This is a genomic window from Micromonospora haikouensis (genome assembly GCF_900091595.1).
GTDB classification, from domain to species: domain Bacteria; phylum Actinomycetota; class Actinomycetes; order Mycobacteriales; family Micromonosporaceae; genus Micromonospora; species Micromonospora haikouensis.
The window spans coordinates 57672-115342 of sequence record NZ_FMCW01000020.1; the positions used below are offsets into that span (position 1 = coordinate 57672).

At 75.5% G+C, this 57671-nt stretch carries 38 protein-coding genes and 4 pseudogenes (2 of these 42 cut by a window edge); 20 read left to right on the forward strand and 22 right to left on the reverse strand.

Annotation, left to right across the window (positions count from 1 at the left end; genetic code table 11):
- The 3 genes in view from GA0070558_RS20685 to GA0070558_RS20695 are tightly spaced (each overlapping or abutting the next) and all read left to right on the forward strand, a layout consistent with a single transcriptional unit that may run on beyond the window.
- Positions 1–1320: the 3' portion of a hypothetical protein gene (locus tag GA0070558_RS20685; protein ID WP_091282819.1), read on the forward strand. It extends 585 nt beyond the left edge of the window; the window shows 1320 of its 1905 coding nt (coding positions 586–1905); the start codon falls outside the window, past its left edge; it ends in the stop codon at positions 1318–1320.
- Positions 1317–2048: a cytidylyltransferase domain-containing protein gene (locus GA0070558_RS20690; RefSeq protein WP_077937060.1), complete on the forward strand. Its 732-nt coding sequence runs from the start codon at positions 1317–1319 to the stop codon at positions 2046–2048. The genes GA0070558_RS20685 and GA0070558_RS20690 overlap by 4 nt, the downstream gene beginning before the upstream one ends.
- Complete coding sequence (locus GA0070558_RS20695) at positions 2045–3100, forward strand: PseG/SpsG family protein (protein WP_091282891.1); 1056 nt, start codon at positions 2045–2047, stop codon at positions 3098–3100. Before GA0070558_RS20690 ends, GA0070558_RS20695 begins: the two co-directional genes overlap by 4 nt.
- A 42-nt stretch (positions 3101–3142) precedes the next feature.
- Here GA0070558_RS20695 and GA0070558_RS20700 read toward each other — a convergent pair whose 3' ends face one another.
- Positions 3143–5122, reverse strand: a complete 1980-nt coding sequence (locus GA0070558_RS20700; protein WP_091282821.1) for a hypothetical protein — start codon at positions 5120–5122, stop codon at positions 3143–3145.
- A gap of 123 nt (positions 5123–5245) precedes the next feature.
- On the opposite strand from GA0070558_RS20700, the gene GA0070558_RS20705 reads away from it, so the two are divergent.
- Together GA0070558_RS20705 and GA0070558_RS20710 are read left to right on the forward strand one after the other, a co-directional pair.
- Positions 5246–5878, forward strand: a complete 633-nt coding sequence (locus GA0070558_RS20705; RefSeq protein ID WP_091282823.1) for an alpha-ketoglutarate-dependent dioxygenase AlkB — start codon at positions 5246–5248, stop codon at positions 5876–5878.
- An 80-nt stretch (positions 5879–5958) separates the two neighbouring features.
- Positions 5959–7281, forward strand: coding sequence for a uracil-xanthine permease family protein (locus GA0070558_RS20710; protein ID WP_091282825.1), 1323 nt, complete (start codon positions 5959–5961; stop codon positions 7279–7281).
- Positions 7282–7303: 22 nt separating this feature from the next.
- Here the strand turns inward: GA0070558_RS20710 and GA0070558_RS20715 are convergent, their stop codons facing one another.
- The 4 genes and pseudogenes from GA0070558_RS20715 to GA0070558_RS35015 all read right to left on the reverse strand — a co-directional run.
- A complete protein-coding gene (locus GA0070558_RS20715) occupies positions 7304–9793 on the reverse strand; it encodes a DNA gyrase/topoisomerase IV subunit A (protein ID WP_091282828.1) in 2490 nt (829 codons plus the stop codon).
- 80 nt (positions 9794–9873) lie between these two features.
- Positions 9874–10512 (reverse strand): annotated as a pseudogene (locus GA0070558_RS35005) (toprim domain-containing protein); the annotation flags it as partial.
- A 6-nt stretch (positions 10513–10518) separates the two neighbouring features.
- Positions 10519–11991, reverse strand: a pseudogene (locus GA0070558_RS35010) (ATP-binding protein); the annotation flags it as partial.
- Positions 11965–13425: pseudogene (locus tag GA0070558_RS35015) on the reverse strand (ATP-binding protein); the annotation flags it as partial. The pseudogenes GA0070558_RS35015 and GA0070558_RS35010, both read right to left, overlap by 27 nt.
- Before the next feature lie 319 nt (positions 13426–13744).
- On the opposite strand from GA0070558_RS35015, the gene GA0070558_RS20725 reads away from it, so the two are divergent.
- On the forward strand, positions 13745–15001 hold the full coding sequence (locus GA0070558_RS20725; RefSeq protein WP_091282830.1) for an SGNH/GDSL hydrolase family protein: 1257 nt from the start codon (positions 13745–13747) through the stop codon (positions 14999–15001).
- A 62-nt stretch (positions 15002–15063) separates the two neighbouring features.
- Here GA0070558_RS20725 and GA0070558_RS20730 read toward each other — a convergent pair whose 3' ends face one another.
- Positions 15064–15702 carry a class I SAM-dependent methyltransferase gene (locus GA0070558_RS20730; RefSeq protein ID WP_091282832.1) on the reverse strand — a complete coding sequence of 213 codons (639 nt, stop codon included), beginning with the start codon at positions 15700–15702 and terminating at the stop codon, positions 15064–15066.
- A gap of 50 nt (positions 15703–15752) precedes the next feature.
- On the reverse strand, positions 15753–16208 hold the full coding sequence (locus tag GA0070558_RS20735) for an RrF2 family transcriptional regulator (protein WP_091282834.1): 456 nt from the start codon (positions 16206–16208) through the stop codon (positions 15753–15755).
- A gap of 177 nt (positions 16209–16385) precedes the next feature.
- On the opposite strand from GA0070558_RS20735, the gene GA0070558_RS20740 reads away from it, so the two are divergent.
- From GA0070558_RS20740 to GA0070558_RS20755, 4 genes are all read left to right on the forward strand, one after another.
- Positions 16386–17609, forward strand: coding sequence for a globin domain-containing protein (locus tag GA0070558_RS20740; RefSeq protein WP_256092047.1), 1224 nt, complete (start codon positions 16386–16388; stop codon positions 17607–17609).
- A gap of 78 nt (positions 17610–17687) precedes the next feature.
- Entirely contained in the window at positions 17688–18953 is a 1266-nt protein-coding gene (locus GA0070558_RS20745) for a glycosyltransferase (RefSeq protein WP_091282839.1), read from the forward strand.
- A gap of 59 nt (positions 18954–19012) precedes the next feature.
- Positions 19013–19876 (forward strand): alpha/beta hydrolase family protein, encoded by an 864-nt coding sequence (locus GA0070558_RS20750; RefSeq protein WP_091282841.1) that lies wholly within the window; start codon positions 19013–19015, stop codon positions 19874–19876.
- A gap of 78 nt (positions 19877–19954) precedes the next feature.
- Entirely contained in the window at positions 19955–20584 is a 630-nt protein-coding gene (locus GA0070558_RS20755; RefSeq protein ID WP_043962742.1) for a hypothetical protein, read from the forward strand.
- A 92-nt stretch (positions 20585–20676) separates the two neighbouring features.
- Here GA0070558_RS20755 and GA0070558_RS20760 read toward each other — a convergent pair whose 3' ends face one another.
- Positions 20677–21585, reverse strand: coding sequence for a DUF72 domain-containing protein (locus GA0070558_RS20760; RefSeq protein ID WP_091282843.1), 909 nt, complete (start codon positions 21583–21585; stop codon positions 20677–20679).
- Positions 21586–21716: 131 nt separating this feature from the next.
- Between GA0070558_RS20760 and GA0070558_RS20765 the strand changes: the two genes are divergently transcribed.
- Together GA0070558_RS20765 and GA0070558_RS20770 are read left to right on the forward strand one after the other, a co-directional pair.
- Entirely contained in the window at positions 21717–22217 is a 501-nt protein-coding gene (locus GA0070558_RS20765) for a DinB family protein (protein ID WP_091282845.1), read from the forward strand.
- A 60-nt stretch (positions 22218–22277) separates the two neighbouring features.
- Positions 22278–23192 carry a hypothetical protein gene (locus GA0070558_RS20770; RefSeq protein WP_141722272.1) on the forward strand — a complete coding sequence of 305 codons (915 nt, stop codon included), beginning with the start codon at positions 22278–22280 and terminating at the stop codon, positions 23190–23192.
- A 527-nt stretch (positions 23193–23719) separates the two neighbouring features.
- On the opposite strand, the gene GA0070558_RS20775 is transcribed toward GA0070558_RS20770, so the two are convergent.
- Complete coding sequence (locus GA0070558_RS20775; protein ID WP_091282849.1) at positions 23720–25786, reverse strand: amylo-alpha-1,6-glucosidase; 2067 nt, start codon at positions 25784–25786, stop codon at positions 23720–23722.
- A complete protein-coding gene (locus GA0070558_RS20780; RefSeq protein WP_091282851.1) occupies positions 25783–26193 on the reverse strand; it encodes an SCP2 sterol-binding domain-containing protein in 411 nt (136 codons plus the stop codon). Before GA0070558_RS20780 ends, GA0070558_RS20775 begins: the two co-directional genes overlap by 4 nt.
- A 187-nt stretch (positions 26194–26380) precedes the next feature.
- Between GA0070558_RS20780 and GA0070558_RS20785 the strand changes: the two genes are divergently transcribed.
- Positions 26381–27430, forward strand: coding sequence for an NAD(P)-dependent alcohol dehydrogenase (locus tag GA0070558_RS20785; RefSeq protein WP_091282853.1), 1050 nt, complete (start codon positions 26381–26383; stop codon positions 27428–27430).
- On the opposite strand, the gene GA0070558_RS20790 is transcribed toward GA0070558_RS20785, so the two are convergent.
- Positions 27417–27929 carry a mycothiol transferase gene (locus GA0070558_RS20790; protein ID WP_091282855.1) on the reverse strand — a complete coding sequence of 171 codons (513 nt, stop codon included), beginning with the start codon at positions 27927–27929 and terminating at the stop codon, positions 27417–27419. The genes GA0070558_RS20785 and GA0070558_RS20790 overlap by 14 nt on opposite strands.
- 104 nt (positions 27930–28033) lie before the next feature.
- On the opposite strand from GA0070558_RS20790, the gene GA0070558_RS20795 reads away from it, so the two are divergent.
- From GA0070558_RS20795 to recD2, 3 genes are all read left to right on the forward strand, one after another.
- On the forward strand, positions 28034–28549 hold the full coding sequence (locus GA0070558_RS20795; RefSeq protein WP_091282857.1) for a 2'-5' RNA ligase family protein: 516 nt from the start codon (positions 28034–28036) through the stop codon (positions 28547–28549).
- Between the two features lie 227 nt (positions 28550–28776).
- Entirely contained in the window at positions 28777–29610 is an 834-nt protein-coding gene (locus tag GA0070558_RS20800) for a glycosyltransferase family 8 protein (RefSeq protein ID WP_176734290.1), read from the forward strand.
- A 140-nt stretch (positions 29611–29750) separates the two neighbouring features.
- Complete coding sequence (recD2, locus tag GA0070558_RS20805; protein ID WP_091282861.1) at positions 29751–32039, forward strand: SF1B family DNA helicase RecD2; 2289 nt, start codon at positions 29751–29753, stop codon at positions 32037–32039.
- Between the two features lie 98 nt (positions 32040–32137).
- Here recD2 and GA0070558_RS20810 read toward each other — a convergent pair whose 3' ends face one another.
- From GA0070558_RS20810 to GA0070558_RS20825, 4 genes are all read right to left on the reverse strand, one after another.
- Complete coding sequence (locus GA0070558_RS20810) at positions 32138–32443, reverse strand: DUF5988 family protein (protein WP_228986339.1); 306 nt, start codon at positions 32441–32443, stop codon at positions 32138–32140.
- 158 nt (positions 32444–32601) lie between these two features.
- Positions 32602–33339 (reverse strand): ABC transporter permease, encoded by a 738-nt coding sequence (locus GA0070558_RS20815; RefSeq protein WP_077937038.1) that lies wholly within the window; start codon positions 33337–33339, stop codon positions 32602–32604.
- Positions 33336–34277, reverse strand: coding sequence for an ABC transporter ATP-binding protein (locus tag GA0070558_RS20820; RefSeq protein WP_091282862.1), 942 nt, complete (start codon positions 34275–34277; stop codon positions 33336–33338). Before GA0070558_RS20820 ends, GA0070558_RS20815 begins: the two co-directional genes overlap by 4 nt.
- Before the next feature lie 281 nt (positions 34278–34558).
- On the reverse strand, positions 34559–35332 hold the full coding sequence (locus GA0070558_RS20825) for an HAD-IA family hydrolase (RefSeq protein WP_256092048.1): 774 nt from the start codon (positions 35330–35332) through the stop codon (positions 34559–34561).
- Positions 35333–35505: 173 nt separating this feature from the next.
- Here GA0070558_RS20825 and GA0070558_RS20830 point away from each other — a divergent pair, with 173 nt between their 5' ends.
- Positions 35506–36915 carry an acyl-CoA synthetase gene (locus tag GA0070558_RS20830; protein ID WP_077937036.1) on the forward strand — a complete coding sequence of 470 codons (1410 nt, stop codon included), beginning with the start codon at positions 35506–35508 and terminating at the stop codon, positions 36913–36915.
- 62 nt (positions 36916–36977) lie between these two features.
- Here GA0070558_RS20830 and GA0070558_RS20835 read toward each other — a convergent pair whose 3' ends face one another.
- Positions 36978–37640, reverse strand: coding sequence for a 4'-phosphopantetheinyl transferase family protein (locus GA0070558_RS20835; protein ID WP_091282864.1), 663 nt, complete (start codon positions 37638–37640; stop codon positions 36978–36980).
- Positions 37641–37814: 174 nt separating this feature from the next.
- On the opposite strand from GA0070558_RS20835, the gene GA0070558_RS20840 reads away from it, so the two are divergent.
- Positions 37815–38267: a cold-shock protein gene (locus tag GA0070558_RS20840; RefSeq protein ID WP_043964304.1), complete on the forward strand. Its 453-nt coding sequence runs from the start codon at positions 37815–37817 to the stop codon at positions 38265–38267.
- 129 nt (positions 38268–38396) lie between these two features.
- Here GA0070558_RS20840 and GA0070558_RS20845 read toward each other — a convergent pair whose 3' ends face one another.
- Positions 38397–39800: an AMP-binding protein gene (locus tag GA0070558_RS20845; protein ID WP_091282866.1), complete on the reverse strand. Its 1404-nt coding sequence runs from the start codon at positions 39798–39800 to the stop codon at positions 38397–38399.
- Positions 39801–41297: 1497 nt separating this feature from the next.
- Here GA0070558_RS20845 and GA0070558_RS20850 point away from each other — a divergent pair.
- Entirely contained in the window at positions 41298–44138 is a 2841-nt protein-coding gene (locus GA0070558_RS20850) for an AAA family ATPase (RefSeq protein WP_091282867.1), read from the forward strand.
- A gap of 506 nt (positions 44139–44644) precedes the next feature.
- Entirely contained in the window at positions 44645–47491 is a 2847-nt protein-coding gene (locus GA0070558_RS20855; RefSeq protein ID WP_256092049.1) for a helix-turn-helix transcriptional regulator, read from the forward strand.
- A 69-nt stretch (positions 47492–47560) separates the two neighbouring features.
- Here the strand turns inward: GA0070558_RS20855 and GA0070558_RS20860 are convergent, their stop codons facing one another.
- From GA0070558_RS20860 to GA0070558_RS20880, 5 genes and pseudogenes are all read right to left on the reverse strand, one after another.
- Entirely contained in the window at positions 47561–48988 is a 1428-nt protein-coding gene (locus tag GA0070558_RS20860; RefSeq protein ID WP_091282869.1) for a glycosyltransferase, read from the reverse strand.
- Positions 48989–49001: 13 nt separating this feature from the next.
- The gene (locus GA0070558_RS20865) at positions 49002–49835 is read right to left on the reverse strand and encodes an ABC transporter permease (RefSeq protein ID WP_043962725.1); all 834 of its coding nucleotides are present in this window, start codon (positions 49833–49835) and stop codon (positions 49002–49004) included.
- Complete coding sequence (locus GA0070558_RS20870; RefSeq protein ID WP_043962724.1) at positions 49832–50869, reverse strand: ABC transporter ATP-binding protein; 1038 nt, start codon at positions 50867–50869, stop codon at positions 49832–49834. Before GA0070558_RS20870 ends, GA0070558_RS20865 begins: the two co-directional genes overlap by 4 nt.
- Positions 50870–50953: 84 nt before the next feature.
- Positions 50954–54937: pseudogene (locus tag GA0070558_RS20875) on the reverse strand (type I polyketide synthase); the annotation flags it as partial.
- Between the two features lie 25 nt (positions 54938–54962).
- Positions 54963–57671 carry the final stretch of a type I polyketide synthase gene (locus GA0070558_RS20880; RefSeq protein WP_439709621.1) on the reverse strand. 6861 nt of this gene lie beyond the right edge of the window, so the window shows 2709 of its 9570 coding nt (coding positions 6862–9570); its start codon lies off the right edge, out of view — the gene reads right to left on this strand; the stop codon is at positions 54963–54965.

Below are 57671 nucleotides of genomic sequence, written 5' to 3' on the forward strand. Positions count from 1 at the left end.
CCCGGCGACTGCTTCGCCGCGTACCCCGAACCGGCCGCGCCGACCGCGCTGGTCGACGCCGGCGCGCTGGCCGCGCGCCCCGGCAGCGGGTTGTTGGACGCGGTGCTGCACGGCGCGTGCGCGCCGGGCCACGGCGACCGTCCCGTGCTCCAGGACCCGGCCCGGCTGGCGGTCGACGCGCTGCACGCGGGGCTGGGCGCCGCGCTCGCCCCGGGCTGGCTGGTGCTGGCCCACCGCGCGGCCCCGGCCGTCCCCGCGGCGGGCGACCCGCCGAACCCGGCCGGCGCAGCCCCGCCCGCGCCGACCGCAGAGGCCGGACCCGGCGGGCTGCCGGTGCTGTGGGTGCAGACCGGGCCGCCCGGGATCGGCGTGGTGGAGGTGACGGCGGCGGCGGACGGCTGGCGGTGGCGGGTGCCCGGCCCGGTCGCGGCGGCCACCGACGCCCCGTTCGCCACCCGCGCGGCGGCCTGGCGGGACCCGGCCGTGCTCACCGGTGCGGTGCCCGAGGGCCGGCTGCTGCGCACCGTCCTGCTCGACGCCTGCCTGCGCCGCGACCTGGCCGCCCTACGCCGGCTGCTGCGCGGGTACGCGGCCTGGCTCGACGCGCACGCCGACGACGCCGGCCGGCTCACCGGCGCGACGGCCCTGGCCAGCCACGACAACGTGGTGCTCGCCGACGGCGGGCCCGGCCCGGCCCTCAATGCCGGTGCTGCCCCGGCGTTCGCGGTGCTCGACCCGAGCTGGCGGGCCAGCGACCCGTGGCCGGTGGACGTGACGCTGGCCCGGGGCCTGTGGCGGTTCGCCGCCGCCCTGGCCACCGGCGGGTACGCCCACCCCTGGTCGTCCACCCTCGACGTGGCCGGGCTGACCGTGGTGCTGGCCGGCACCGCCGGACGCGACCTGGACCGGGCGACGGTGACGGCCGCCGTCGACGCGGAGGTCGCGGTCACCGCGGCGCTGCGCGGGTTGGACAACGCCGACCGCGTCGCCCTCGCCGACGAGCTGCGCGCGGTGGAGCCCACCGCGCCCCCGACCGGCCTGGACAGCCACCAGCAGCTCCGCGAGGCGTGGCTGCGGCAGAAGGCGGAGCTGACCCGGGTGACGGCCCTGCTGCGCTGGACGGAGGAGCTGCTCACCTCCCGGGAGCGGGCGCTGCGCCGGGCCGAGGCGACCATCAACCTGCTCAGCGGCTCGCTCAGCTACCGGGTCGGCCGGCTGGCGATCACCCCGGCCCGGCTGGCCAAGCGGGGCGCCCGCGCGGCGAAGCGGCGGGCCAAGGACGCGCTCGCGCCCCGGCGCGACGAACAGGAGCAGCAGTGACGCGGATCGTGGGGATCGTGCAGGCCCGGATGGGCTCGTCGCGGCTGCCCGGCAAGGTGCTGCGGCCACTGGCCGGGCGCTCGGTGCTCGGCCGGGTGGTCCGGGCCGCCGCCGACGGCGGGGTGCTCGCCGACCTGGTGGTCGCCACCAGCACCGAGGCCGCCGACGACGCGGTGGTCGCCGAGTGCGCCCGGCTCGGCGTGGCCTGCCACCGGGGCCCCGTCGACGACGTGCTCGACCGGTTCGTAGGCGCGCTCGACGCGCACCCCGGCGACGCGGTCATGCGGTTCACCGCCGACTGCCCGCTGCTCGACCCGGACATCGTCCGGCTGGTCGCCGACGTGTACCGGGCCGTGCCGGGGCTGGACTACGCGAGCACGTCGATCGCGCGTACGCTGCCGCGCGGGCTGGACGTGGAGATCATCCGGGCGGACACGCTGCGTACGCTGCACCGCATCGCCACCGACCACCACCGGGTGCACGTAACCTCGTACGCGTACACCCATCCGGAGCTGTTCCGGGTGCTCGGGGTGACGCTCACCCCGGACCGGTCGGCCCTGCGGCTCACCCTCGACACCGAGCAGGACTGGGCGCTGGTGCGGGCGGTGACCGACCACTTCGGCGACGTCAGCGTCCCGCTGGCGAAGCTCGCCGACTGGCTGGCGGGCCAGCCGGCCCTGCGCGCCCTGAACGCCTCGGTGCGGCAGAAGCGGCTGGAGGAGTCCTGAGCACCGTACGCGTCGGGGTCCGCTGCGACGCCGGGCCCACCCGGGGGGTGGGGCACCTGGTGCGCTGCCTCGCCCTGGCCGAGGAGTTCCTCGCCCGGGGCCACCGCGTCGAGTTCTTCGGCACCGTCGAGGGGGTCGGCTGGGCGGGCCGGCAGCTCGCCGCCCGGGGCATCCCGCTGCGCCCCGGGCCGCAGCGCCCCGCCGACCTCGTGGCGACGGCCCGCCGGCACGGCCTCGACGTGGTGGTGCTCGACTCGTACGAGCTGGACCCGGCCGGGGCGGGGGCGCTGCGCGCGGCGGGGGTGGTGACCCTCGCCGTCGTCGACGGCGACACCCGGGGGCAGGACGCCGACGTCTACCTGGACCAGAACCTGGGCGCGGCGCACGGGCCGCTGCCCGGCACGCTGCTCGCCGGGACGGCGTACCCGCTGGTGCGCGACGCGGTGGTGGCCGCCCGGCCGGCGGCGCCCCGCCCCGCGACGCCGGCGGCCCGGCCCCGGGTGCTCGCCTTCTTCGGCGGCACCGACGCGTTCGGGGCCGCCCCCGTGCTGGCCCGGGTGCTGCTGGCCACCGGGCACCCGATGGACCTGACCGTGGTCGTCGGCCGCGCCGACGTCGAGGCGGAACTGGCGGCGCTGGCCCCCGGCCGGGGGCAGGCCGTGCGGCCCGTGCCGCCGACCGACGACCTGCCCGCCCTGGTCACCGCCGCCGACCTGGTGGTCAGTGCCGCCGGCACGTCCACCTGGGAGCTGTGCTGCCTCGGCGCGCCGGCCGCGCTGGTGTGCGTGGTGGACAACCAGCGCGAGTCGTACGGCCGGGTGGTGGACGCGGGGCTCGTGGCCGGCCTCGGCGAGCTGCCCGCGCTGGCCGCCGCCGGGCTGCCCGGCCGGACGGCCCGCGCCGGGGCCGCGCGGACGCTACGCGCCCTGCTCGACTCCCCCGAGCGCCGGGCCGCCCTGGCCGCCCGCGCCTGGGCCACGGTCGACGGGCGCGGCCGGGCCCGGGTCGCCGACGCGGTGCTCGCCCTCGTCGGCGCGCCCACCCGCGGCTAGAGGAACGCCCCGCGCCGCCGCCTGCCGGGCAGCCGCTCCAGCTCAGGGCAGCCGCTCCACGCTGACCCGGGCGCGCAGCTCGGGGCGGGCGGCGAGCAGGTCCCCGACGACCCGGGCCGCCGCCGCGTCGGCGGCCAGGAAGCGGATCGGCCCCGGCACCGCCGCCACCACGGCGGCGCTGCGGGCCGGCTCGGCCAGCGGCAGCCGGTACACCGCCGGCCCCGACGCGCCGGCGGTGCCCTGGAGGGTGGAGGCGAACAGGGTGACCAGGTAGCCCTCGCGGCGGCGGTCGCTCACCACCACCGTCACGGTGCCCGGCGCGGCCGGCGGCCGGGCCAGCGCGCGGACCGTCAGCGCGGCCGGGCCCGGGCGGGCCAGCGACCCCGACCACCAGGCCGCCGCCCAGGTGGTGACCCGGTCGCCGAACGGCTGGGCGAAGAGCCCGGTGCCGCGCGGCAACCCGGCCGCCCCGACGCAGGCCAGCACCACCGCGACCGCCACCGCCCACCGCGCGCCGGCCCGCTGTCCTTCGGCCCGCCGGCCCGCTCCGCCGCCGGCCCGCCTGCCGGGCCCGGTCCGCCCCGGTGCCGGCAGCAGCAGAGCCAGCGCGCCCGCGCCGACGAGCAGCACCGCCAGCAGCAGGTGCAGCGTCTTGCCGTAGTAGTAGCGCGGGTCGGTGCCCAGCGCCCGGAAGTAGAGCAGGAACCCGGCCGCGAACACGCCCGCCGCGGCGAGCGCGCCCGTGTAGCGCCGCCACACCGGCAGCCGCCGGCCGGCGACCAGGCCCGCGCCGACCAGGCCCGCGAGGGCCAGGAACGCGTCGTAGCGGGGGAACACGCCGCCGCCGGTGGCCACGTTGTCGACCTGGTCGGTGCGCAGCAGGCCCGCGACGGCCGGCAGCGGCGTCAGCACCGCCGCCACCAGCGCCACCACCGCCAACAGCCGCGGCCGACGACGCAGCCGCCGACGGTCACGGACCAGCCACGCCGCCACCAGCGCCGCGACCACCGGCAGGAACATCAGGTACGCGAAGCCGACCGTCACGCACAGCGCGCCGACCACGGCCACCTGGGTGCCGGTGCGGGCCACCGGACGGCAGGTCACCGCCACCAGCAGCACCGTCGCCGCCAGCCCGAGGCTCTCGCCCGGGTAGCCGTAGACGACGAAGCGGGCCAGCTCGGAGCCGAGGCAGGCGGCCGTGACCGCGCCGGTCAGGGCCAGCGTGCGGGGCGGGTCGAGCTGCGGGCCGGCGAGCCGGCACGCCGCCCACGTCACGGCGAGCACCAGCAGCCCCCACGCCCCGACCGACCAGCCGAGGTAGTGGTCGAGGGCGTCGGCCGGCCCGGCGGGGGCCGTCGAGGACCGCAGGAACGTGTCCAGCAGCGCGGCGGTGAGGTGGAAGCCCTGCGGATACCAGACCATGCCCTCCGGGGCGATCCGCGCCGCCGCCTGCGGGTCGGTGAACAGGTACCCGCCGACGGCCCGGATGCCCTCCACCGTGGCCAGGTGCCGGCTGTTGTCCTCGCCCGTCATCGCGTACGCGAGGCGGCCGGCGAGGCCACCGGCGCGCAGGTACGGCCACGCCATGGCGACGGCGGCCAGCAGCGCCGCCCCCACCGGCGGCAGGTCGGCGGCGACCGGACGGGGCAGCCTCGGCCGGCGACCGGTGGCCGCCGCGATCCCCAGCAGGCCCGTCAACGCGGTCCCCGCCACCGGCACCGGGTGCAGCCCCCACGGCCAGGCCGAGAAGAGCAGCCCAGCGGCGCACGTCGCGCCGGCCAGCAGCGCGCCGGACAGCACCAGCCGGTCCAGCAGGGTCCGGCCGCCGCGCAGCAGCCCGGCCGTCAGGCCGAGCAGCACCAGCGGCAGCAGCCCGGCCAGCCCCGCCGCGTACGCCAGCAGGGGCCCGACCCACGCGGCGACGAGCCAGCCGACCAGCCGGCGGGCGTGGCGGGCCGGGTGGCCCGGCGGCGGCTGCGGCGGACCGGCCGGCGCGACGACAGTGGCGGACTGGCTCTGCACCCGGTCACGCTAGGCCCGGCCCGGCGACGGGCGGCGACGTCCACGTGTGCGGCAGGTGACCGGCGGGTGACGGGCCGGACCACGCTCGCACGCGCGTACGAAAGGCCAGGTAGGCTGCGGGGCATGCCCGGTGCCGCCTACCAGCCGTCGATGCTCGACCTCGCCGCCGACGGGCCGTCGCCGGGCCCGCTCGCCGGGCTGCGCCGGCACCCGCTGACCCGGGGCGCCTGGGTCGACCACCTGCCCGGCTGGGTGCGCGGCTCCGACGCGGTCCTCGACGTGCTGCTCGCCGACGTGCCCTGGCGGGCCGAGCGCCGCACGATGTACGACGCGCGGGTCGACGTCCCCCGGCTGCTCTGCTGGTATTCCGGCCACCGGGAGCTGCCCCACCCGGTGCTCACCCGGGCGCGGGCGGCGCTGACCGCCCACTACGCCCCCGAGCTGGGCGAGCCGTTCGTCACCGCCGGCATGTGCCTCTACCGCGACGGGCGCGACAGCGTCGCCTGGCACGGCGACACCCTGGGCCGCTCCGCGCACACCGACACCATGGTCGCCATCGTCTCGTTCGGCGCGCCCCGGCCGCTGCTGCTGCGCCCGCGCGGCGGCGGCCCCGGCCTGCGCTTCCCCCTCGGCCACGGCGACCTCGTGGTGATGGGCGGCTCCTGCCAACGCACCTGGGAGCACGCGGTCCCGGAGACCGCGCGCCCGGTCGGCCCCCGGGTCAGCGTCCAGTTCCGCCCCGCCGGGGTCGCCTGAGCGCCGAGCCCGGCTCCTCTGCTAGAAACGACTTCCAGGGTCTCCGCCCCGCACCGCCGTCGACGCGAAAGGGCACCGCGATGACCGAGACCCCCACCGAACCGCGCTCCCGCTGGTCCCCCTGGTCCCTGCACGGCGACGGCCGCTCCGTCACCCCCGGCGACGTCGTCCACCCCGGCGAACGGCTCTCCTGGCCGCGCACCCTCGGCATCGGCGTGCAGCACGTCGTGGCGATGTTCGGCGCCACCTTCACCGTGCCGCTGATCAGCGGCTTCCCGCCGGCCACCACGCTGTTCTTCTCCGGCGTCGGCACCCTGCTCTTCCTGCTGATCACCGGCAACCGGCTGCCGTCGTACCTCGGGTCGTCGTTCGCGTTCATCGCCCCCGTGCTGGCCGCGAAAGCCGGCGGCGACATCGGCCCCGCGCTCGGCGGCATCGTCGTGGCCGGCGCCGCCCTGGCCGCCGTCGGCCTCGTCGTCCAGCTCGCCGGGACGCGCTGGATCGACGCGCTGATGCCACCCGTGGTCACCGGCGCCATCGTGGCGCTGATCGGGCTCAACCTCGCCCCCGTCGCCTGGGACGGCGGCGGCAGCGGCACCGGCGTCAAGGCCCAGCCGCTGATCGCCGTGGTCACCCTGGTCGCGATCCTGCTCGCCACCGTCGCGTTCCGGGGCTTCGCGGCCCGGCTGTCCATCCTGCTCGGCGTCGGCGTCGGCTGGCTGTTCGCCGCCGCCCTCGGCGGCCTCGACCCGAAGGCCGTCGACGGGCTGCGCAAGGCGGCGTGGGTCGGCCTGCCCGAGTTCCACGCGCCCAGCTTCAGCCTGCGCGCGACCGTGCTGGTGATCCCCGTGATCCTCGTGCTGATCGCCGAGAACGCCGGGCACGTCAAGGCCGTCGCCGCGATGACCGGCCGCAACCTCGACCGGGACATGGGCCGGGCGTTCCTCGGCGACGGCCTGGCCACCATGCTCGCCGGCGCAGGCGGCGGCTCCGGCACCACCACCTACGCGGAGAACATCGGCGTGATGGCGGCGACCCGCGTCTATTCCACCGCCGCGTACTGGGTGGCCGGGCTGGCCGCCGTGCTCCTCGGGCTCAGCCCCAAGTTCGGCGCGCTGATCCTCACCGTGCCGGCCGGGGTGCTCGGCGGCGCGACCACCGCCCTGTACGGCCTCATCGCCGTCCTCGGCGCCCGGATCTGGATCGAGAACCGGGTCGACTTCCACGACCCGGTCAACCTGATGACCGCCGCCGTCGCCCTGATCGTCGGCGCGGCCAACTACACCCTGACCACCGGCGACCTCTCGTTCAACGGCATCGCCCTCGGCACCGCCGCCGCCCTGGCCACCTACCACGGCATGCGCCTCGTCGCCCGCCTGCGCACCCCCACCCCGACACGCTGACCGGGGCGGGGGCGCGGACGGCTCAGTCGCGTTCGATCTGGTGACCGACCACCGTGGGGCCCAGCATCACGGCGAAGCCGCTGCCGTCGCGGCGCGGGTCCGCCGGGGGCAGCTCCACGGGGTCGCCGGTCGCCGTCGCGCCGACCGGCCGGGGGCCGACCCACGCCACCACCAGATCCGTCTCGCCCTTGAGGAACCGCTGCGCGCGCACCCCGCCGGTCGCCCGCCCCTTCGCCGGGTACGCCCCGAACGGCGTCACCTTCACCGTCGCCCCGGTGGACGTCACCACCATCGGCTCGCCGTGGGCCGGATCGTCCTCCCGGACCGCGCCGAAGAAGACCACCCGTGCCCCCGCCGGCAGGTTGATGCCGGCCATGCCGCCGCCCTTCGTCCCCTGCGGACGCACCGTCGACGCCGGGAAGCGCAGCAGCGACGCCTCGGAGGAGACGAACGCCAGCGTCTCCGCCCCGTCGGCCAGCCAGGTCGCCCCGACCACCTCGTCGCCCTCGCGCAGCCCGATCACCTCGAACTCGTCGGAGCGCACCGGCCAGTCCGGGGCGCACACCTTCACCACGCCCTGCCGCGTGCCCAGCGCCAGCCCCGGCGAGCCCTCCCCGGTCGCGCCCAGCGGGGCCAGCCCCACCACCGACTCCCCCGGCTCCAGCGGCACCAGCTCGGCGGCGGACATGCCGCCGCGCAGCGACACCGTGCCGGCCTGCTCCGGCAGCACCGGCAGCGGCAGAACGTCGATCTTGAACGCCCGGCCGGCGCTGGTCACCAGCAGCACCCGCCCCCGGGCCGTGGAGTGCACCAGCGCGCGTACGGCGTCGTGCTTGACCCGACCGCTGCGCCGACGCCCCTCGGACGCCTCCTCCGACTCGGCCGCGGTGCGGGCGACCAGGCCGGTGGCCGAAAGGATCACCTGGCACGGGTCGTCGGCCACCTCCAGGGGACCGGCCGGCGCGGACGCGGCCAGCACCTCCTTCAGGTCCCCGTCGACCAGGGTGGTGCGCCGCTCGGTGCCGAACTTCTTCACCACGGCGGCCAGCTCGTCGGAGACGACCTTCCGCAGCACCTTCTCGTCGTCGAGGATCGTGGAGAGCTGCGCGATCTCCTTGCGCAACTGCTCCTGCTCGGCCTCCAGCTCGATCCGGTCGAACTTCGTCAGCCGGCGCAGCGGGGTGTCCAGGATGTAACTGGCCTGGATGTCCGAGAGCTTGAACTGGCGCATCAGGCCGTCCTTGGCGGCCTGCGCGTCGTCGCTGCCCCGGATCAGCCGGACCACCTTGTCGATGTCGAGCAGGGCGATCAGCAGGCCGTCGACCAGGTGCAGCCGCTCCTCCCGCTTACGCCGCCGGTAGGCGCTGCGCCGGGTCACCACGTCGTAGCGGTGCCGCAGGAAGACCTCCAGCAGCGCCTTCAGCCCCAGCGTCTGCGGCTGCCCGTCGACCAGGACCAGGTTGTTGACGCCGAACGACTGCTCCAGCGGGGTCAGCCGGTAGAGGTCGGCCAGCAGCGCCTGCGGGTTGACCCCCACCTTGCACTCGACGACCAGGCGGGTGCCGTTCTCGCGGTCGGTGAGGTCCTTGACGTCGGCGATGCCCGTGAGCCGCTTGGTCTTGTTGACCTCGTTGGTGATCGCGGCGATGACCTTCTCCGCGCCCACGCCGTACGGCAGCTCGACCACGGTGATCGCCTGCCGGCCCCGGCTGCCCTCCAACGGGCCGATCTCCACCCGCCCGCGCATCCGCACCACGCCGCGCCCCGTCTCGTACGCCCGGCGCACCTCGTCGAGGCCGAGCAGCACCCCGCCGGTCGGCAGGTCGGGGCCGGGCACGAACTCCATCAGCTTGTCCAGGTCGGCGTCCGGGTGGTTGATCAGCCACCGGGCGGCGGAGACGACCTCGGCCAGGTTGTGCGGGATCATGTTGGTCGCCATCCCGACCGCGATCCCGGACGCGCCGTTGACCAGCAGGTTGGGAAACGCCGCCGGCAGCACCGTCGGCTGCGTGAGCGAGCCGTCGTAGTTGGGCTCGACGTCGACCGTGTTCTCGCCCAGCTCGCCGACCAGCAGCATCGCCTCGTGCGACATCCGCGCTTCGGTGTAGCGCGCCGCGGCCGGGCCGTCGTCCGGGCTCCCGAAGTTTCCATGTCCGTCGATGAGCGGGACGTTGAGCGAGAAGTCCTGGGCGAGCCGGACCATCGCGTCGTAGATCGCGGTGTCGCCGTGCGGGTGGTAGCGGCCCATCACGTCGCCGACCACCCGGGCCGACTTCACGTGCGCCCGGTCGGGGCGGTGCCCCGCCTCGTGCATCGAGTAGAGGATGCGCCGGTGCACCGGCTTGAGGCCGTCGCGCGCGTCGGGCAGGGCTCGGGAGTGGATGACCGAGAACGCGTACTCCAGGTAGGAGTCGGAGACCTCGGTGACCAGCGGGTTGTCGAAGACCCGCGCGCCGGCCTGGTCGAAGGCGGCCAGGTCCGCCCGGGGACCGGTGTTCTTACGGCGTGCCATGGTTCAGCTCTCTCCTCGGCGGGCCACGGTCGGGCGACGGTCGTCCCGGCGGGCCGGGGCGGGGCAGGGGCGGATGGTCGTCATGCGTCGATCGCGTCCCGGTCGACCCGGTCGGCGGACTCGATCAGCCAGTTGCGGCGCGGCTCGACCTTCTCCCCCATCAGCAGCTCCAGGATCCGCTCGGCGGCGTCGACGTCGTCGAGGGTGATCCGGCGCACCGCCCGGGTCGCCGGGTTCATCGTGGTGTCCCACAGCTCGTCGGCGTCCATCTCGCCGAGGCCCTTGAACCGGGGGATCGGGGTGACGATCTGCTTGCCGGCCTTCTCCAGCTTGCGGACCGTCGCCTCCATCTCCGCCTGGGTGTACGTGTAGGTCGTCTGCGGGTTGCGCCCCTTGGTGGTGATCTTGTGCAGGGGCGGCATCGCGGCGTAGAGCCGGCCGGCCTCGATCAGCGGGCGCATGTACCGGGCGAACAGGGTGATCAGCAGGGTGCGGATGTGCGCGCCGTCCACGTCGGCGTCGGCCATGATCAGCACCCGGCCGTAGCGCATGGACGACAGGTCGAAGGTGCGGCCGGAGCCGGCGCCGAGCACCTGGACGATCGCGGCGCACTCGGCGTTGTCCAGCACCTGCTGGAGGTTGGCCTTCTGCACGTTGAGGATCTTGCCGCGGATCGGCAGAAGCGCCTGATATTCGGCGGTACGCGCGACGCGGGCGCTGTTGTGGACGAACACACCGGCTTCGAGGGCGAAGTTGTGGTAGCCGTCGACCGTCAGGTCGTAGACATCCGCCGTCTCGTCCAGCGGCTCGACCGACACCACACGGTGGTTCACCAGGGAGGCCGCCTCGCGCAACCGCCCGTAGTCTCCGTCGTAGAGGTCCAGCAGCCTGTCGAAGCGCAGACCGGTCCGGGCGGTCCGCACCCGCTCCGCCTCGTAGGCAGCCGCCAGATCCTCGTCGGCGAGCGACAGCAGGGGCGCGAGACGACGCAGCGCGGCCAGGCGGCGACCCTCAAGTTGTCGGGCCACCCGGTCCTCGCGGGGCACGGACGCGACGTACCGGGCGCGTCCGGCCTGCACGCGGGCGAGGTGGCCGGTGTCCGGATCGGTCATCCGTTGCCGCATCCGACGGGAGTGCTGCTCACCGAACTGCGGGTTGTTCCGATGCCAGGCGGACACCGCGTTGCGCTGGCGCTCGCGCTCCGTGGGGTCTGCGAACTGCTCGACGGTCTTGCCGGACCGCCAGGCCCGCAGGTCGTGGTCCTGCCACTGCCGAAGCGAGCGTTCCCGCCACTCCGCCCGTCGGGCCGGGTCGACGAAGAACCGGCGGACCCGCTCGGCCGCCGCCTCCCGGTGCTCCGGCTGCGACCAGTAGGTGGCCTGCCGCTCGCGCATCCGCTCGGCGTAGGCGCGCTGCTCGTCCGGGCTGAGCGCGGTGTACCAGTCCTGGAAGGCCTGCTCCAGCTTGGCCCGGAACGCGGGGGACTCGTTGAGCGTGAACAGGCGGGCGAGGCATGCCTCACGGAAGGCCGGGTCCCGCCACTGAGCGGTGAGCATCGCCGAGCGGATCTCACGGCCGCCGTTGGCGAACCACTCGCGCCAGCCGGCGTGGACGTGCTCACCCATCATCGCGGCGTGCAGGGCGGAGTGGTCCGCCCACGTCATCCTCCGCAGATTGCGCGGGTCGTTGTTGCGCTTGTCGATGTCGATGTGGTGGCGGACGTTGCCGTTGGTCGCGCTGTCCCGGCCGTGCCGCAGGTTCCACGCGTCCGCCAGGTAGTGGGTGTAGACCCACTCCTCCTTGTCGTTCATCCAGACCCGCTCGTACCCCTGGAGCTTCTGCCCTTCCGCCTTGCTGGACAGGCTGCGGTAGAGCGGCATCAGGGAGTCGCCCGGCGCCAGCGCGTCGGCACGCCGGTAGGAGCCGTCACGCAGGCGGAACAGATGGTCGGGGGTGCAGCGCACCATCTCGCCGTTGTCGATGGTGACCCGCACCAGCGGGGCGTCGCGCTTCGTGAGCCGGGGCTCCACCAGCGGAGCGACGACGACGCGGCCGGCCTTGTTGGTGGTGTAGCCGAAGTGGCTGATGCCCTGCGCCCAGTCGGCGGCGAGATCAGCGAAGGACCGGCTCCGGCCCGACGCCAGGGCGACCATCGTGTCGCCGGTGAAGCACCCGAGTGCGCTGTCGCCCTCGACGATGAACAGCTCGCTCCGATCCACCCCGGTCGCGCGGCAGTCGACCAACTTCGGCGGCATCGACGCGCCCTCCAGGGCGGTCTTGCGGCGGGCCGCGTCCTTCTGCTGCTTCTGGGTGAGCCGGACCCGGGCCGCGTCGACGATCTTCTGGAGCACCGTGCGGGCCTCGGCCTTGGTGCGGCGGTCCTCCAGCCACGCCTTGACGTGCGCCTCCACCAGGCCCTGGAGCACCTTCGTGATGCCGGCGGTGGACAGCTCGTCCTTGGTCTGCGAGGTGAACTGCGGCTCGGGGATGCGCACGTGCACCACGGCCGTCATGCCCTCCAGGACGTCGTCCAGGGTGGGCGCGTCCTCCTTGGGCCGCAGCAGGCCCCGGGCGGAGCGGGCCGCCTCGGCGAGGGTGCGGGCCAGGGCCCGCTCGAAACCCTTGCGGTGGGTGCCGCCGTGGGCGTTGCGGATGGTGTTGGTGAAGCACTCGACGGTGCGGTCGTAGCCGGTGCCCCAGCGGAACGCGATCTCGACCTCGGCCCGGCGCTGCACGTTGGACTGCATGACGCCGTTGGCGTCGGCGGCGTTCTCCCGGTAGGTGCCCTCGCCGGCGACCAGCAGCGTGCCGGAGACCGGCCGGTCGCCGGCCGGGGCGAGGAACTCGACCATGTCGGTGAGGCCGTTGGGGAAGTGGAAGGTCTCCTCGACCGGCTCCTCGCCGGTCTCGTCGCGCAGCAGGTAGCTCACGCCGGGGACCAGGAACGCGGTGTTGCGCACCTTGAGCCGGACGGCCTCGACGTCGAGCGTGGCGCCGGTCTCGAAGTAGCGGGCGTCGTGCCAGTAGCGGATCGAGGTGCCGGTGCGCTGGCCGCGCTTCATCGCGCCGAGGACCTGGAGGCCGGGGCCGGGGGTGAAGGCGGCGTCGGGGCCGGGGCCGGCGAAGACGCCGGGCACGCCGTGCCGGAACGACATGGCGTGCACCTTGCCGCCCCGGCGCACGGTGACGTCGAAGCGCCGGGAGAGGGCGTTGACGGCGGACGCGCCGACGCCGTGCAGGCCGCCGGAGGTCTTGTAGCCGGAGCCGCCGAACTTGCCGCCGGCGTGCAGCCGGGTGAGCACCAGCTCGACGCCGGAGATGCCGGACTTGGCATGCACGTCGGTGGGGATGCCCCGGCCGTCGTCGTCGACCTGCACCGAGCCGTCGGCGTGCAGGATCACCTCGACGCGCGTGGCGTGACCGGCGACACCCTCGTCGGTGGAGTTGTCGAGGATCTCGTTGACGAGGTGACCCACGCCACGGCTATCGGTCGAGCCGATGTACATGCCGGGGCGCTTGCGGACGGCGTCCAGCCCCTCGAGGTGCGTCAGGTCGTCGGCCCCGTAGAGCGTCTCAGGCTGTGCGGTCAACTGGTCGTACTCCCAGGTCTCGGCGGTGGTGGTGCCGCTCACCGGCTCGATCACCTCGCGCGGCGCGCCGCAGCGAGCCTAACGGGCAGGTGGGACAGGACGCCGGCACCCCGCACCTCGGGCCGCGCCGCCTGCGGTGCGGGCCGTCCGGCGGCGGGCCCGCGGACTCCCCGACACCCGGGGTCAACGCCGCCGGGTCCGCGGTTCATCCCGCCTCCCGGCGGTACGCCGGCCGGCCGCCGGCCCTCGGTCGGGCGACCCCCTGATCCGGTCACCGGCCGTTGACGCCCGTCACGCGCCCGTGATGTGATCACCGTCTCGTAGAAACTTTCATATTTCCATGGATGGATGGAGGACGCGCATGTCCGTGTTCCGTCGTACCGCGCTCGCGGCGGTGCTGACCGTCGCGGCGGCGGCGCTGTCGACCGCCGTCGCGCCAGCCGGCCCGGCGGCGGCCGGCCTCCCCACCGCGGCCGTGGCGCTCGGCGACAGCTTCATCAGCGGCGAGGGGGCCGGGTCGTACTCCCCGGTCGTGGACGTCAACGGCGTCAGCCAGGGCTTCCCCGGCTGGGACGCGCCGAACAGCAACGCGTACTTCTGCCACCGCTCGCCCAACGCGTCGCTGTTCCAGGCCGACCTGCCGGGCATCACCGACCGGTTCAACCTGGCCTGCTCGGGCGGCCAGCCGTACGACATCGCCGGGGCCTCGGTCAACCGGGCCAAGGGCCGCTCGGTGGCCTCGCAGCTCGACCAGCTCCGCGCGGTCGCCCAGACCCACGACATCGACCTGGTGCTGGTCGGCCTCGGCTCGAACAACAGCTCGTTCACCTTCGGCAGCGTGGCGGAGAAGTGCGCCAACCGGTTCATCGCCGACGCGTGGACGGGCTGGTGGGAGTTCTGGGCGTATCTGGGCGGGCCGGTGCCGCAGGAGCCGTGCAGCGACGCCGACCTGGCCACCTCGGCGCAGTTCAGCGCGGCCACGGCGGAGACCACGGCCGCCGTACGGCAGCTGCTGGCCACCCTCGACCAGGTCGACGCCGACGGCCAGCACCGGGTCGTGTTCCAGGACTACACCAACCCGCTGCCGTTCGACCTGGCCTCGAACTACTGGGAGGAGGACGGCCGGGAAGACGACCGGGACAAGTTCCGTGACCTGGGCGCGGAGCGGTACGCGGCCGGCTGCCCGATCCACCGCGCGAGCCTCGCGCCGGGGCACCGCTTCTCCACCGGCCTGGGCACGATGGTCCGTTCGGTGCGCGACAGCCTGGCCACCGAGTTCCCGGCCGACGACCTGGTCTACCTGAACGTGCAGCGGGCGTTCGACGGCGCCCGGCTGTGCGAGCAGCCGACCAGCCCGTCGGGTGCGCTCGCCACGCCGATCCGGCTGATGGACGGCCCGAGCGGCAGCTTCGTGACCAGCCTCTCGGGCAAGGACAAGATCGACATTCAGCGGATCGCCAACACCTGCGTCTCGTACTTCCAGACCTGCCAGGAGTCGTGGCACCCGAACGTGGCCGGGCACAAGGCGCTGGGGCGCTGCCTGGCCGGCGCGGCCGTCGCCGCCAACCGGGCCGTCGCCTGCGTCCGCGCGGCCGACGGCACGATCACCGTCAGCTGAGGCGCAAGGAAGGGCCCCTTGTTAACGCATTCTGTTGTACAGGGGGCCCTTCCTAACCGTCGCTAACCACGGCGGGCGGCGCCGAGGACGTGCGGGGAGGGCGGCAGCGGGATCGGGGTGTCGGGGAAGCGGAACCGGTGCAGGTCGGTCAGCGTGAAGCCGGCCGCCTCGATCGCGGCGACGGTGTCCCGCCCCGTGTGGCAGCCGCCGCAGACCAGCGGCCAGCAGGTGGCGTCGACGAGGCGCTGCGCCCAGCGCAGGGCGCCGGGCCGCTCGGCGCGTACGTGCTCGAAGAAGCGCAGCTGCCCACCGGGGCGCAGCACCCGGTGGGCCTCGCGCAGCGCGGCGGCCTGGTCCGGCACCGAGCAGAGCACCAGGGAGAACACGACGGCGTCGGCGCGGCCGTCGGCGACGGGCAGCGCCTCGGCCACCCCGGCCGCCACGGTGACCGGCACCGGCGCGGCGGTGGCGGCGTCCCGCGCGGCCCGGCGCAGCAGGGGTTCCGGCTCGACGGCGAGCACGGCGGCGACCGTCGGCGGGTAGTGCGCGAAGGCCCGGCCGTTGCCGGCGCCCACCTCGACCACCCGGCCGCGCAGGCCGGCCGCGAGCCGGCGGCGGTGCGCGCCGACCCCGAGCCGGTCCAGCACGTCGGTGGCCCGCCCGTAGCGCCGGGCGAAGATCGGACGGGAGACCCCGGACATCGCATCCCCCTCTCGCTCGTTCGAGCCTAGCCCGGTCGCGGGCGGGTCGCTCAGAGCGGCACGGCGGCCGGCGGCGGGGTCGGCCGGGGGCCGAGGGTGAGCAGCAGCGGGCCCGCCGGTCCGTCGACCAGGTCGGCCAGCCGCGTCTCGTCGAGTACGGCGAGGAACGCGGCCTGCGCGCGGCGCAACTGCCCGCGCAGCCGGCAGTCCACCGCCAGCGGGCAGGCCGGCTGTTCGCAGGAGACCACCTCGTCGTCGCCCTCGAAGGCGCGGACGACGGCGCCCACGGTGAGCTGACCGGCCGCCTCGGCGATGGCCACCCCACCCGAGCGGCCCCGGATGGTCACCAGCACCCCGAGGCGTTGCAAGCGCTGGACGACCTTGGCGACGTGGCTGCGGGGCAGCGCGAGCCGCTCGGCGAGCTCGTCCACCGTCGTGCGCGCCGGGGTGACGGCGGCCAGCATGGCGATGCGCAGCGCCATGTCGGTGGACCGGTTGAGCTTCACGCACCGACCCTAGCCAGCGGATCCGTCCTGCGGCACGGGCCGGAAGGCCGGTGCCCGCTGTGATCCGGACGACCCCCGACCCGGGACCTTCGACCCTGAAGAGGAATCTCTGATTCCTGTTTATTGGGCACATCGGGAGCCCGGCGGGACGAAGCCGGCCCAACCGCAGGAGGAAACGTGCTCACGGAATCTTCGGCAGCAGTGGTACGGGCGACCCTGCCCGCGGTGCAGGCGCACGGCGCGGCGATCACCGGCCGGTTCTACCAGCGGATGTTCGCCGCCCATCCGGAGCTGCTGGACCTGTTCAACCGGGGCAACCAGGCCACCGGGGCGCAGCAGGCCGCGCTGGCCGCCGCCGTCGTCGCGTACGCGGAGCACCTGGTCGGCCTCAGCGACGTGCCGTGGGGGCCGATCCTGGACCGGATCGCGCACAAGCACGCCTCGCTCGGCATCACGCCGGCCCAGTACACCATCGTGGGGCGGCACCTGCTCGCCGCCGTCGGCGAGGTGCTCGGGGACGCGGTCACCCCGGAGGTCGTCGCGGCGTGGGACGAGACGTACTGGCTGCTGGCCTGCGAGCTGGTGGCCCGGGAGGCGCGGCTCTACCAGGGCGCGGGGGTCGTCGAGGGCGGGTCGGTCTGGCGGGCGTGGCGGGTGGTCGAACGGACCCGGGAGACCGCGGACGTGGTCTCCTTCGGCCTGGCGCCGGCCGACGGCGGCGACGTGCCCGGCTTCGTCCCCGGCCAGTACGTCTCCGTCGCGGTCGACCTCGACGGCGACCGGGGTCAGCAGATCCGGCAGTACAGCCTCTCCGGCCGCCCGGGGGCGGCGCGCTGGCGGATCACCGTCAAGCGGGTACGCGGCGTGGCCGGCGCGCCCGACGGGATGGTCTCCACCTTCCTGCACGACCGGGTCGCCGTGGGCGACACGCTGCGGCTGAGCCCGCCGTTCGGTGAGGTCAGCGCGGTGGCCGGGGACGGGCCGCTGGTGCTGGTCAGCGCCGGCATCGGGCTCACCCCGGCGATGTCCGCGCTGGAGCACCTGGCGGTCACCGCGCCGCAGCGGCCGGTGACCCTGGTGCACGCCGACCGGGCCGGCACCGCGCACGCGCTGCGCGACGAGCTGCCCCGGCTGCACCACGCCCTGCCCAACCTGCGGACCGCGCTCTGGTACGAGGACCCGGACGGGGCCGACGGCTCCCTCACCGAGCTGCCCGTGCGGGTCACCCCGGGGCGGGTCGACCCGGAGCTGATCCCGCTCGCCGCCGACGCCCACGTGCACCTGTGCGGGCCGCTGCCGTTCATGAACCAGGTCCGGGGCGGCCTGCTGCGCCGGGGCTTCCCGCATGACCGGATCGCCTACGAGGTGTTCGGCCCCGGCATGCTCCGCGACGCGGACTGACGCTGCGGCCGGGACCGGCATCGCGAGAAGTCGGCGGTGCGCCGGTTAGGCGGCGGGGGCGAGGGTAGGGACTCTGCCATGCGCATCGCGATGATCTCGGAGCACGCCAGCCCGCTCGCCGTGCTCGGGGAGCAGGGCGCCGGAGGGCAGGGCGTCGGAGACGGGGCCACCGGCGGGGAGGGCGCCGGCGGGCAGCACGCCCACGTGGCGGAGCTGGCCGCCGAGCTGGTCGGCCAGGGCCACGACGTGCGCGTCTACACCCGCCGCGACTCCCCCGCCCTGCCCGACGCGGTGCCCACCGGCGACGGCTACCAGGTGTGGCACGTGCCGGCGGGCCCGGCCCGCCGGCTGCCCTCGGACGAGCTGCTGCCGCACCTGGGCGAGTTCGGCCGGTGGCTGGCCGGCCAGTGGCGCGACGGCGGCTGGCTGCCCGACGTCGCGCACGCCCACTTCTGGACGAGCGGGCTGGCCACCGTGCACGCGGGACGTCGCGCCGGGGTTCCGGTGGTGCTGACGTACCACGCGTTGGGCGCGGCGGCGGCCCGGCGGCAGCGGGACCCCCGGCACGCCGGCCCACCGGGGCGGCTCGGCTACGAGCGCGCCCTCGGCCGGGCGGTGGACCGGGTGGTCGTGCAGTCCCAGGAGGAGGTCGGCGAGCTGGTCCGCCTCGGCGTTCCCCGGTCCCGGATGGCGCTGGTCCCGGCCGGGGTCAACGAGCGGATCTTCCGCCCGGACGGCCCGGTCGCCCCGCGCGACCCGGCCCGCCCGCGCGTGCTCACCGTCGGGCGGCTGGCGGAGCGCATGGGCCTCCAGGAGGTCGTCCGGGCGATGCCGGCCGTGCCGGACGCCGAGTGCGTGATCGTCGGCGGCCCGCCGGCGGGGCTGCTGCCCGCTGACGGCTTCGCCCGCCGGCTGACCGCGCTCGCCGAGTCGTGCGGGGTGGCCGACCGGGTCCGGCTGGTCGGTGCGGTCCCCCGCGCGGAGCTGGCCGCCTGGTACCGCTCGGCGGACGTGCTGGTCGCCGCCAGCTGGCACGAGCCGTTCGGGGTGACCCCGCTGGAGGGCATGGCCTGCGGGGTGCCGGTGATCGGCACCGACGTGGGCGGCATCGCCGACACCGTCGTCGACGGGCTCACCGGCGACCTGGTGCCGCCGCGCGACCCGCGCGCGCTGGGCGTGGCGATCCGCCGGCTGCTCGCCGACAACGTGCGCCGCTTCGCGTACGCGACGGCGGCGCTGGACCGGATCCGCAGCCGGTACTCCTGGCGGCGCTGCGCCGAGCAGCTCGGCGCCGTGTACGCGTCGGTGGGCGCCGCCGCCCGGCCGGCGCCGGCGATGGCCTGACGGGTCCGCACCACCCACCCTGGCTACCCGCCGGTAGCTTACGGCCGTAGGCTGGGCCGGTGAGCGCGCCCGGGGAGTACACGCAGGAGTACGTCGACGTCGATGGGGCCCGGCTCGGGGTGCAGGTCTACCCCGAGCCCGACGGGGCCCCCGGCGCCCCGGTCGTGGTGATCTGGCCCGCCATGGGGGTGCGCGCCCGCTACTACCGCCCCTTCGCCGCGCACCTGCGGGCCGCCGGCCTCGCCGTGGTCGTCGCCGACCTGCGCGGGAGCGGGGAGAGCACGCCCGCGCCGAGCCGCGCCTGCCGGTACGGCTACGCCGAGCTGGCCGCCGACGTGGGCGCGGTGCTGGCCGCGCTGAAGCCCCGGCTGGACGGCCGGCCCACGATCCTGCTCGGGCACTCCCTCGGCGGCCAGGCCGCCCTGCTGCACCTGGCCCTGCACGGCACCGGCGCGGTGGACGGGCTGGCCCTGGTCGCCGTCGGCGTCCCCTACTGGCGCAACTATCCCGGCCCACGCCGGTTCGGGGTCCTGCCGTACACCCAGGGGATCGCCGCCACCGCCCGGCTGCTCGGCGTCTGGCCGGGCTGGGGGTTCGGCGGCCGGCAGGCGCGCGGGGTGATCCGGGACTGGGCGCACACCGCGCGCGCCGGCCGCTTCCCCGCCCTGGACGGCGTGGACGTCGAGGCGGCGCTGCGCACGCTGGACGTACCGGTCCTCGCGGTGAGCGTCGACGACGACCAGTACACCCCGCACGGCACGGTGGACCACCTCTGCGGCAAGCTCGCCGCGGCCACCGTCGTGCGCGAGCGCCTCACGGCGGCGCGGGCGGGCGCCCCGCTGGACCACTTCACCTGGGTACGCGCCAGCGGGCCGGTCGCCGCCCGGGTGGCGGCGTGGGCGGCCGACCTGCCCGGGGCCTGACATCCGGCTTCCCGTCCCGGGGCGTACTCCCGCGATCGGCGGGTATGCCGCTGCGCCCGTACGGTGGAAGGGGATCAGATGTCCGAACGACACACCGCCCTGCGCTCGATGCACGACCTCGGCCTCGCCGCCTGGTTCGGCGGCTCGCTGATGGGGGCGCTCGGCGTCAACGGCGCGGCGGCACAGATCGACGACTCGACCCAGCGGCTCCCGGTGGCCTCCGCCGGATGGTCCCGGTGGACGCCGGTCAACGCGGCGGCGATCGGGGCCCACCTGGCCGGCGCGGTCGGCGAACTGGCGACCGAGAGCCCCCGCATGCTCGCCCAGTCCGGGGTGGGCCGGATGAGCGCCGTGAAGACGGCCCTCACGGTGGGCGCGCTGGCGGTCACCGGCTACAGCCGGCTGCTCGGCATGCGGCTGCAACGGGCCGGCGGCCCCTCGGTCGAGGGGATCACCGAACCGAACCCGCAGACGCCGGCCGACGTGGCCTCCTACCAGCGGCAGATGCGGCTGCTCCAGTGGACCATTCCCGCGCTCACCGGCGCGCTGGTGGTGGTCACCGCCTACATGAGCGAGCAGCAGAAGCCCGGCCAGGTGTTCCGGGGGATGATCGGCCGGGTCGGCGGGCTGGCGAGCGCGCCGAAGACCATCGGCAAGGTGGCCGCGATGGGCGCGGCCAAGCGCCAGATGGCCATGTCCGGCCGCTGACCGTCCGCCGCGCGCCGCCCCTGCCCCGCCCAGCCACGGGCGGGGCAGGGGCGGCGCCCTGGCGGAGACGACCGGCATGCACCCGGAGGGGATCAGCCGCCGCGGCTGACCCCGGTGGACGCGAGGGCCGCCCGGCCGAGGAGTTCGGCCAGCCGGGCGGCGTCGCGCTGGGCCCGGTCGCCGCAGCAGTTGTTGAACAACACGTGCAGCTCGTCGACGCCGTCGGCCAGCCCGGTCAGCAGCTCCGCCCAGGTGCGCAGCTCCCGCTCGCCGTAGGCGTACCGGAACTTGTCCTGCTTGTCGCCGCTCTCCCACGCCGCGCTGTGGCCGTGGAACCGGACCACGGCCGGGTTCGCGGTGGCGACCAGGATCGGCGGCACCGACGAGGCGAACCCCTGTGGCATGTCCACGCAGACGAAGGAGAGGTCGTGCTCGCGCAGGAGGGTCAACGTGCGCAGCGCGGCGGCCTCGTCGGCGAACCAGGAGCCGTGCCGCAGCTCGACGCTCACCCGCCAGGGGCGCAGCCGCGCGGCGGTCTCGACGATGCGCCGCTCGGCGGCGGCGCTGCGCGCCAGCCACGGTGGAAACTGCAACAGCACCGCGCCGAGCCGGTCGGCCGCCGCGATCGGCTCCAGCGCCGCGCGGAACCGGCTCCACAGCTCGTCGTACGCCCCGGCGGGCAGGTCCCGGCGGCGCACGCGCGACGGGCCGCCGGCCGGGCGCAGGTCCCGGGGCAGCACCGAGACCGGCGTCGGGTGGCCGGTGAAGAGGCTGAACGCCTTGACGTCGAAGGTGAAGCCGGGCGGGGTGGCGGCCACCCACCCGGCGGTGGTCTCCGGCACGGGCACCGCGTAGTAGGAGGTGTCCACCTCGACCAGCCCGAACCGTTCGGCATAGAAGCCGAGGCGGCCGGCGGGGGTGTTGACGGCGCGCGGATACCACCCGGAGCGCAGCAGCAGCTGGTCGGCCCACGAGGACGTGCCCACCCTGATCTCACCCATGTGGATCAGTGGACCGCGCCCCGGGCGGATCGGCAACCGGAGCGGCGGCTGCCGCCCGGAGGGCCGGGCGTGGCGGAAGTGTCGGTGGGTCTGCATAGGTTGGTCGGGACGTGACCAGGAAGGACGGTGGCATGACCAGTCCCGAGCAGTTCCGCACCGGCGAGCGGCCCGACCTGTTGCAGGCGCTGCGCCAGCAGCGCGCCTTCCTGCGCAGGACCGTGGACGGCCTCACCGACGAGCAGGCCGCACTGCGCAGCACCGTCAGCGAGCTCTGCCTCGGCGGCCTGATCAAACACGTCGCCCTCATCGAGCAGACGTGGCTGCGGTTCGCCGTGCACGGCGCCGAGGCGATGCAGGCCGGCCAGGATGACTGGGCCGACGGCTTCCGGATGGACGACACCCTGGCGGCCCTGCTCGACCGCTACGCCCGGGTGGCCTCGGCGACCGACGAGCTGGTCGCCACGCTCGACCTGGACGCCGCCCACCCGTTGCCCGCCGCTCCCTGGTTCGAGCCCGGGGCGAGCTGGTCGGTGCGCCGGGTGCTGCTGCACGTGATCGCCGAGACGTCCCAGCACGCCGGGCACGCCGACATCCTCCGTGAGGCCATCGACGGCGCGAAGACGATGGGCTGAGCTGGTCCGTTCCGGTGGCGATGTGACGCCCGCGCGCCCGATGGCGCTGAGGGACACGAGATGAACGCACACCGGATGGACCAGGAGACCGTCGAGCGCCTGCTCGCCAGCTCCGTCGGCGGCCCCGTCGCCGGCTCCGTCGGCAGCCCCCGGGGCGGCCCGGAGCCGCTGGTCCGACTCCTGGCGGCGGTCCGCGCCGCCCCCCGCCCCGACGAGCTACGCGGCGAGGGCGCTGCCCTGCACGCCTACCGCCTGGCCCGCGCCGCTTCGACCGCGCCGGTCACCGCGGCCCGCGCCCGGCCCTCGCTCCTCGCCGGACTGTTGAGCGCGAAGGCCGCGCTCGCGGCCCTGGCCGTCGCCGCGACCGGCGGGGTCGCGCTCGCCGCCGCCCACGGCGCGCTGCCCCAGCCGCTGGGTGGGGCGGGCGAGCCGGTAGGGGCGCCGGCGAGCGGGCAGGCCGCGCCGAGCGGGGCGGCGGGGCGGACGGCCGGCCCGCCCGGGGGGATCCGCGACCGCCGGGTCCCGCCAACCCCACTGGTCGTGCTCTGTCACCGGCTGCGCGCCGAGGCCACGGTGGACCGCGCCCTGGCCGAGCCGCGCTACGCGGACCTGGTCTCCGCCGCCGGCGGCCGGGACCGCGTGCTGAACTGGTGCGCCGAGGCGCTCGCGGCGTCGTCCGGCTCCGCCGCCCCGACGCCGACCCCGGTGCCCACGCCCACGCCCACCCCGACGGTCCGGTCGGGCGGCGACGGCGGGCCGGACGGGCGGCCCGGCCGGTCCCCGGCCACCCCCTCGCTGCCGGTAGGGCCGCCGCCAGGGGTCCCCGCGTCGCCGGGGAATCCGTCGCTGCCGACAGCCCCGTCGGTCCCGGTGACGTCGGGGCCGGCGATCCCGCCGGCACCGGGAGCCCCGTCGGCATCGGCAGGCCGACCGGCCCCGGCCGACCCGTCCGCGTCCTTGCCCACCGCGCGCTGACCGGGGTAAGGCCGGGCCGGGGCGAGGCCGGGGCCGGGGATGGGCCGGGGCCGGGGCAAGGCCGGGGCGAGGCCAGGGCCGGGGATGGGCCGGGGCCAGGACCGAGGGCGGGCCGGCGTGGCCAGGGCCCGACAGCTGCTTCCCAGGTGATCGCTGGCACGGCCGGCCGTGCTGCCTCCGCGCCCGGCACCCGCCATCCACCCGTTACGTAGAGCGACGCGTCAGCCAGGCAAGCCCACCATTGCAGCCAACCCCTTTGCTCTGCACCCACATACGCATCGGTCACACAGCGCAAAGATCGAGCAGACCCTCAAACATCCATTCACCTTAATTCAAGCAGCTTATTGCAGGTGTCGCGTATATGGGTGCAGAGCAAAGGGAGCGTGAGGTTGTTCGGCGGGCCGGAGCGGCGTGACGGAGGGTCAGGCAGTCGGCAGCGTCGCAGCCAACTCGGGGATATCACCGAGAGTGGTCGACGCGGGCAGCCGGCCCTCGTCACGGCACGGCACAGCGCGGCGCGGCGCGGCTCAGCGGAGGCGTGGGCGGGGGCCCCGGTCTCCCGGCGCGCGGTCCCGGCCGTACGCGTCGGCGTGCCCCCAGCGGCCCGGGATGTCGAGCAGCTCAATCCGCCCGGCGCCCTTCGGCAGTGCCGGGTTGACCAGCAGGCTCTCGCCGCAGGGCGACAGCCCGAGGACGGTGCCGAGCAGCATCAGCAGCGCGCCCGACGACCACGACTGGGGCCGGCCGGCGTGCGGGAGCTGGACCGGGAAGCGGGTGAGGTCGCGGTGGTAGCCGGCGATCACCTCCGGCACCGGGTTGCCCAGCATCTGCACGACGTCGAAGATGCCGGCCGCGACCTGGGCCGCCGCCTCGTCGCAGCCGTACCGGCGCAGCCCGGCCGCGATGATCGCGTTGTCCGACGGCCACACGGAGCCGAGGTGCGCGCCGACCGGGTTGTAGGCCCGCTGCCCGTCGGCCAGGGTCCGCACCCCCCAGCCGGAGAAGAGCCGTGGCCCGAGGAGGTGCTGGGCCACCGCCTCGGCGCGCTTCTCGTCGACGATGCCGCTCCACAGCAGGTGCCCCATGTTGGAGGCGAGCGCGTCGACCGGCTCGCCGTCGGGCCCCAGGGCCAGCGCGTAGTAGTCCCGGTGGGGCAGCCAGAAGTCCCGGTTGAACCGCGCCTTCAGCTCCGCCGCCTCCCGTTCCAGCCGGTCGGCGTACGCGGGGTCGTCCCAGAACTCGCGGGCCAGGCGCGCGCCGCGCCGCTTCGCGTCGTACGCGTACCCCTGCACCTCGCAGGTCGCGCGGGGCGGCGCCGGCGCGCGTCCCTCGGCATCGACGATCGCACCTGGCGAGTTCTTCCAGCACTGGTTCTCCAGCCCGGTGCGGGTGTTGCGCCGCTGGTAGCGCACGTAGCCGTCGCCGAGGATGTCGCCGTACTCGTCGATCCAGTCCAGCGCCATCCGGGCGGGGTGGCGCAGCTCGCGGACCAGATCGGCGTCGCCGGACCAGCGCTCGTATTCGTCGAGCAGGATCACGAACAGCGGGGTGGTGTCGGCCGCGCTGTAGTGCAGGTAGGTGGGTGACTCGCCGAAGACCGCGTTCTCGCCGTAGCGGTACTCGGCAACGATCTTGCCGGGTTCCTCCTCGCGGTGGTCGTCGAGCCGGCCGCCCTGACCGAGGGCGAGCAGCCGCAGGGTGGGCGGGGCCAGCTCCGGGGTGAACGGCAGCGTCTCCAGGCAGGTGATCATGGCGTCCCGGCCGTACAGCGCCATCGCCCACGGCAGGCCGCCCACCGGCAGCTTGCCCCGGATCGACAACGGCGTGTACCGCAGCGCGGCGAGGTCGTCGAGGCTCCCCTCGTACGCCGCGCGGAGCCCGTCGTGCTCGGCGACCAGCTTCGGGGCGCGCTCGTGCCAGCGGCGCAGGTCCTCCCGCATGTCCCGGCGGATCTGCTCGCGGTGGGCCTCCAGGCTGGACCGCAGGTCCCGGGCCCCCGCCCCCCGCATGATCATGCCGATGTGCAGGTCGGTCGTCCACGAGCCGTTCGGGGGGACGCGGATCCGGAAGGTCATCCCGCCGGGGTCCACCTCCACCGGGGCGGTGGACGACACGACGGTCTCGCGGGCGAACCGCTCCCGCTGGTAGAACAGCCGGAGCTGCCCCTCGGCCGGCATCGGGACGGCGACGATCCGCCGCTCCCTCGGCTTCTTGATCTCGGCGGTGTCGGCGAAGTCCGAGGCGATCTCCATCCGCACCGTGTAGTCCGCCGGTTCGGCCGAGTGGTTGAGCACGACGAGCCGCTCGTTGAAGCTGTCGTCGATCGACCGGTGCCGGATCACCGAGACGTCGGCGTCGACATAGTGGCTCGCCGCGCCGGGAACCAGCACGAACCTCGTCTCGAAGTACGTCATCTCGTCGCGGGACAGGGCCTTCAGCCGCTTGCCGTCGATGGTGAGCACCCAGCGGGACAGGAACCGGGTGTCGAACGAGAAGAGGCCGATGGGCGCGAGCGGATCGGGCGTCATGTCGCCCTGCGCGTCGCTGACCGCGAAGGAGTTGCCGGTCAGCACGTTGACCAGTTCCTGCTTCACTGCCGCTCACCCCCGTGCGACTCCGACGTACGGTGCGTGGCGACCGCCCTGACCGCCATCTCCCGGGGGTGACGGGCGTCGGGCGGGCCGGGGAACAGCCGGCGCAGCAGCATCAGCAGCCGCAGGTCCCCCTGGGCGGTGACGTCGTTGCGGACCAGCGCCGCGCCGATGTGGGTGCCCTCGGCGACAAGCCGGTCGAACACCTCCCGGTCCCCCGCGACGACGAGGTCCGCCTCCTCCGCCGACCGGCTCACCCCGACCTGCTGGTCACCGATCGTGAGGAACCAGTGGTCGGTGCTGCCGTCGTCGCGGATGTCGAGGCGCACCGTGCCGCTGACGTTCTCCGGCAGGTCCTCGTGGCGACCCCCGACCCAGCAGGCCAGGTAGTCCGCGGCGGACGCGGTCATCAGCCCTCCCCTCCCGGACGACACAGGTCGTCTCCGGAGCATCCCCGCCCGGCGGGTGACCCCGGCTCACCCGGTCCGGGTGAATCCCGGCCGGGGCCGTCCGGGCCGGGCGCGGCGGCGACCGTTTGTCCGGACGCCGAACGGGCACGCCGGCAGCAAGAGCCGAGCGACGGAACAGGAGAGAGCCATGCGCGCGCTGCGGTTGCCGGGCTGGAAGTCCGAACCCGAGCTGGTCGAGGTGGCCGAGCCCACCGCCGGCCCCGGCCAGGTGGTGGTGCGGATCGGCGGGGCGGGGGCCTGCCACTCCGATCTGCACCTGATGCACGATTTCGACGCCGGGGCGGTGCCCTGGAACCCGCCGTTCACCCTCGGCCACGAGAACGCCGGCTGGGTGCACGACCTCGGTGCGGGGGTGACCGGCCTGGAGGTCGGCCAGCCCGTGGCCGTCTACGGCCCGTGGGGCTGCGGCACCTGCGACCGCTGCCGGGTGGGCGTCGACCCGTACTGCGAGAACCCCGCCGCCGCGCCGGTGCCCGGCGGGGGCGGCGGCCTCGGCCTGGACGGCGGCATGGCCGAGTACGAGCTGGTTCCCGACGCCCGGCACATCGTGCCGCTGCCCGAGGGGCTCGACCCGGTGCAGGCCGCGCCGCTGACCGACGCGGGCCTCACCCCGTACCACGCGATCCGCCGGTCGTGGCACAAGCTCGCGCCCGGCAGCACCGCGGTGGTGATCGGCGTCGGCGGCCTCGGCCACATCGGGGTGCAGATCCTCAAGGCCACGACGGCGGCCCGGGTCATCGCCGTGGACACCCGCCCCGAGGCGCTGAAGCTGGCCGAGGAGTACGGGGCCGACCTGACGCTGCGTTCCGGCGAGGAAACCGCGCAGGAGATCCGTGCAGCCACCCCCGGCGGGCGGGGCGCGGACGTCGTCCTCGACTTCGTCGGCGCCGACGCCACGCTGCGGCTCGGCGCGGCGGCCGCCCGTACGCTCGGGGACCTCACCATCGTCGGCATCGCCGGCGGCACGCTGCCGGTGTCGTTCTTCGCCGTGCCGTACGAGGTGAGCATCCAGACCACCTACTGGGGCAGCCGGCCGGAGCTGACCGAGGTGCTCGACCTGGGCGCCCGGGGCCTGGTACGCCCGAAGATCACCACGTTCCCGCTGGAGCGGGCGGTCGACGCCTACCGGAGGCTGCAGGACGGCTCGGTGGAGGGCCGCGCGGTCATCGTCCCGTGAGCAGCAGGCCGCGCACGTAGGCGGCCTGGCCGACGTGCTGGAGGTCGTCCTCGGCGACGCTGACCAGCCGGACCCCGAGGGTCACCGGCGGGTCCCACGCCTCGTCGACCACCCGGTCCAGGTCCGCCGGCCGCAGCCCGGCCAGGAATCCCCGGGTCCGTTCCGCGACCGCGTCGTGGTAGTCGACGAGGACCCGGGGGCTCTCCGGCGCGACGGCGGCGACCTGGTCCGGGGTGTGCGCGTAGCCGGTGTCGTCCGGGTCGGCGGACAGCCCGAACCGGGCCGCCCAGTCGCCGGTGACCCAGAGCTGCTCGGTGTCGAGCAGGTCGGCGACGTGGTGGTCCTGCACCCGGGTCAGGTGCCACACCAGCCAGCCCACCGGGTTCGCGCCGGGCGCGGGCGCGCGCCGCAGCTGCTCCGGGGACAGGCCGTCGACCGCGGCGCGGACCAGCGCGGGCAGTCGGCCGTAGGTCTCGGTCAGTACGCCGCTGATCTCCACGCGCTCCTCCTCGGCCGGGGCCTGCGGTCTCCTCGCCAGTACCGCACGGGCGGGCGACCAAACCTGCTCGCGGCAACGGCGCGGCCCCGCCCTAGGGTGGGCGGGTGGTCGCCGCGCTGGAGCTGTATCTCGACACCGACGCCACCCGGCGGATCCGGGTGCTGTGGGACGCGTTGGAGTCCGAGGGCGTGCAGAGCATGCGCAGCCTGCTGGAGCAGCGGCACCGGCCGCACGTGTCGCTCGCGGTGGCCCCGCGACTGGACCCGGACCAGGTGGCCGACGCCCTGGCCGGGACGACGGTGGCGGTGCCGCTGCGGCTGTCGTTCCAGCACGCCGGGCAGTTCGTCGGCCGGGTGCTCTGGCTGGGGCCGTCGCCCACGGCCGACCTGCTGGCCCACCAGGCGCTCGTGCACGACCGGCTCGCCGCCGCCGGGGTCGGGTTGGCCGAGCACTACCGACCGGGGCGCTGGGTGCCGCACTGCACGCTGTCGATGCGCGTGCCCAACGCCCTGATGGCCGCCGCGGTGCGGCGCTGCCTGGAGGTGCTGCCGCTGGAGGCGACGGTGGTCGGCGCGGCGGTCACCGACCACGCCCAGGGCATCTGCCGGCCGCTGCCCTGACCCGTGGCGCAACGACGCCGGGCTATGCGAGGAATCCTCACGGACCGTGTGCGGCCGACCAAGTCCAGCACTTAAGGATGATTCAGGGGTCAATTCTGGGGTCGAATGATCCCACCTCGCACGAAACCCAAATTACGGGTTATCTAATGTGTAGTTTCCTTGCCTAAATCGCAATTCGCTACTTACATTTCACGGAGTTTACGCTCAGCCTGTGCGGAGGAGAGCACGTGGAACTCACATTGACCTTCGACGCCGCGTACGCGGCCCACGCGGCGGTCGTCATGGCGTCCGTCGCCGAATCGAACCCGGGCCAGGCGGTCCGCTACTGGCTCATCGCGGCCGACGACGTCAGCCCCTCGGCGCGCGCCGCCCTGACCCGGGCGGCCGGGCCGGACGCAGGCGTGGAATACCTGCGGGTGGACACCTCCGTGGTGAACCTGCCGAAGGGCAGCGACCCGGTGATGGCGTACCTGTCCCCGGCGATGTACCTGCGCCTGCTGGTCCCCGCCGCGCTTCCCGACGAGGTGCGGCGGGTGCTCTACCTGGACTGCGACACGATGTGCACGAACAGCCTCGCCCCGCTGTTCGACGTGGACATGGGCGGCGCCCCGCTGGGCGCGGTCCGGGACCCGTTCAACCGGCGGCTGCTCGACATGGGCGGCATCCCCGGCCTGGCCGAATACCGCGACCTGGACCCGTACGCCCTCTACTTCAACTCCGGGGTGCTGCTCATCGACGTGGCCCGGTGGAAGGAGTGCGAGGTGACCGAGAAATCGCTGGCGTACCTCGCCCGGCACGCCCACGAGTCGCGGTACCCGGACCAGGACGCCCTCAACTACGCCGTGTACGGCAACTGGCTGCGGCTGCCCCGGCAGTGGAACGACCTGATGGCCTGGCGGCTGGAGCCCGAGTTCGGCGGGAAGCTCTCCGACTCGGCGGTCATCCACCCGGCCGGGCCGATCAAGCCGTGGCAGCCCGGCTTCCCGAAGGGGGCCCGCCGGGACCTGTACTGGCGGCACCGCCGCCGCAACGGCGGGCTGGTCGCCACCACGCGCCGCTGACCCCGGGAACCGGGCCGCCGCGTCGCTGACCCGAAGCACCGGGCCGCCGGTGGCCGGCCCCGGGCCCCGAACCGCCGGACCGGACCGCAACCCGGCCCGGCGGGGCGGGGCACGGCGGGCGTTCTGCCATCATCGTCACGATGTCCGCCACCCCACCCGCGCCGACCGCCACCCCGGTCGCCGCCCGCGCAGCCGCACCCACGGCCGGCCCCGGCGCCCCCGCGCGCGGCGCCGTGCTCGAGGCGGTGCTGGAACGCGTCACGTACGTCAACGAGGAGACCGGGTACACCATCGCCCGCGTCGCCACCGACCGCTCCGGCGACGACCTGCTCACCGTCGTCGGCACGCTGCCCGGCGCGCAGCCCGGCGAGCGGCTGCGGCTGGTCGGCCGGTGGGGTTCGCACCCGAAGTACGGGCGGCAGTTCGAGGTGCACCAGTGCACCACCGTCCTGCCGGCGACCGTGCAGGGCATCGAGCGCTACCTGGGGTCGGGCCTGATCAAGGGCATCGGTCCGAAGATGGCGGCCCGCATCGTGGCCGCCTTCGGCGTGGACACGCTGCGGATCATCGAGGAGGAGCCGGGCCGGCTGGTCGAGGTGCACGGCCTCGGCCGCAAGCGCACCGCCGCGATCGGCGCGGCCTGGCAGGAGCAGAAGGCCATCAAGGAGGTCATGGTCTTCCTCCAGGGCGTCGGCGTCTCCACCTCGCACGCCGTGCGCATCTTCAAGCAGTACGGCGACGAGTCCATCGCCGTCGTGCGCGACGACCCGTACCGGCTCGCCGCAGACGTGTGGGGCATCGGGTTCCGCACCGCCGACAGCATCGCCAAGGCGGTGGGCATCCCGCACGACAGCCCGCAGCGGGTGCGCGCCGGCATCCGGTACACCCTCTCCGAGGCCGCCGACGGCGGGCACTGCTATCTGCCCGAGCCGAACCTGGTCGCCGACGCCGCGACGATCCTGGAGGTCCCGGCGGACCTGGTCGCCGCCTGCCTGGCCGACCTCGTGGCGACCGAGGACGGCGTGGTCGGCGAGGCGGTGCCGAACCCGAGCAACGAGGGGGCGGTCATCCCGGCCGTCTACCTGGTGCCGTTCCACCGGGCCGAGTCGGCCCTCGCGGCGAGCCTGGTCCGGCTGCTGACCGACCGGCTGGACCGGATGCCGGCCTTCGCGGACGTGGACTGGGGCCGGGCGCTGGCCTGGCTGAAGGCCCGCACCGGGGCGGAGCTGGCCCCCGAGCAGGAGCAGGCCGTACGGCTGGCGCTGACCTCGAAGGTCGCCGTGCTGACCGGCGGCCCCGGCTGCGGCAAGTCGTTCACCGTCCGGTCGATCATCGAGCTGGCGGCGGCGAAGAAGGCGAAGATCGTGCTGGCCGCGCCGACCGGCCGCGCGGCGAAGCGGCTCACCGAGCTGACCGGCCACCCGGCGACCACCGTGCACCGGCTGCTGCAGCTACGCCCCGGCGGGGACGCCACCTTCGACCGGGACAACCCGGTCGACGCCGACCTGATGGTGGTCGACGAGGCGTCCATGCTGGACCTGATCCTCGCCAACAAGCTGGTCAAGGCGGTGCCGCCCGGCGCGCACCTGCTGCTGGTCGGCGACGTCGACCAGTTGCCCTCGGTCGGCGCGGGCGAGGTGCTGCGCGACGTGCTCGCCGCCGAGACGGTGCCCCGGGTCCGGCTGACCCGCATCTTCCGGCAGGCGCAGGAGTCGGGCGTGGTGGTCAACGCGCACCGGATCAACGCCGGCCAGGCCCCGGTGTTCGGCGAGCACCCCGACTTCTTCCTCTTTCCCAGCGATGAACCGGAGGTCACCGCCGAGCAGGTGGTCGACATCGTGACCCGGCGGATCCCGCGCCGGTTCGGGCTGCGCGCCCGCGACGTGCAGGTGCTCACCCCGATGCTGCGCGGGCCGGCCGGCGCCGGCAACCTGAACACCCTGCTCCAGCAGGCGATCGCCCCGCACCGCGAGAACGCGCCGGAGCGGCGGCACGGCGGGCGGGTCTTCCGGGTCGGCGACAAGGTCATCCAGGTCCGCAACAACTACGACAAGGGCGCGGCCGGGGTGTTCAACGGCACCGTCGGCGTGGTCACGGCCCTGGACCCCGACGAGCAGACCCTGACCGTGCGCACCGACGAGGACGAGGACATCGGGTACGAGTTCCACGAGCTCGACGAGCTGCAGCACGCGTACGCCATCACGGTGCACCGGTCGCAGGGCAGCGAGTATCCGGCGGTGGTGGTGCCGGTGACCATGGGCGCGTACACGATGTTGCAGCGCAACCTGCTCTACACCGCCGTCACCCGGGCCCGGAAGCTGGTCGTGCTGGCCGGTTCGCGCAAGGCGCTGGCCATCGCGGTGCGGACGGCCGGCACGGGTCGCCGGCACACGGCGCTGACCCACCGGCTCTCCCCCGACCGGCCCTGACCCGCCGGCGGTCGGCGCGGTCCGCCCCGCCGATGTGTCGGCGCGGCGGTCGGCGCGGTCCCCGGCGGACCGCGCCGACCGCCGGGCCGCTGCCTGGCCTACTCGGCGATCCGGGTCCGGCCGGTCCAGCGGAAGACGACCGGCGCCTCGCCGCCGCCGGAGTCCCGCTCGAAGTGCTCGTAGCCCCCGTAGTGACGTACCTTGATCTTGTGTTCCACCGGGGAGACCCGGTGGCTGCGCAGCTCGGTCGGCAGGTTGGCGGGCCCGCCCTCCAGCACGACGTCGATGATGCCGGCGGCCTCGCTGCTGATGGTCATGGCCGGCACCGTCCAGGCGATCCGGTCGTCGTCGTTGACGATGGGGTTCGCCGTCCGGGCGGTGGGGGCGGATTCGGAAACTGTCATCGCACGACCTCCGTCGTTCGTCGCTCCGCCACGAACGTAATCCAGGTCACACTCGGCGGGCACCCCTTAGCGACCCCCTAGCGCGCCGGTGCCGGCGTGGGCCGCCGGTGAGAAGGGAACCCTTCTCTACCGGAGGCGTTAAGAGGGGGCCCTTCCTTTCACTCCCAGCGGAAGAAGCGGGTGGCCAGGACGCTGCCGGCGACGGCGGTGACGGCCAGGGCGAGCAGCTGCGGCCACGCCGGACTGTCGCCGGCCCACGCCGCCGCGAGGGTGTCCACGGTGGCCCCGAGCGGCGAGTAGTCGCCGATGCGGGCCAGCACGGTCGGCATCTGGTCGCGCGGCAGCCAGGCGCCGGCGAGGAAGAGCAGCGGGAAGAACAGCGCCGGCCCGATGGACTGGGCCGCCCGCGCCGACGGGGCGAGCGCGGCGATGAGCAGGCCGACGGCGAAGAGGCAGGCCACGCCGAGCAGGAACGCCAGCACGAAGGCGGGCACGTTGGCCGGGGCCGGCTGGTCCAGCAGGAACCGTACGCCGATCGCGGTGACCACCGCGCCGGCCACGCCCATCACCAGGTTGACCACCACCTGCGCCACGAGCAGCAGGGCCGGGTTGACCGGGGTGGTGGCCAGGCGGCGCAGCACCCGCCGCTCCCGGTAGATGCCCAGCGCCATCGGCAGGGTGAACAGCGCGAGCATGCCGATGGTGAGGGCCAGCGCGAGGGCCGGCAGGAAGGTCAGCTCGCCGTGCTGCCCGGCGTCCGCGCCGGAGGCGCCGCGCTGCGGCAGCCCGAAGACCAGCATGAGGCCGAGCGGCAGGGCGAAGACGAAGAACAGCGACACCGGCTCGCGCAGGAACAGCTTCGCCTCGACGGCGATCAGCTTGGACAGGGCGTTCACGAGGACCTCTCGTCGGTCGACGGCGGGGTGGTGGCCCGGGCGGCGCGGCCGGTCAGCGAGACGAAGGCGTCGTCCAGGGTGGGCTGCTCGACGCGCAGGCCGGCGTAGCGGACCTTCTGCTCGGCCAGGGCCGACAGCACCGTCTGCAGGACCTGTTCCGGGCCGGTGACGGTGACCTCGTCGCCGGAGCGGCGCACCCCGGTCACCTCGGGCAGCGCGGCGAGCAGCGCGTCGTCCACCGGGTCGAGCGGCCGGAAGTGCACCCGGTGCTCGGTGCCGACCCGGGAGAGCAGGCCGGACGGGGTGTCGATGGCCACGACCCGGCCGGTGTCGATGATGGCCAGCCGGTCGCAGAGCCGCTCGGCCTCCTCCATGAAGTGGGTGACCAGCACGACCGTCACCCCCCGGTCGCGGATGCGCTCGACCAGGTCCCAGGTGTCCCGCCGGCCCTGCGGGTCCAGCCCGGTGGTCAGCTCGTCGAGGATCGCGATCTCGGGGCGGCCGACCAGGGCGAGGGCCACCGAGAGCCGCTGCTTCTGCCCGCCGGACAGCTTGTGGAAGGCGGTGTCGCGCTGCGTGGCCAGGCCGAGGTCGTCGAGCAGCTCGTCGATGTCGGCCCGGTTGCGGTAGAAGGACCGGTAGAGGTCCAGCGCCTCGCGCACGCGCAGCTTGTCGGGCAGCTGGCTCTCCTGCAACTGGGCGCCGACGCGCTGCCGCACCTCGGTGCGGTCGCGGACCGGGTCGAGCCCGAGGACGCGGACGGTGCCCCCGTCGGCGCGGCGCAGCCCCTGCACGCACTCGACGGTGGTGGTCTTGCCCGCCCCGTTGGGGCCGAGCACGCCGAAGATCTCGCCCTGGTCGACGGTGAAGGAGACGTCGTCGACGGCGATCTTGTCGCCGTACCGCTTGTGCAGGTGCTCGACCTCGATGACCGGCATGGGCGTGGTCCTCCGTCAGGTGCGGACTGCCGCCGGCGAGGGCGGGCCCTCGGGGGAATCGCGGCGTCTGGGTGCTGGGTGGTGTCGCGGTGCTGGGGATGGGAGTGCGGTGCTGGGGTATGTGGTGCTGCGGGTGCGTCGTGGCCACGGTCGGACGACGACCGGCGCACGGGCGGTCGACGCCGGATATCATCCGGCCAACCGAGGCACGAATCAACTCATCGGCTGACGAACCGGGGTGCCGACCGGGATCGGGACCGGCCGGCAGGGGTACGGGGCGGTCACCCGGCGTGTCCGTCCACCCCGGCCGGTCCCCGGCCGGGGGCCGCCGGCCCGTCGCCGCCGGCCACGGGCCGGTCGCCGGGCGGCGTGGCGCCGGGGGCGGGGCACGGGTCGCAGAGCGGCAGCAGCTCCCCCAGCCCGGTCAGGACGACGTCCGGGCCGGCGGCGAGCAGGGTCGCCGGGTCGGACTCCCCCCACAGCGCCGCGACCGCGAGGACCCCGGCGGCACGGGCGCTGGCCAGGTCGCTGGGCGCGTCGCCGACCATCAGCGCGTCGGCGGGCGCGACGTCGAGCAGCTCCAGCGCCCGGCGCACGATGTCCGGGGCCGGCTTCGGGCGGGCCACCTCGTCGGAGCCCACCACGTGGTCGACCAGGCGCAGCAGGTCCAGCCGGCCCAGCAGGTCGCGGGCGCGCACCCCGCTGCGGCCGGTCGCCACGGCCAGCCCGATCCCCCGCCCGCGCAGCACGCCGAGCAGGTCGGCCGCCCCGGGCACCGGCGTGACCAGGTGGGCCAGCCGGTTGCTCTCCCGCACGAAGGGGTCGGCCATGGCCGCCGGGAGGCCCATCAGCCGCAGCACGTCGGGCAGGTAGCGGCCCGGGTGGCGGCAGTATTCGTCGACGGGTGCGACGCCGCCGCCGACCACCTCGGCGTACGCGAGGGCGAACGCCTCGCGGGCCACGGCGAGGCTGTCGACCAGCACACCGTCGAGGTCCAGGACGACCGCCCGGACTCCCCCGGGCACCCCGGACCGGCGCACCGCCACACCGGCCACCGGCGTCACCTCCCCGCCCACGCGCACGACACGCCGACGCCGGCCCGTAGGGGTGGCCCGCTCCGGGCACCCCGACTAGCGTCGGGTCGCCGGGACCCGCCGGGCCGGGTCGACCGCGACGACCCGGCCGGCCGGCGTCCCCGCGAACCCTACCGGTGGAGAGGTGCGTCCACATGCCGCTGCTGAGCTGGCTGTCCGAGTCCGCCGACGACCGACCGGACGCGGTCCGGGTCGACGACCGGGCCGTGTCCTGGGTGGAGCTGCGCCGGCTCGCCACGGCGGTCGCCGACGACCTGGGCGGCGTGGACCGGGTCGCCGTCGAGGCGACGCCCACCCTGGAGACGGTGGTCGGGGTGGTCGGGGCGCTGCTGGCCGGCGCGGCGGTCGTGCCGGTGCCGCCGGACGCGGGGCCGATGGAGCGGGAGCACATCCTGCGCGACTCCGGCGCGACGGCGCTGCTGGCCCCGGCGGGCGGCACCGCTCCGGCCGGCGACGGGGGCCCGCCGGTGATCCCGGTCGACCTGGCGCGGCGGTCGGACACCGTCCACCCCGAGCCGGACCCGGCCGCCACCGCGCTGATCCTCTACACCAGCGGCACGACCGGGGCGCCGAAGGGCGCGGTGATCGGCCGGGGGGCGGTCGCCGCCTGCCTCGACGGGCTCGCCGACGCCTGGGCGTGGACGCCCGAGGACCTGCTGGTGCACGGGCTGCCGCTGTTCCACGTGCACGGCCTCGTGCTGGGGGTGCTGGGGCCGCTGCGGCTGGGCAGCCGGCTGCACCACGTGGGCCGGCCGCGCCCCGAGCGGTACGCGGCGGCCGGCGGCACGGTCTACTTCGGCGTACCCACGGTGTGGTCCCGGATCGCGGCGGACCCGGAGTCGGCGCGGGCGCTGCGCCCGGCGCGGCTGCTCGTCTCGGGCAGCGCGGCCCTGCCGGCGGCGGTCTTCGCGGACCTGGCCGCCCTCACCGGCCACGAGGTCGTCGAGCGGTACGGGATGACGGAGACCCTGATCACGGTGAGCGCGCGGGCGGACGGGCCGCGCCGGCCGGGGACGGTCGGCGTCCCGCTGCCCGGGGTGCGGACCCGGCTGGTCGACGAGCACGGCGCGGCGCTGCCCGCCGACGGGGAGGCGATGGGCGAGCTCCAGGTCGCCGGCCCGACCCTCTTCGACGGCTACCTCGGCCGGCCGGACGCCGACGCGGCCACCCGCACCCCGGACGGCTGGTTCCGCACCGGCGACGTCGCCACGATCGGCCCGGACGGGTGGCACCGGATCGTCGGCCGCGCCGCCACGGATCTGATCAAGAGCGGCGGGTACCGGATCGGGGCCGGCGAGGTGGAGGACGCCCTGCTGGCCCACCCGGGGGTCCGGGAGGCCGCCGTGGTCGGCACCCCGCACCCGGACCTCGGCCAGCAGGTCACCGCGTACGTGGTGGGCGACGGGGTGGACGGCCCGGAGCTGATCGACTTCGTGGCCCGCCAACTGTCGGCGCACAAGCGGCCCCGCGAGGTGCGGCTGGTCGAGGCGCTGCCCCGCAACGCCCTCGGCAAGGTCCAGAAGACCAGGCTGGCGGCGGACTGAGCCGGGGCCGAGCCGAGCGTGGACGCCGGGCCGCGCCGGGGGTGGACGCCGGGCCGCCCCGGTCAGCCGGTGACCGCCGGGATGCCGATGGCGGTGAGCACCAGGCCCCGCTCGACCAGGAACCGGCCGCGGAAGGCGGTCACCGGGGCGCCGCCGAGGACCGGGCCGGGCACCAGCAGGTGCGCGACGAACGTCCCGCCGGCGTCGACGACGATGTCCGCCTCGGCGAAGTCCAGCCACCGGCCGGTCAGCGGGAACCACGCCTTGTAGACCGACTCCTTGGCGCTGAACAGCAGGCGGTCCCAGCAGACCGTGGGGTGGGCGGCGGCCAGCGCGGCGGTGCGGGTCCGCTCGGCCGGCAGCGCGATCGCGTCGAGCACCCCCTCGGGCAGCGGCGCGTGCGGCTCGGCGTCGACGCCGAGGGTGGCCAGCGCGGTGGCGCGGCCGAGGGCGGCCGCCCGGTAGCCCTCGCAGTGCGTCATGCTGCCGACCACCCCGGCGGGCCAGACGGGGGCGCCGCGCGCGCCAGAAACGATCGGCGTCTCGGCGATGCCCAGCTCGCGGAGCGCGCGGCGGGCGCAGTGCCGCACGGTGGTGAACTCCCGGCGGCGTTTGTCGACGGCGTTGGCGACGAGCCGTTCCTCCTCGGGGAACAGGGTCAGGCCGGCGGGGTCGGTGAACGCTTCGGCCACCACCGCGGCCGCAGGGAGGATCTGCTCGATCACAGCCGCCGATGCTAGGCCGCCCCGGCGACCCGCGCCGTCCCTCGATCGGGCGCGACGCGCCGATAGGGGTGGGTACGGGTGGAGGGCGGCGGGGGCGGATGTCACCCTGAGGGGTGCCCCGGCCTGGTCGGTCGGGGGTGTGTAGTGGTCTTGGTCTGAGGAATGCGGGTGGCGATGCTGACTGGCAGGGTGGTCCGGTTCGACGAGGTGCGGGGTTACGGCTTCATCGCTCCGGACGGCGGCGGGGACGACGTGTTCGTGCACGCCAACACGGTCGACGGCGACAAGTGGGCGCTGGGTCCGGGCGTCCCGGTGGAGTACGAGGCGGTGGAGAACGAGCGCGGCCCGAAGGCGCTGACCGTACGCGTGCTCGGGCCCGCCGTGGCGGGCGAGCGCACCGCCCCGGTCCGGACGGTCGCACCGTCGACGGGGCGCGGCCACGAGTCGGGCCAGGGCGGGCTCGAGGACGAGGAGGGGCTCTGTGACGTGCTGTCCGAGCGGTCCTTCGTCACCGAGACCACCGAGGCGCTGCTGATCTCCGTGCCGGACCTGACCGGGGCGCAGATCGTGGCGGTGCGCGCCCGGATGCTGGCGCTGGCGCGGCGGCACGGCTGGGTGGAGGGCTGAGGCTGCCGCCTCCCCCGCTGCGCGTGGGGTCGAGCGGCCGGTGCGGCCCCGTCGCGCGGCGGGTTCGGCACGGTCGGCCGGTGCGGCGGGTGCTGCTCGGCGACGCCGACCCGGTCGACCGGTTCGCGGTCAGCCGGCCGCGATGAGCAGCGACTTCCTGATCCGGCCCTGCGCGCTGCGGGGCAGTTCGTCGACGAAGTGCACCCGGCGGGGCCGCTGGCCGGCCGACAGGTGGCGGCCCACGTGGTCGATGAGCACCTGGGCGGTGAGCCCCTCGGCGGCGACGACGTACGCGGTGACCTGCTCGCCCTGCCCGGCGTGCGGGGTGCCGACCACGGCGGCGTCGCGGACCCCGGGATAGCTGAGGAGCACCTCCTCGACCTGCCCGGCGTGGACCCGGCGGGTGCGGCCGTGCACCACGTCGGTCCGTCGCCGCCCGATGATCCGGTGCGAGCCGTCGGCCGCCACGGTGGCGAGGTCGCCGGTGGCGTGCCAGCCGGCGGCATCGGCGCACCGCCCGCGCCCGTCGACGTAGCCGCTGGACAGCGTGGGGCCCCGGATGCTCAGCTCCCCGACGGACTCGCCGTCGGCCGGCACCGGCCGGTCGTCGCGGTCGAGGATCCGGGTCTGCACGCCGGGCAGGGGCGTCCCGGCGGTGCCGGCGGCGCAGGGCGCGTCGACCCGCCCGGTCACCGCGATCAGGGTCTCGGTGGTGCCGTAACCCTGGATGAGGGAGTGCGAGGTGAGCAGGCGGAGCCGTTCGGTCACGGCGGGGGCCAGCGGGGCGTCGGCGGAGACCAGGATCCGGGCCCCGGACAGCGACCGGGCCCAGGGGTGGTCCCGCGAGATGCGCGCCCACTGGCCGGGGACGGCCAGGTACATGGTGCCGACCGGACCGGCGGCCGCGTCCCGGTCGAGGTGGACGAAGCGGCTGCCCGTGCGCAGCGCGCCGAGCAGGCCCACCACCAGGCCGTACGCCCGGAACAGCGGGGCGCCCTGGACGAGGACGTCCTCGCCGTTCCACCGCCACGCGTCGGCCAGCAGGTCCAGGTCGGCGGCGATGGCCCGGCGGGAGACGCGGACGCCCCTCGGTGGCCCGCTCGCGCCGCCGGTGTAGAGGATCACCGCGTCGGCGTCGGGGTGCGGCTCGGGTTGGTGGGCCGAGGAGCGTCGGCTCAGGTCGACGGGGACGGTGGCCAGCCCGGCGGCGACGGCCCGGTCGGGGGCGTCGGAGGGGTCGCGGCCGAGGAGCACGGTCGCGCCGGACTCCCGCAGGATGCGGCCGCGCTCCCGCGCGTCGGCCCGGGGCGGCAGGGGCACCAGCGGCACGCCGGCCTGGACGGCCCCGACCATGGCGACGACGGTCTCCAGGCTGGGGGTGGCGTCGACGGCGACCGCGGCGGCGCCCCGGATCCGGTCGGCGACCGCGTTCACGCAGCCGAGCAGGGCTTCGCTGGAGAGCGTCCGCCCGGCCACCCGGACGGCGTCGGGGCGGTCCGCGCCGGAGGCGCGTAACGCCGGCAGCAGTGTCATCCGCCCTAACCTCTGTCGAGGGCGCCGACGAGGCTCGGCAGGGGCAGGGACATCGCGGCCACAGAACCCTTCGCGTCATGGGTGCGGTAGCCCCATATCCGGCCATCCCCGCGTGCTGCGGGTGCCCCGAAATTAGGCGGCGCTATCGCCGGGCACAACCCCTAGCCGTGGCGCGCGAGGCCCGCCGCGACGCGGGGTCGCGCCGCCACCGGCGGGCGGGCGGGCCAGGCAGGACCCCCGCCGGGGCGGGGGCTGGTCGCCTTGGGCGGGGCGATGCTGTTCCGCGAACCGGCGGCCCGTCGTCGGCACTCCGCGACCGGGGCGGAATTGGAATCGCGGCGCGGGCCGCACGGATTGCGCAACCCGCCCGAAACGGAATTCCGATACATTGATCCCGACCACGCGTTCTGATTTGTCCTCGATTGACTTCAGCCACTGCGGGGGCCGCACTCCGTCGCCAACCAATCGCGTATAACCCGCATTTAACGGCAAAGACGCCTTTTGTTTTTGAAGCGGCCCTAATCGGGCAAGCGGGCGTCGATGCCATGAAGGGGACGCGACCTTCCCGCGCTCCCGCCAGCCACCGCCGACCGAGCCCACCCCGGCGGGCAGCCCGCCCGGCCGAAATGCCGCAGGCATCGATCCCCGCCGCTCGCGCACGTCCGCCCGCCGGGCCGGCCGCCGCCCGCCGGCACCGCCGGCCCGTCACGCAGCGACATCGTCCCGCCCCTCGGGACGGGGTCGAACGCCCCGGCTCCGCACCGCCGGACATGGCCGCCCCGCCGCCAGCACCCCCACCCACCACCCCGCTCCCAGGACGAACGGCCCGCTCCGGCCAGGGTCGCGCCGCGACGGGCCCGGCCGCCGGGGCGGCAGACCCGCCGGACGCCGACGCGGCGCCGAGCGCGCGGATGCCACGCAGCGCCACCGTCGCCGGAGGCCGGGCGCGGGCCGGCACCGGCGGGACCGGCGGCTCTCCGCACCGCGTCGCGGGGAGCGCTCCCTCGGGGTCAACGGGGCCGCACAGCCCTTTCCACCCAATTGTCGGCAAGCCACGAAAACGGCATCAACCGACCGGAGAAACGCTCACGTATCACTTTGTGAATTCACCCGGCGACGGTCCGCTGTCAGCTCCGCCGACGCGCCCGGCGCCGCCCGAAGGCACCAAACCGATGTTTGCCTATCCTTTACAACCTTCGGCTTGCCGCCCAATTGCCGGACTGCCATACTCCCAGCATGCACGGCGGTCGATAGCGGGGGGATGCGTCCGGACGGGCCCTAGAATTGTCGAAGGTGCTGGTAGAACCCTGGTCCGGGAACATCAGCCAGTCAAGCTAATCGATGGCCCGCCGCGAACGCGTGACGGCCGTCTATATTCGCCAATACGGGAATGGGTCGAAAATTGCCGGTCTCCGATTTCGTCAGGCTCGATGGCAGACCAGGGAAGGTGGCGGGCCCCGTGACGGCTGACCCCGCGCGCCTTCCGAGGCTACGCCCATGGAGCTGAGCGAACGGTCCCACCAGCTCGACCTCCTGGCCCGCCGGCTCGGCGACCTGGGCAGCCCCGCCGGTCCGCCCGCCGACGCCCGACCGGTGATCGCGCTGACCGGCCCCGTCGGCTCCGGCAAGACCACCCTGTTGCAGGCCTTCGCCCGGCGGGCCGCCGACGCCGACGCCCGCTTCCTCGGGTCGAGCGCCTCCCGGGCCGAACGCGCCGTCCCGCTGGAGGTCGTCCGCCAACTCGTCCGGGCGGCTCCGCCGGACGACGCCCGCGCCCGCCTCGAACGGCTGCTCGACCAGGGCGCCCTCACCTGGCCCGACCTCGACGACGACCAGGAGGGGGCGGCCCGGACCATCGCGGCGATCGGCGGCGCCCTGCTGGAGCTGGCCGCCCGGGGTCCCCTGGTGATCGGGGTCGACGACGTCCACCACGCCGACGTGCCGTCGCTGCGCTGCCTGGACTACGTGGCCCGGCGCATCCCCGGCCTGCCCGTGCTGATCGTGCTGACCGAGGCGCCCCGCACCCGGCCGTGGCACCCCGAGGTCTACGCCGAGCTGCTGCAACCCGCCCGGCTGCACCGGATCCGGATCCCCCTGCTCACCCCGGACGGGACCTACCAGGCCCTGGCCGACCGGCTCGGCGTGCCGACGGCGCGGAGCGTCGCCGAGGAGGTGCACCGGATCAGCGGCGGAAACCCCCTGCTGGTGCAGGCGCTCGCCGACGACCACCTGACCGCCGCGCCGCGCGGCGCGGCCCGCCCGGAGGCGGGCGAGGCGTTCCGGGAGGCCGTGCTGAGCTGCCTCTACCGGTGCGAGCACCTGGTGCTCAAGGCCGCCCGGGCGCTCGCGGTGACCGGCGAACCGCTGCACGGCGCCCTGCTGCCGCAGCTCGTCGACGTACGCGCGGAGTCCGCCCTGCTCGCGATCGACGCCTCCACCAGCGCCGGCCTGATCATCGAGGGCGGGCTGCGGCACGCCGCCGTCGGCCGGGCCGTGCTCGACGGGACCACCGCCGAGGAACGCGCCCGGCTGCACCGGCTCGCCGCCTGCCTGCTGCACGAGGACGGCGCGTCGCCGGTCCTGGTCGCCGGGCACCTGCTGCGCACCGACGAGCTGGCCGAGCCGTGGATGGCCCGGACCCTGCTCGACGCCGGTGAGCAGGCGCTGCTGGACGGCGAGGTGGACGCGGCCCTGCGGTTCCTGCGCCGCGCCAACCGGGACTGCGCCGACGAGTGCCTGCGGGCGCGCGCCCGCTCCGCCCTCGCCCGCGCCGAGTGGCGCCTCGACCCGCAGGCCGCGATGCCCCACCTCCAGGGGGTGGCCAGCGCCGTCCGGGCCGGGCACCTGGGCAGCACGCAGGCCGCCGGGCCGATCCAGTACCTGCTCTGGCACGGCCAGATCGACAAGGCCGTCGAGCTGGTCCAGCACCTGGGCGAGCGCGCCGACAGCAGCGACCCGCGCTCCGCCGCCGAACTGCTGGTCACCAAGGGCTGGATGGCCACCCTCTATCCCGGGGTGACGATCGACCACACGGCCCCCGCCGCGGCCCGGCGGGACCCGCTGACCGTCGCGAAGGTGAAGCAGCGGCTCCAGGGCGTGACCATGCTGGCCTCCGTGCTGGAGCGGGGCGACGGCGGTGCCGTCGAGGAGGCCGACCGGGTGCTGTCCACCATCGGGCTGGACGACGAGCGGGACATGTGGACCGCCATCTGCGCCCTGATCACCATGATCTACGCCGACCGGCTGGACCTCGCCGGCGACTGGTGCGGCCGGCTGGGCCGCAGCGCCACCGTCAGCCGGCATCCCACCCCGGCGGCGATGCTGACCGCCCTCGACGCCGCGATCGCCGGCCGGCGCGGCGACCTGCCCCGGGCGCAGAAGCTGGCCGACACCGCGCTGACCCAGCTCTCCCCGAAGGGCTGGGGCGTGGTGATCGGCATACCGCTGGCCATCCGGCTGCGGGCCCTGACGTTCCTGGGCGAACTCGACGCGGCGGCGGCCTGCCTCCAGGTTCCCGTGCCCCAGGTGCTCTTCGAGACCCCGTTCGGGCTGCACTACCTGCACGCCCGGGGGCTGCACGCACTGGCCGCCGGCAGCCCGGAGAGCGCCCTGGCCGACTTCCAGCTCTGCGGGCAGCTGATGACGGCCTGGCGGCTGGACCTGCCGGCGCTCATCCCGTGGCGCACCGAGTCGGCCCGGGCCCTGCTGCAGATCGGCCGTCGGCAGCAGGCCGAGAAGCTGGTCCGGGAGGAGCTGGGCCGGCTGCGGCCCGGCCACGTGCGGTACCGGGCCGCCGCGCTGCGGGTGCTGGCGGCGGCGCAGGACGGGCCGGACCCGATCCCGCACCTGCGCGGCTCCGTGCGGCTGCTGCGCCAGTGCGGCGACCGGATGGAGCTCGCGCACAGCCTCACCGACCTGGGCCACGCCTATCAGCAGGCGGGCGACCTGCGGCAGGCCCGCAAGGCGGCGCGGGCCGCCCGGACGCTGGCCCAGGAGTGCGGCCTGCCGCTGCTGCGGCCGGCCGCCGGCACCGCCCGGGGCGGACCGGTCAGCGCCGACCCCGACGTGACGGTGCTGGTGGAGGGGCTCAGCGACACCGAGTCGCGGGTGGCCACCCTGGCCGCGCAGGGCCACACCAACCGGGAGATCGCCGAGAAGCTGTTCCTGACGGTCAGCGCGATCGAGCAGCGGCTGACGCGCATCTACCGCAAGCTCGACGTCGACTCGCGCCGGCAGTTGGCCGTGCGGCTGCGGTTGGACCGGCCCGGCGCGCTGCCGGCTGAACGCCTGGGCGCGCCCCGCACGCCCCCCGGCCGCGACGACGACGCCCGGCGCTGACCCCCGCCGCATTGACCGTCCCACCGACCACCCGGGACACCCGAACGCCGACGTCCGACCGCCGGACGTTCCGCCGTCGTGCTCTGGTGGAGGTGCGCCGGGATCCGAGCGTGTGACACCATCACCCCGCTGCGTCGACACCCGCCGTACGTCCCGTCGACACGTGCCGCCGCCCGGCCGTCGCCGACCCCCCTTACGGCGTCGCTGGCAACCCCTAACGGCCACCCGGATCCGCAGGTTTGCGCGCGAAACGATGGGGTCTCGCGCCCGTTGTCGCACACCCGACCCGGTGCCAAACTCGCCTGGACATCCGGATCGCTCGCTGGGGAGCGCGGTCCGGTCAGGGGACAGTTCAGGTCCACCCGGCATGGCGGCCCGGTGCGCTCCACCCCTACCCGGTGCGACGGGTGGGTGTGGTGGAGGGGCGGCTGTCCGGCTTGGGGGGGCGGTGTCGGTCAGCGCCGGTGTTCCCGGCCCGGCACCGCGTACGAGAAGGGCTGACACGAGTGGTGCTGGTGCAGCGGGAGGAACAACTGGACCGGCTCCGGGGGGCGTTCGACGCCTGCGCGGAGCACCAACGCGGACACGTCGCGCTCGTGACGGGCGCGGTGGGCAGCGGCAAGACGAGTCTGTTGGAGACGTTCAGCGAGTGGGCCGCAGCCGCCGGGGGGCGGGTGCTCGGCGCGGCCGGGTCGCGGGCGGAACGCGGGCTCCACCTCGGAGTCCTGGGGCAGCTGTTCCACAGTGCAAGGCTGGAGCAGCAGGCGGCGACCCGGATCGAGAACCTGATGCGGGACGCCGCCTTCGCCGTGCCCCTGCCGGAGCCCGGTGGGGACGCGGCCGACGGGACGGCCGCCGGCGACCGGGTCTGGGCGCCCCTGCTGCACGGCCTGTTCACGGCCCTGCTCGACCTCGCCGACGCCGGGCCGCTGGTCCTCGCCGTCGACGACGTGCACCACGCCGACCCGGCGTCGCTGCACTGCCTGCTCTACGTCACCCGGCGGCTGCGGCACGCCCGGATCATGGTGGTGCTCGCCGAGGCGTCGACGCTGCGCCCGCCCCACCCGCTGTTCCGCGCCGAGCTGCTCAGCCAGCCGTACTTCTCGCGGATCAACCTGCCGCCGTTGACCGTCGACGGGATCGCCCGGCTGGTCGACGCCGACGGCGGGGCCGCCGCCGCCCGGGAGACGGCCGAACGCTGCCTCAGCATGACCGGCGGCAACCCGCTGCTCACCCGCGCCCTCATCGACGAGCGGGCCCCCGGCGGGGCGGCCGACGAGCGGGGGGCCGACCCGACCGGCGGCGACCCGTTCGACCAGGCCGTCCTCGGCTGCCTCTACCGGCACGAGCCCGGGGTACGGCGCGTCGCGCAGGCCCTCGCCGTGCTGAACCGCCCCGTCCCGGCCGAGCTGCTCGGCCACGTCCTCGACGTGGTGCCCGAGTCGGCCGCCCCGGCGGTGCGGGTGCTGCGCACCTCCGGGCTGATGGACTCCGACCAGCTGCGCCACCCCCGCATCCTGCGGTCCATCCTGACCGACATGTCCCCCGAGGAGCGCCGCGGCCTGCACCAGCGGGTCGCCGAGGTGCTGCACGAACACGGCGCGGAGCCGGGCGCGGTGGCCGAGCACCTGGTCGCCGCCGCGTGGGCGGACGCCCCCTGGGTGGTGCCCGTACTCTCCGACGCCGCCGCGCAGGCCCTGGCGTCGGGCCGGCCCGACGTGGCGGCGGCGTGCCTGCGCCTGGTCGCCCGCGCCGACGTCGACGAGCGCCAGCGCACCGCCGCCACCGCGATGCTGGTCAACGCCCGCTGGCAGGTCAACCCGCTCGCCGTCAACGGGCACCTGACCGAGCTGGTGGAGACCGCGCGGGCCACCGGCTGGTCCACCGGGGCCGCCCTGTCCACCGTGCCGTTCCTGCTCTGGCAGGGGCGGGCGGAGGAGGCCACCGAGGCCGTCAGCGGCTTCTCCGGAGACGACGACCCCGGCTCCGCCGCCGGCCACGCCGGCCGGCTGCGGGCCATGCAGCTGCTGGTCTCCCTCTCGCACCCCGACCAGCTGGCCTCCGTGCGGGAGACGCCCAGCACGTGGAGCCGGGCGGCGACCGCGCCGACGTCGATCAGCCCCCAGTTGCAGGCGGTCACGGTGCTCGGCACGGCGCTGCTGCCGAACGCCGACAACGACACCGTGGCCACCGCCGAGCAGCTGCTGCAACGGCACCACACCGACGACGGGGCGTTGGGGCTGCTCACCGCCCCGCTGCTCGCGCTGCTCTGGTCGGGCCGCTGCGACCGGGTCGTGGCCTGGGCCGAGATCCTGCTCAACCGGCCGGCGGTCCGGCACGCCCCGGTGTGGCGGGCCGTCGTGCGGGCGGTCCGCGCCGAGGCCGCGCTGCGGCTGGGCGACCTGCCGGGCGCGGAGCACCACGCCCGCGCGGCGCTGGAGGACATCCCCGCCCCGGCGTGGGGGGTGGCCATCGCCGGGCCGCTGGCCACGCTGATCGCCTGCGCGACCGAGGCGGGCCGGTTCGCCGAGGCCGACCGGTGGCTGGCCCATCCCGTCCCGGCCGGCATGTTCCGCACCCCGCTGGGCGTGCACTACCTGGCCGCCCGGGGCCGGCACCACCTGGCCATGGGCCGGCCGCACGCGGCGACCGCCGACCTGCGCCGCTGCGGGGAGCTGATGCGCGGCTGGGGCATCGACGTGGCCGGGCTGGTGCCGTGGCGGCTGGAGCTGGCCCGGGTGCAGCTCAGCGTCGGCAACAAGACCCACGCCACCCAGCTCCTGCAGGAGCAGCTGCGCGTCGCGCACGGGGTCGACGACCGGACCCGGGGGCGTTCGCTGCGGCTGCTCGCCACCACCGCCGCCCCGGACCACCGGCGCAAGCTGCTCGGCGAGGCGGTCAACCTGCTCCAGGGCTGCGGCGACCGGCTGGAGCTGGTGCGGGCCCTCGGCGACACCGGCCAGAGCCTGCAGCGGGCCGGCGACTCGGCGCGCGCCCGGTTGCTGGTGCGCCGGGCCTACCAGCTGGCCCAGGACTGCGGGGCGTCGGTGCTGGCCCAGCGGCTGATCCGGCGCGACGCGGGCGGCGGGCTGCCGGCGTACCCGGCCGGGGCCGAGGCGCACGAGCCGGACGACGGGCTCAGCGAGGCCGAGCGCCGAGTCGCCGCGCTGGCCGCCCAGGGGCACACCAACCGGCAGATCTCCAGCAAGCTATTCATCACCGTCAGCACCGTGGAGCAGCACCTCACCCGGGTCTACCGGAAGCTGGACGTCAAGCGGCGCACCGACCTGCCGGCCCGGCTCGTCGCCTACGCGGAGCCGCTGGCCGAGGAGCCGCAGGGCGCGGCGTCCTGACCGACGACGCAGGGGCGGCGCGGTGGGTGACCACCGCGCCGCCCCTTTTCGCGTACGGGAGGAAGGGGCTCAGCCGGCGACGGGCGCGACGGCGCGACGGGCCGCCACCGCCTCGTCGCGGTGGCCCAGCACCAGGTCGGCGGCGGCGGTGACCCCGCCGGCCTGGCGCAGCCGCCGGCTCCACAGCGCCGCCCGGTCCCGGAAGGTCCGCTCGGTCAGCAGCCGGCGCAGCTTCGCCACGATGTCGTCGACGTCGAGGGCGTCGTCGTGCTCGACGGCCAGGGCGACGCCCGCGTCGACGACCCGGACCGCGCCGTCGTGGCAGTCGAACCAGAACGGCAGCACGAGTTGCGGCACGCCGAACCAGGCCGCCTCGTGGATCGCGTTGGCGGCGGCGTGGTTGAAGAAGACCCGCACGTGCGGGTGGGCCAGCACCTCCACCTGCGACGGCAGCCACGACTCGACGCGCAGGTTCGCCGGCAGCTCGCCGGCCGGCGGCAGGTGCCGCTGCCGGTCGGCGGGGAGCTTCCACAGCACGTGGTGGTCGGGGCCGAGCCGGGCGGCGACGTCGACGAGCGCGGCCACCTGGGCGGCGCTCGGGCGCATGATGGTGCCGAACCCGACGTAGACCACCGACTCGTGGGCGTCGAGCCAGGCGCGCAGCTCCGCGCCGTCGGGGCTCGGCACGATCTCGGTGGGCACCATCGAGCCGACCGTGCGCAGCGTCGCCGGCGCGGTGGCGAAGGGATATTCCAACCCGAAGACCGTGTACGCCAGCAGCGCCCGCGCCGCCTGCGCGTACAGCGAGGGCCGCAGCTCCACGTTGGGGATCCCGGCCGCCCTGCGGCGCTGGGCGGCGGCGGTGTTGCGGGCCAGCCGCTGCGGCTCCATCAGGGTCTTCAGCAGCGCCTCGCGGTGGCGGCCGTTGGCGGCCTGCTGGCTCGGGCTCATGTGCAGCGGCAGCCCCGACAGCGGCATCGGGTACGTCGGCGGCAGGCTGTCCTGGAGGAAGTTCGACGGCGGCACCGACACGCTGATCACGAACGGCACGCCCCGGACCGTCATCGCGTCCATCCCGAACGAGGCGAACGAGTCGACCACGGCCAGCGCCGGGGCCACCTCGTCGACCAGGGCCAGGCAGCGCTCGTACAGCTCGTGCAGGTAGTCGTAGTCGACGGAGGTGTCGACGTACGTCGCGAAGTTCTCGACCCGGCTGCCGGCGGACATCCGCCGGTGGGTCTCGTCGTCCCAGTGCTCGGGGCGCACCGCCAGGCGGGCCGGCCCGAGCGACAGGAAGGTCAGCTCCCCGCCGCCGGGCAGGCCCTCGACGTCGGCCCGCCGCTCGTCGGTGCAGGCGAAGAACACCCGGCGCGTCCCCCGGCGCCTCAGCTCGCCGGCCAGGGTGAGCAGCGGGTTGAACAGCCCGGAGCTGCCCGAGGTGACGATCAGCAGCGGGCTCTCGTCGGCCGTCGTCGCGCCGGCCGCCTGAGTCGTCATCGCGCCGGCCGCCTCAGTCCATCGCCCGGCGCATGAAGCCGCGGATGCCGATGGCGCTGAACAGCACAAACACCCCGGCCAGCACGATCAGGTCCAGCCACAGCGGCACCGACTGCACCCCGGGCGGGGCGACCAGCGACCGGGTGGCCTCGCTGACGTAGGTGAGCGGGTTGAGGGCGCAGATCACCTGGAACCAGGGCAGCTGGTCCAGGGCGCGCAGCGGGAACTGGGTGGCGCCGGTGAACATCAGCGGGGTCATCGTCACGGTGAACATGATCTGGATGCGGTGCGGCGGGACGAGCGTGCCGAAGGTCAGGCCCATGGCCGCGCCCACCATCGCCCCGGCGGTGAGCACCCCGAGCACCGGCAGCAGCGTCGACAGCGGCCACGTGACGCCGAGCATCAGCATGCCGATGGGGATCAGCACCACGCCGGCGATGACGCCCCGGATCGCCCCGAAGACGATCTTCTCGAACGCGACCAGCGGGATCGCCATCGGCGACAGCAGCCGGTCCTCGATCTCGCGGGTGAAGGAGAAGTCCATCACCATCGGCAGGGCGGTGTTCTCCAGGCCGATGAGGAACGCGTTGAGCGCGATGACGCCGGGCAGCAGCACGTTGGCGAAGTCGTTGCTGGCGTAGCCGAGGCTGGTGAGGACCTTGCCGAAGATCAGCAGCATGAACAGCGGCTGGAGGAACACCTGGGCGAAGAACGCGCCCAGCTCCCGGCTGGTGACGAACATGTCGCGCCAGAGCACCGCCCGGAAGGTGGCGAGCTGGTCCAGCCCGCGCACCGGCGCGGCCGGCGCCACGGCGGTCGACGGGGTGGCGGGTGCGGTGACGCTCACCGAAGTTCCCTTCCGGTCAGGTGGATGAAGACGTCTTCGAGGCTCGGCTGGCCGATGCTGAGGTCGCGGACCTCGCAGCGCAGGTCGGTGAGGATCTTCAGCGCCATCGGCACGGCGTTGGCCGGCGCGGTGCCGGTGTAGAGGCGGAACGACAACGTGGCGTCCGGGTCGGCGGGGGCGTCCGGCACCGGCATCGGCGGCATCCCGGGGAACATCGGCATCCCGCCGGGCGGGCCGCCGGCCCGCAGCCGCTCGACGCGCTCCACGTCGGCGACGTTGCCCAGCGCCGCCTGCACGTCCTCGGCGGGGGCACCGGCGGCCACCACCAGGGTCAGCGTGCTGCTGCCCGGCAGGGTGCGGGTCAGCGCCGCCGGGGTGTCCAGGGTGAGCAGCTTGCCGTGGTCGACGATGCCGACCCGGTCGCAGAGCTTCTCCGCCTCGTCCATGTCGTGGGTGGTCACCACGACGGTCACGCCGGCCTGCTTCAGCTCGGCGATCCGGTCGTGCACGAACAGCCGCGACTGCGGGTCGAGGCCGCCGGACGGCTCGTCGAGGAAGAGTACCTTCGGCGCGTGCATCAGCGCCCGCGCGATCATCGTGCGCTGGGCCAGGCCGCCGGAGAGGAAGTCCGTGCGGGCGTTCGCGAAGTCCTTCAGGCCCATCTGCTCCAGCAGCTCGTCGGCCCGCTTCGTGCGCACCGACCGGGACACCCGGTGGTACGCCGAGTGGAACAGCAGGTTCTGCCGGACGGTCAGCGCCCGGTCCAGGTTGACCCGCTGCGGCACCACCGCCAGCAGTTGCCGGGCCGCGGCCGGCGAGCGGACGACGTCCGCCCCGCACACGACCGCCCGCCCCGAGGTGGCCCGCACCCGGGTCGTCAGCACCCCGATCGTCGTGGTCTTGCCCGCGCCGTTCGGCCCGAGCAGACCGAAGACCTCACCGGCGGCGACGGAGAAGCTCAGCCCGTCCACCGCCGGCGGCATGTTGGGCTGGTAGCGCTTGACCAGCTCCTCGACCACCACTGCCTCGTCCACGTCGCCATGCTCCCGTCCTGGTCCCTGCTGGGACAGATGTCAATCGCTTCGTTAGGGGGTGCTAGGGGCAGGCCAGGGGCGGTGTCACAGGCCCCGGTCGGCCAGCCACCGCTGCACGGTGGCGGCCAGGTCGGTGCCCCGCTCGCCGACCATGGTGAAGTGGTCGCCGTCGGCGTCCACCGCCTCGTGCGGGTACGGCCACCGCGACCGCCACCCGTCGGGTTCGCCGTGCCACTGCCCCAGCGGCCGGGTGGCCCGCACCAGCAGCGTCGCCGAGTCCAGCGGGGCGGGCTGCCAGGTGAGGAACAGCGGCAGGTAGCCGGCCCAGGCGGTGGTGCGGTAGTCGTCCATCGGCGTGTACGCGCTGTCCCGCTCGACCATCCCGTCGAGCAGTTGCCCCGTCCAGCCGCCGAGCACCTCGCTGTCGGCCGGGTAGGTGTCCATCAGCACCACCGCGGCGGGCGGCCGGCCCTGCCGTTCCAGCTCCCGGGCGAGCACGTTGGCGACCATCGCGCCGCCGGAGTGTCCGGCGAGGACGAACGGGCCGCCGCCGACCGTCCGCAGCACCGTGTCGGCGTGCACCCGCAGCAGCGCGTCCAGGTCGGCGGGGAGTTCCTCGCCGACGGCGAAGCCGGGGTTGGGCAGCGCCCACACGTCGCGGTGCCCCCGGAAGCCGGCGGCGACGCGGGCGTACTCGTGCGGGCCGGAGAGCAGCGACATGGTGCAGCAGAACACGATCGGGGCCGCGCCGGTGCCGCCTTCGGCGAGCCGCAGGATCGCCGCCGGGCGGCTGAGCTGGCCGGGCTCGGTGAAGCTGGGGCGGAACTGGGCGAGCTTGACCAGCAGCTCGGCGTATCCGGCGGCGTCCTCGCGGGCCTTGGGCTCGCGGAACAGCCCGCCGAGGATGCCGCCGGCCCCCTCCGGCGTGCCGGTGCCGGCCGCCGCGTCGCCGGCCGCGCCGAGCAGCTGGCCGAGCAGGTGCCGGGCCAGCGCCGTCGGGGTGGGGTGGTCGAACAGCAGGGTGGCCGACAGGTCCGCCCCGGTCTCCTGGCGCAGCGCGTCGCGCAGCTCCAGCGCGGTCAGCGAGTCGAAGCCCAGCTCCAGGAAGTCCCGGTCGGCCTCGATCGCCCCGGGCGAGGCGTGCCCGAGCACGGTCGCCACCTGCGCCCGGACCAGGTCGAGCAGGATCCGGTGCCGGTCGCCGGCCGCGCTGGCGACGAGCCGGTCGCGCAGCAGCCGCGCGGGGTCGACCACCGGCTCGTCGGCCGGCGCCTCCTCGGCGGCGTCGGACTCCGGTCGGGTCGCGAGGTGCAGCGCCGGCGGCTCCGGCCAGTACCGCTCGTGGTGGAACGCGTAGGTGGGCAGGTCCACCCGGACGGCGTCGGTGCCGGCGAAGGCCGCGGCCCAGTCGACGCCCGCCCCGCGCAGGTCGACGGCGGCGAGCGCGGCGAGCAGGGTGGCCGCCTCCGGCTGGTCCCGGCGGCCGATGGGCGCGAACGCCGCCGCGTCGGCGTCCGGCAGGCACTCCCGGCCCAGGGCGGTGAGCGCGCCGTCGGGGCCCAGCTCCAGGAAGGCGCCGACCCCGGCGGCGGCGAGGGTGGTCATTCCGGCGTGGAAGCGGACGGTGTCCCGGACGTGGTCGACCCAGTAGCCGGGGTCGGTGGCCTCGGCGACGTTCAGCGGGGCCCCGGTGCGGTCGGAGACCAGCGGCACGGCCGGCGGATGCCAGGTGGCCTTCTCGGCGACCACCCGGAAGTCGGCCAGCATCGCGTCCATCCGGGCGGAGTGGAAGGCGTGGCTGACCCGCAGCGGGCGGGTCCGGTGGCCCTGCGCGGCGAGCCGTTCGCCGGCCGCCGCCACCGCGTCGGCGTCGCCGGAGAGCACCACCGACGCGGGGCCGTTCACGGCGGCCAGGGCGACCCGGCCGTCGAGCAGCGGGGCCACCTCGGCCTCGGACGCCCGCACCGCCAGCATCGCCCCGCCGTCGGGCAGGGCCTGCATGAGCCGGCCCCGGGCGGCCACCAGCGCGGCGGCGTCGGCCAGCGACAGCACCCCGGCGACGTGCGCGGCGGCCAGCCCGCCGACGGAGTGCCCGAGGAGCTGCTGCGGGCGCAGCCCGAAGGCGGTGACCAGCCGGTACGCGGCCACCTCGTACGCGAACAGCGCGGGCTGGGTGAACTCGGTGCGGTCCAGCAGGGCCGCCTCGGGGGTGTCCGGCGCGGCGAAGACGACCTCGCGCAGCGGGCGGGGCAGGTGCCGGTCGAGTTCGGCGGCCACCTCGTCGAACGCGGCGGCGAAGACGGGGAACCGGCGGTGCAGCTGCGCGCCCATGCCGGGGCGCTGCGCGCCCTGCCCGGTGAACAGGAAGGCGAGCTTGCCGGCGGGGCGGGCCACGCCGCGTACGACGTGGGGGGCGGGCCGATCCTCGGCGACCGCGCGCAGGCCGGCGCGCAGCGCGTCGGCGTCGTCGCCGGTGACGGCGGCCCGGTGCGGCAGGGCGGCCCGGGTGGTGACCAGCGAGTACGCCACGTCGGCCGGGGCCAGGTCGGGGTGGGCGGCGAGGTGGTCGAGCAGGCGGCGGGCCTGCCCGGCGAGGGCCGGGGCGGAGCGGGCGGAGACGATCCACGGCACCGGCGGGGCGGGCGTCCCGGCCGGCCGGGTGGGCTGGGCGTCGGCGGGGTCGGCCTGCTCGACGATGGTGTGCGCGTTGGTGCCGCTGACCCCGAACGCGGACACCCCGGCGCGGCGCGGGCGGCCGGTGTCCGGCCACGGGGTGGTCTCGGTCAGCAGGGTCACCGCCCCGGCGGACCAGTCGACGTGCGGGGTGGGCTCGTCGACGTGCAGGGTGGGCGGCAGCACCCCGTGCCGCATCGCGAGCACCATCTTGATCACCCCGGCGACGCCGGCGGCGGCCTGGGTGTGGCCGATGTTCGACTTCACCGAGCCGAGCAGCAGCGGCGCGGCGTCGCCCCGGCCCTGCCCGTACGTGGCGAGCAGCGCCTGCGCCTCGATCGGGTCGCCGAGGGTGGTGCCGGTGCCGTGCGCCTCGACGACGTCGACGTCGGCGGCGGTGAGCCCGGCGTTGGTGAGGGCCTGCCTGATGACCCGGCGCTGCGAGGGGCCGTTGGGGGCGGTGAGCCCGCTGCTGGCCCCGTCCTGGTTGACGGCGCTGCCCCGGATCACGGCGAGGACCCGGTGGCCGTTGCGGCGGGCGTCGGAGAGCCGCTCGACGAGCAGCATGCCGACGCCCTCGGACCAGCCGGTGCCGTCGGCGGCGGCGGCGAACGACTTGCACCGCCCGTCGGTGGACAGGCCCCGCTGGCGGGAGAACTCGACGAAGACCGTCGGGGTGGCCATCACCGACACCCCGCCGGCCAGGGCGAGGGTGCACTCGCCGAGCCGCAGCGCCTGGCAGGCCAGGTGCAGCGCCACCAGCGACGACGAGCAGGCCGTGTCGACGGTGACGGCCGGGCCCTCCAGGCCGAGGGCGTACGAGATGCGGCCGCTGGCCACGGCGGCGGCGCTGCCGGTGCCGAGGTAGCCCTCGACGCCGCCGCCGACCCCGGACAGCAGGGCCGCGTAGTCGCCCTGGCTGCTGGTGGCCGCGTACACGCCGGTGGGCGCGCCGCGCAGCGTCGTCGGGTCGATCCCGGCCCGCTCGAACGCCTCCCACGCGGCCTCCAGCAGCAGCCGCTGCTGCGGGTCCATGGCGAGGGCCTCGCGGGGGCTGATGCCGAAGAACGCGGCGTCGAAGTCCCCGGCGTCGTAGAGGAACCCGCCGTCGCGCACGTACGAGGTGCCCCGGCTGGCCGGGTCGGCGTCGTAGAGCGCGTCCATGTTCCAGCCCCGGTCGCCGGGGAACGGGGCCATGGCGTCACCGCCGGCGGCGACGAGGTCCCACAGCCGCTCCGGCGAGTCGACCCCGCCGGGGAACCGGCAGCTCATCCCGATGATCGCCACCGGTTCGCCGAGCGTGGCGGCGAGCTGCTGGTTCTGCTGGCGCAGCTTCTGGTTGTCGAGCAGGGACGCGCGCAGCGCGCTGACGACCTCGTCCAGCGAGACGCTCATTCGGGGCTCCTTGGGGCGGGCCGGGTCACGAGTCGGTGCCTTCCAGGGCCATCCGGACCAGGCCGGCGACGTCGAGTTCGCGGATCTGGGCCTCCGGGGCGGCCGGGGCGGCCGCCGTGGCCGGGCCGGTGACCGTGTGCGCGAGCTGGAGAAGCTGGTCGAGCAGGCCGGCCTGGCGGAGCTGGACCAGCGGGATCGCGGCGAGGACCCGCCGCACCTGCTCCTCGTCGCCGGAGCCGCCCGCAGCGGAGCCAACCGGCCCGTCGGCGTCCGGCCCGGCCTCGGCGCCGAACAGCTCCTCGTGCAGGTGGTCGGCGAGGCCCGCCGGGGTCGGGTAGTCGAACACGACCGTGGTGGGCAGGTCGTGCCCGGTCGCGGCGGTGAGCAGGTTGCGCAGCTCCACGGCGGTCAGCGAGTCGAAGCCGAGGTCGAGGAAGCCCCGGTCGGTCTCGATCGCGTCGGCGGAGGAGTGGCCGAGGACCTTCGCCGCATCGACCCGCACCATCTCCAGCAGCGCGGCCCGCCGCTCCTGGCCGGGCAGCGACCGCAGCCCGGCGAGCAGGTCCCGGCCGGCGGGCGCGGCCGGGTCCGGCGCGGCGGCCGGGGCGGCGGTCAGCGCGTGCACGGCCGGCAGGTCGGCCAGCAGCGGGCTGGGCCGCAGCGCGGTGAACAGCGGGTGGAAGGTGGCCCAGTCGACGTCGGCGACGGTGACGCAGGTGTCCCCGGCGGCGAGGGCGTGCCGCAGCCCGGCCAGCGCCACGCCCGGCGGCATGACCCGCAGGCCCCGGCGGCGCAGCTGCTCCGGCGCGCCGTCGGAGAACATGCCCGACTCGGTCCACGGCCCCCACGCCACGGACGTGGCGGGCAGGCCCCGGCCGCGGCGGGCCTCGGCGAGCGCGTCGAGGTGGGCGTTGCCGGCGGCGTACGCGCCCTGCCCGCCGCTGCCCCACACCGCCGCGATCGACGAGAACAGCACGAACGCGTCCAGCTCGACGCCGTCGAGCAGCTCGTCGAGCAGCTCCGCGCCGACGAGCTTCGGGGCGATGACGTACGCGAGGTCCTCCAGCGTCGTGTCGGTCAGCGGCACCACCTCGCTGACCCCGGCGGCGTGCACCACGGCGCGCAGCGGCGGCCCGTCGCGGCGCAGGTCGGCGATCAGGTCGGTCATGCCGGCCCGGTCGGCGGCGTCGCACCGGGCGACCCGGCAGTCGACGCCGAGGGCGGTCAGCTCGGCCAGCAGCTCCGTCGCGCCGGGGGTGTCGGTGCCGCGGCGGCTGGTCAGCACCACCCGCTGCGCGCCGGCGGCGGCCACCCAGCGGGCCACGTGCCCGCCGAGCGCGCCGGTGCCGCCGGTGATCAGCACGGTGCCCCGGGGCTGCCACGGCTCCGGTTCCCCGGTGGTGACGGCCGGGGCGAGGCGGCGTACCAGCACGTCGGACTCGCGGACGGCGAGCTGGTCCTCGGCGACGCCGCCGGTGAGCACGTTGCCGAGCCGCATCGCGGCCCAGCTGTCGATCGTGGCGGGCAGGTCGACCAGCCCGCCCCAGCGGGCCGGCTGCTCCAGCGCCGCCACCCGGCCCAGCCCCCACAGCGTCGCCTGCCGGGGGTTGGCCGGCGCGTCGCCGGCGCCGGTGCCGACGGCGCCCTGGGTGACGCACCACAGCCGGGCCGCCGCGTCGCGGTCGGCGAGTTCCTGGAGCAGCTGGACGGTCGCGGCGAGGCCGCGCGGCAGCGCCGGGTGCTCGGCGTGGCCGGCGTCGTCCAGGCCGAGGAAGGACAGCACCGACAGGGTCCCCTCGGCGGCGTCGAGGGCCTCGCCGAGCACGTCGGCGAGCTGCCCGCCCAGCTCGTCGGGGTCGGCGGTGAGGTCGACGCCGACGGTGGTCACGTCGGTGCCGAGGGTCCAGGTGCAGGAGTCCAGGACGGGGTCGTCGACCCGGTCGGCGGGCAGCAGCACCAGCCAGTGGCCGGGCTCCTGCGGCTCCGGGGTGGCGGCGAGGGGCTCCCAGACCGCCCGGTAGCGGGAGGCGTCCACGAGGGACCGTTCCCGGCCGCGTCGCCGCCACGCCGACAGGGCCGGCAGCACCGCACCGAACGGCTGGTCGCGGTCGACGTCCAGCTCGCGGGCCAGGGAGTCGAGGTCCTCGGCGTCGACGGCCGCCCAGAACCGCCGCTCGACCTCGGTGTCGTCGGCGTCCTCAGCGGCGGGGACGGCGGTGGCCCACGGCGGCGGCTCCGGCCAGTACCGCTGCCGGTCGAACACGTACGTGGGCAGGTCGACGCGTTGCGCGCCGGTGCCGGCGTACAGGGTGGGCCAGTCGGGGCTGACGCCGTGGGTGTGCAGGGCGGCGACGGCCCGCAGCAGGGCCGCCGGCTCGGGGCGGTCCCGGCGCAGGGTCGGCGCGACCAGCGGGGCCCGCCCGCCGGCCGGGGCGCCCTCGGCGAGGACGGCCTGGGTGAGCGCGGTGAGCACCCCGTCGGGGCCGATCTCGACGTACGCGGTGGTGCCCTGCTCGCGCAGGGCCGCGACGGCGTCGGCGAAGCGTACGGCGTCGCGGGCGTGCCGCGCCCAGTATGCCGGGTCGGCCAGCTCGTCCGCGCCGACGGGCGCGCCGGTGACCGTGGAGACCATCGGCACGGTCGGGGCCCGCCAGTCCAGCCGCCCGGCGACGGCGGCGAGGTCGGCGAGCACCGGGTCCATCAGCGGGCTGTGGAAGGCGTGGCTGACGGTGAG

Coding starts and splice junctions, on each gene's coding strand:
- GA0070558_RS20770 (WP_141722272.1), top strand. CDS start 22,278: ATGAACGCACACCGGATGGACCAGGAGACCGTCGAGCGCCTGCTCGCC.
- GA0070558_RS20820 (WP_091282862.1), bottom strand. CDS start 34,277: ATGCCGGTCATCGAGGTCGAGCACCTGCACAAGCGGTACGGCGACAAG.
- GA0070558_RS20830 (WP_077937036.1), top strand. CDS start 35,506: ATGCCGCTGCTGAGCTGGCTGTCCGAGTCCGCCGACGACCGACCGGAC.
- GA0070558_RS20860 (WP_091282869.1), bottom strand. CDS start 48,988: ATGACGACTCAGGCGGCCGGCGCGACGACGGCCGACGAGAGCCCGCTG.
- GA0070558_RS20715 (WP_091282828.1), bottom strand. CDS start 9,793: ATGGCACGCCGTAAGAACACCGGTCCCCGGGCGGACCTGGCCGCCTTC.
- GA0070558_RS20710 (WP_091282825.1), top strand. CDS start 5,959: ATGACCGAGACCCCCACCGAACCGCGCTCCCGCTGGTCCCCCTGGTCC.
- GA0070558_RS20840 (WP_043964304.1), top strand. CDS start 37,815: ATGCTGACTGGCAGGGTGGTCCGGTTCGACGAGGTGCGGGGTTACGGC.
- recD2 (WP_091282861.1), top strand. CDS start 29,751: ATGTCCGCCACCCCACCCGCGCCGACCGCCACCCCGGTCGCCGCCCGC.
- GA0070558_RS20725 (WP_091282830.1), top strand. CDS start 13,745: ATGTCCGTGTTCCGTCGTACCGCGCTCGCGGCGGTGCTGACCGTCGCG.
- GA0070558_RS20850 (WP_091282867.1), top strand. CDS start 41,298: ATGGAGCTGAGCGAACGGTCCCACCAGCTCGACCTCCTGGCCCGCCGG.
- GA0070558_RS20785 (WP_091282853.1), top strand. CDS start 26,381: ATGCGCGCGCTGCGGTTGCCGGGCTGGAAGTCCGAACCCGAGCTGGTC.
- GA0070558_RS20765 (WP_091282845.1), top strand. CDS start 21,717: ATGACCAGTCCCGAGCAGTTCCGCACCGGCGAGCGGCCCGACCTGTTG.
- GA0070558_RS20760 (WP_091282843.1), bottom strand. CDS start 21,585: ATGGGTGAGATCAGGGTGGGCACGTCCTCGTGGGCCGACCAGCTGCTG.
- GA0070558_RS20845 (WP_091282866.1), bottom strand. CDS start 39,800: ATGACACTGCTGCCGGCGTTACGCGCCTCCGGCGCGGACCGCCCCGAC.
- GA0070558_RS20745 (WP_091282839.1), top strand. CDS start 17,688: ATGCGCATCGCGATGATCTCGGAGCACGCCAGCCCGCTCGCCGTGCTC.
- GA0070558_RS20810 (WP_228986339.1), bottom strand. CDS start 32,443: ATGACAGTTTCCGAATCCGCCCCCACCGCCCGGACGGCGAACCCCATC.
- GA0070558_RS20705 (WP_091282823.1), top strand. CDS start 5,246: ATGCCCGGTGCCGCCTACCAGCCGTCGATGCTCGACCTCGCCGCCGAC.
- GA0070558_RS20780 (WP_091282851.1), bottom strand. CDS start 26,193: ATGACCGCGTCCGCCGCGGACTACCTGGCCTGCTGGGTCGGGGGTCGC.
- GA0070558_RS20755 (WP_043962742.1), top strand. CDS start 19,955: ATGTCCGAACGACACACCGCCCTGCGCTCGATGCACGACCTCGGCCTC.
- GA0070558_RS20730 (WP_091282832.1), bottom strand. CDS start 15,702: ATGTCCGGGGTCTCCCGTCCGATCTTCGCCCGGCGCTACGGGCGGGCC.